Source organism: Sphingobium aromaticiconvertens (assembly GCF_037154075.1).
GTDB lineage: Bacteria > Pseudomonadota > Alphaproteobacteria > Sphingomonadales > Sphingomonadaceae > Sphingobium > Sphingobium aromaticiconvertens.
Genome location: NZ_JBANRJ010000002.1, coordinates 1 through 55,847, shown reverse-complemented (window position 1 = coordinate 55,847; position 55,847 = coordinate 1). Strand labels below are relative to the sequence as shown.

The window sequence follows — 55,847 nt, the reverse complement described above, 5'->3', positions numbered from 1 at the left end:
ACCATAGCCGCCTTTCGACCCTCGTCGGTTCGGCTCAATATTAGAGACCGCTCGAACTGGGCGATCCCGGCGAATACGGTCATGATCATCACGCCAGACGGGGACGTGGTATCGGCCCAAGGTTCATCAAGCGATTGTAATCCTGCCTGCTTTTCCCTGATACGTTCCGCGATGTGCAAGAGTTCGATGGTGGATCGCGCCAAACGATCGAGGCGGGTGACGACGAGAACATCGTCTTTGCGCAGGTGGCCCATCAGCTTTTCAAGCTCGAGCCGGCCACGAGCGGCCCCTGATATTTTCTCGTCGAACATCATTTCACAGCCAGCCTCCGAGAGCCGAGCGCACTGGATGTCCAGGTTCTGATCCTCGGTGGAGACGCGCGCGTAGCCGAGCTTCATGCGGAGGCTCCCGCCATTGTGCGAAAGTTGCTGCAAAACGACTTTATTTCGCACATATATTTTGCGAAGAAATTCGCCTTGTTTATCGGCATCGGCCGTCCCCTTCGCAAAAGTTGGAAGTTTCGCACGGTATGCCCACCCGTCACCTCACTGATGCCCAGCGTCAGGGCTTTTCTCGCTTCGACGGCGAACCGTCGGCCGACCAACTCGCGCGATATTTCCATCTGGACCAAACTGATCGCGACCTCATTGGAACTCTGCGCGGAGACCATAATCGGCTCGGCTTCACCGTGATGCTGACGAGCGCCCGGTTTCTGGGCGCATTTCCAGTCTCTCCTTCCGAGATCCCCGCGTCGGTCCTGGCGACCGTGATCGAACAACTCGCTCTTGAGCCCGCCACGGACGTGGACGCCTATTTTGCGGGAAGCCGGCGCATCCGGCACCTCGCGCTCATCCGGACGCACTGCGGCTTCACGGACTTTGGCGACAACGCGGTGGCGCGTTTCCGATTGACCAGATGGCTCTACGCCCTTTGTTGGAGCGGCGACGAGCGGCCCGGCCCCTTGATTGATCGAGCGGCGGCCTGGCTGATCGCCAACAAGGTGCTGCTGCCAGGCGTCACGGTCGTCGAGCGATTGGTCGGCAGAATCCGCGATCGTGCGCGGACCAGGCTTTGGCGCCATCTGGTCGCCAGCTTGAGCGATGACCAACGCGCGCGCATCGCCGCCCTGTTTGACGATGGCGACACATCCACGTTCGCCGCCTTGGACGCGCTGCGGACAGTGCCCTCCAAGCGCATGCCGACCGAGCTCTTCCGTCACCTTGATCGGCTCGATGCGGTCCGGGCGTTCAATCTGCGGCCGGCGCCACCAAGGGGTGTTCCCGCGACAACCCTTGAGCGGCTCGCGCGGGTAGCGCGTGTCAGCAAGCCTTCGGCCATTGCGGCCCTTCAGGAGCCTCGTCGAACCGCGACTGTAGCCGCGCTCTTCCATACGCTCGAAGCGGCGGCCCAGGACGATGCCGCCGAGCTGGCCGAGGTTCTGCTTGCCGATTTGGTGAAGGGGGCCGAAGCCGCCGACAAACAGGACCGTCTGCGCAGTCTGCGCGATCTCGATGGCGCCGCGATGCTGCTCCACGCGATGGGTCTGTTGGTTTTGACCGACGATGTCCTGCCCCTCAATGAATGGAGAGATGTGCTCTTCGAGCGGTTGCCCCGTCCCGACATCGAGGCCGCCATGTCCAAGGTGGAGGCGATCGCCAAGCCCGCAGAGAGCAAGCCCTACGACCAACTGCGGAGAAAGTGGCGGGGTGCCCGGAAATTGTTCTTCGAAATCACCAACCGCATCGAGACCGACGCCGCCCCGGGCGGCAAAAACGTCAAGGCCGCGATCAGCTACCTCAAGGGCGTAGACGACTGGTCGTCTCTCGCCAAGATGCGCGGCGCACCGACCGCTGCGATCCCAAAGGCGTGGAGGCAACATGTCCTGGATCATGAAGGCAGTGTGCGGGACCCGAAAGCCTATGTCTTCGCGATCATCGATGCATGGCGTCTCGCGATCAAGCATCGCGATGTGTTCGCCAAGCCCGGCATCCGATACGGAGATCCTCGGCGCGGGATGCTCGAGGGCGAGTCCTGGCACAATTCCAGGTTGATGGTGGCACGCGCCCTGGGCCGATCTCTGGAAGCCGACACTGAGATTGACGGTCTCTCCCGCCTTCTCGACGAGGCATATCGACATGTCGTCGCGCGCGCCGGCCACAATCCTGACCTGCGTTTCGAGACGGTCGCCGACAAGACCGGGATTGTGGTCACGCCCCTCGACAAGCTTGATGAATCCGAGAGCCTTCGTGCGCTGCGCGGCGCCGTCCAAACGCGCATGCCGAAGGCGGGGATGCCCGACATCTTTCTTGAAGTCATGGCGCGAACCGGATTCGCCAAGTCCTTTACCCATCTGAGCGAGCGTCAGGCCACCGTCGAGCACTTCGAGATAAGCCTGTGCGCAACCCTGGTCGGCGGCGCCTGCAACATCGGTCTTGAGCCAGTTGTGCGCCCGGAAATTGCGGCTCTGCGTCGCGACCGGCTGTCTTGGGTCAATCAGAATTTCATTCGGCCTGAGACCATAGCTGCGGCGAACGCCGCGATCGTTGCCGCCCACAATCGCCTGGATATCGTTCGCCACTGGGGCGCCGGAGAGGTGGCCAGCGCGGACGGAATGCGGTTTGTCGCTCCGTCGAGCGCCATACATGCCGGCCCCAATCCCAAATACTATGGCCAGGAGCGCGGCGTCACTTGGTACAACATGATTTCCAATCAGTTCAGCGGGCTGGCCGGAGCGGTCATCCCCGGCACCTTGCGCGACAGTTTGGTCGTCCTGGCTCTCCTGCTGGAGCAGGAAACCGAGCTCGATCCTCTGGAGATTATGACCGACACCGCTGCCTATTCCGACGCAATTTTCGGCCTGTTCTGGCTCCTGGGCTACCGATTCAGCCCCCGTCTGGCGGACATCGGCGGCGCGAAGCTGTGGCGCATCGACCGCCAGGCGAGCTACGGACAATTCGATGAGATTGCCTGGGGCAGGATCAAAATCAATCTGATTAGGGAAAACTGGTCCGACCTGATCCGTTTGGCCGGGTCGATCAAGCTCGGCCACCTCAAGGCCGCAGGCGTCATGCGCATGCTGCAGGTCAAAGACCGCCCAACGACCCTGGCCAAGGCCCTGTCTGAACTGGGGCGCATCATCAAGACGCTGCACATCCTGCGATACATCGACGACCGACCGTTCCGCCGACGGATCTTGTTTCAGCTCAACCGGCAGGAATTGCGCCACAAGCTCGGTCGGCGCGTCCATCACGGCGATCGGGGCGAAATCAGAAGCCCTTTGCGTCAAGGCCAAGAGGAGCAGCTCGGGGTCCTCGGTCTCGCCCTCAACTCCATCGTCCACTGGAACGCTGTCTACATGCAGGAAACCGTGCGCCAACTCAGCGAGGCCGGGGCGCCACCGCTGCCCGCCGATATCGCTCGACTCTCGCCGATATTCTGGCGTCACATCAATTTCCTCGGGAGCTACGACTTCTCCGTGCCCGACGCCGTCGCAAACGGCGGCCTCAGACCGCTACGCCAACCTAATTCCGAATGGGACTTTTGAAAAGAAATAATGCCCCTTACGACACTTTCTTGTTCCGCTCAGCCGCACGACCCAACGTTGAGGAAGGTCTCCTGCTGGCCGGCGAAGCTTGCATCGGGCAGATCCTCCGCGGTGGCGCTGCTGCGGACGGCGACGGCTGGGCGATTGACACCCAAGCGCCGGCTCAATTGCGCGTAAGCTGCGATAATCTCGTCTGCGATCTGCGTCGGGAAGCTGCTTTCGAGAAAGAGGGTGCGGATGGCGTTGCCGGTTTCCTGGAGCGTCGCTTTGCCAGAGTGGAAATCATTGAGATGCTCCGCGACAGTCCGTTCGAGCTTGTTCTCGGACACATGAGTCCAATAGGCATTGGCGGTCGTCGCGAAGCCGGACGGAACCTTCACACCCTTCTGGCTGAGAGCGGCCGTCATCTCGCCCAGCGAGGCGTTTTTGCCGCCCACCGCGGGCAGGTCGGTTATCCCGATATTCTCGAACCAAAGAATGTGTGGCTTGGACATGACTTTCCCCAGCTTCCGGTAGGCGGTGTCTCAACATGAAGACCACTCTTCGCTCGGGAGCATTGCTGTTCTTTGGTCCGCCGGTCATTACGTAAGGACCCTATGAGGCGCACGCCGGTCGGATCGACAAGGCACGTGGCCGACGAGCGCGGCCGAGCCCGGCTGCTGCCGCGATGTCTGAGCCAGCCGAGACCCGCGGCGAACCAAGCCGATAATCGACCGTGTCGATCATGCTGCACTGGACGATCTTTGTGCTGATCTTCGCCAATGCCACCTTCGGCGGCTGGATGGAGGATGCGGATGGACCCGCCAAGCTCAACTATTTCCAGCTCCATAAGTCGGTCGGTATCACCGTGCTCGTGTTGAGCCTGTTCCGGCTCGGCTGGAGAATCACGCACCCTTGGCCGCCATTTCCCGACGCGATGGCAACATGGGAGCGCGTCTTTGCCCGCAGCACGCACATTCTCTTCTACATGCTGATGATCGGGGTGCCATTGCTCGGCTGGGCTGCCGCATCGGCCGGCGGCGCGCCCGAGGTGCCGCTATACGGCGGTGCCGGCCCCGAACCTTCCATTGAGCGAGAACGAAGATCTTTCCGAGGCGCTCGGCGGCCTGCACAAAGCAATGGTCATGGCGATCTACGTCGTGCTCGGACTACATGTCCTGGGCGCGCTCAAGCATCATTTTTCCTCGACAGGGACGAGGTGCTGAGCCTCGGCGAGTTCCACCTGCGTCGGGGGGCTCCGCCGAGGCGCGCGTGCCGGTGGCGTCGGTGGGCAGCAGCATACAGTCGCTGCGCGAGCCCGTCCGACTGGGTGACGGGGAAGTCGACCTCGAACATCTGAATGTTGCGCGCGCCGAAGCTATTGCGGGAGTTTGAGCCGCGCACCGACATGCCGACATCGCGGACCATGGCCCTGGATCACTACGACGCCGGGGGAGAGCTTGACGATATCGGCGATGGTGGTCGCCGGTGTTTAACGGAAGGCGTGTCGTCAATCGTCGTCACGGTCTGGGCCGTGACCTTCGTGGTGAGCGACAGCGCCTTGCCGGGTGACGATGATGTCGGTCGGTGCTGTCAAGTTGAGCGAGCCGATGGAGCTAGGCGTACCGGAGGTGCGGACTGCCTGTTGTTCGAGTCACTCGCTAGTTCGGCCTCCGGTCGAATGGGACCGGTCAGGGGCTGTCAGAGCGCCGCTCTGGGATGCCCATAGCACTTGGTGTCATCTGAGAGCGTCAGGTGGCGGCCTAATGCGTCAAACGGCGACCCTAGCAAGTAGGCACTGCGTCACATATTATCGGTCAGCCGTGCGGTTTCAGATCTCGTGCGGGCAGGTTTGCTTTCGCGGCACTATCAGGGCTTTCGCGTCGACCACCACAATCGGGGCGCCCAGCGTGAGGCGGTCTATACGCTCATGCCGCCGGTTTTCATGGTCATTCGCAGGCCCTGAAGGCATCGCGTCTTCAACGCGGGGGCAACGTTTTCGACCAATTCACGTCATGTCATCGGCCGCTTTCAGCCTCTCTGGCATGGCAAGTAGCTTGGCGGCTGCCATCAGGATTGCCTCATCTGCGCTGGGGAAAGCCTCTGTCGAGCTTATCGACACGCCATCAGGATATGTGATCGTAGCCTGGAACCCGTTGCTTTTGGGCGTCGCACTCAGCCGAACTTCCATGACCTCGCGTCCAAACCTACCATCCAAGGCGGGAACGGTGCGAATTCCATTCCGAATGCGCGCATATACGGCATGGAAACTCCCATCTCATCCTCCGCCAATAGCACCGGCACGGCTGTCAACGAAGCGGCCGCCGAGGCGTTGGATGCGCCCGGCGTGATCGACGTCGCCGATCGCTTCCGGATCGTCGAGCAGGAGTAGGCGGCCGCAAGGTCTTATTGACCCATACGGCGGAGGTCAGCCGTGACATTCCATTCTAAAAAATTCCTGACAGTCCGTGATACTACACACCATTGAAACTTCTTGAAACTTCCATTTTTCGGAAGTATTAGGAATTTCATGTCAAGCCTCGCGCAACAGGTGTCAGCGGCCGGTCTTGGGGACCGGATTTTTAGCGAACGCCAGCTTGGCGAGGCGCTGGGCGGTGGAGATGCGCGGCGCTACGGCCTGGTCAATCGCGCCCTCAAGGATGGATCGCTTATTCGGGTAAAGCGAGGCACGTATACACTTGCACGGCCCTATCGCAGCGACCAGGCGCATCCCTTCGCGGTGGCCCAAGCCCTCGTTCCGGGAAGCTATATCTCATTTGAAACCGCGCTTGCACATCACGGGTGGATTCCTGAGGCAGTGTTCGTCACCGCGAGCGTTTCGCCGGGGCGCAAAACCCTGCAGTTCGACACCGCTGATTTCGGTCCGTTCAAATTCCACCCTGTGGCCATCGAGGACTATCATTTCCTTACCAGCGTCGAGCGTGGGTCCTTCAATAGGCTTGTAGCCTTCGTCGCCCAGCCGCTGCGCGCGCTCATGGATCTTGTAGCCTTGCGCAAGGCGCAATGGGCTGGCCTCGACTGGCTGACTAGCGGCATGCGCATCGACGAAGACATGCTTTGGGCATTGAAGCGAAAAGATTTTACGGAATTGAAGTCTGTCTACAAGCACAAGGGCGTCAATGCCTTCCTCGCCGAGTTCGAAGATGCAGTCTCGGCGGCAAAAACCTCTCTGGGCGGGCAATCACGGCATGATTGATATCATCAAGGAGAAGCTACGCCAGTATGGGGCCGCGAACGCGCTTGAGGAGGAAAATGCCGTCAAAGAGATCCTTCAGGAAGTCGCGCTTTACGCACTCTGGCGCGCCGACTTTTTCAATGTTGCTCTCTTCCAAGGCGGTACGAGCTTGCGCATTCTGCATGGATTGCCGCGCTTCTCCGAGGATCTCGACTTCCTATTGCGCTCTCCCGATCCAGACTTTGACTGGTCCCCGTATCTCAAATTGTTGACCGAGGTGTTTGCCCAGTTCGGACTGAAGCTTGAAGCGCAGCCTAAGAACCGAATGGATACCTCTATTCGCCAAGCGCTCCTCAAGGATGACTCGATCGCCAGCCAGCTCGATCTGTCTTTCGTTGGCACGGGCCGCCCCAAGGCAATCAAGATCAAGCTGGAAATCGACGTTAATCCGCCGACGGGGTCGGGCGAGGGGACCACCTATCTCGATTTTCCGGCCGACTATGAAGTGCGCCACCAGGACCTGGCGTCCAATTTCGCCTTGAAGACCCATGCGTTGCTATGCCGGGGTTTCCTCAAGGGTCGCGACTGGTTCGACTTTTCCTGGTACGTTTCGCGTGACGTTTCGCCCAATCTCGATCTTCTGCGCAACGCGCTGGTGCAGGCCGGCCCATGGAAGGACGACACGCCGCTCAACGTCGATATGGCGTGGCTGAAGGACGCTCTGTCCGGTGCGATTGCCCGGATCGACTGGAAGGAGGCGTCCGACGACGTTGGGCGTTTCCTGCGGCCCGCCGAGCTCAAATCGGTCGGCCTATGGAGCGAGCGCTTTTTCCTCGCAAAGCTCGATAAGCTTATTGCGACGTCAGGCCGTTAATGTGTCGGCGCGGCATATCCGGCCCTGCGCCGAGTACAGGTTCCGTTCTGCCTCGGCAGACAAATGGGGGGCGGATAGTTGAAGTTCATTCACACAGCTGATTGGCAGCTTGGGAAGCCATATGGGCGCTTCGAGCCGGAGGTTCGCGCAGCCCTGTCCGAAGCGCGTTTCGACGCGATCGATGCGATTGGCGCCGCCGCTACACAGTATGGAGCAGACCATGTGATGGTCGCCGGCGATGTCTTCGACACGGAGGGACCTGAGGACCGCACGATCGTCCAGGCGATCTCCCGCATGGAGCGCCACCCGTGCCGCTGGTGGCTGCTGCCCGGCAATCACGATTTCGCTCGCAACGGCGGCCTCTGGGATCGGGTGCGTCAACGTGCGGGTACCGGCATCACAGTCCTCTCGGACCCGGTGCCCCAAGAGATTGACCCGGGCATCTGGCTGCTGCCCGCACCGCTGACGCATCGTCACAACCTCGACGATCCGACCGATCTCTTCGATGGCATGGAGACACCCGGCGCTCGGCTGCGCATCGGGGTGGCTCACGGTTCGATCCGCGATTTCGGCACGCAGGGCGAAACGAAAAATCAGATCGCGCCCGACCGGGCTCGTCGATCGACCCTCGACTATCTCGCGCTCGGAGACTGGCACGGCGCGCTGAAGGTCGATGCGCGCACCTGGTATTCGGGCACGCCCGAGACTGATCGCTTCCAGCGCGACGAACCGGGGCACGTGCTCCTGGTCCACGTCGCGGAGGGTCGCGAACCGACGGTCACACCGATCCGGACGGGTCGTTTTCAATGGATCAGACGAAACTGGACCGTGAACGATCAAACTGGCTTCGACGCGGAGTGCGACCAGTTGCTGGGATCGATCGATCCGCCGGTAACCCTCCTGGAGCTATCACTTGCCGGCATCACTAGCCTCACGGATCGCGTGGGCATGATGGACCGGCTCGAAAACGACGTCAGCCACCGCGTGCGCTATCTCGACATCCGGGCCGCCGATCTTGTCGGTCGCCCCAGCGAGGATGATCTCGCGGCACTCGCGGTCGAAGGCATGCTCGGCGTCGCCGCCGCGAAGCTCTCCACCCGCACTGAGGCGAGTGGACCCGAGGCGTCGGTCGCGAAACGGGCGCTGGAACGCTTGTTTGTGGAATATAGCCGGGAGGAGAGGGCATGAGCCTGCGCCTCCGCCGGATCGCTGTCGACGGTTTCCGCAAGTTTCGGGAGCCGATGGTGATCGAAGGCCTGACCGACGGCCTGAACATTGTCATCGAGCCGAATGAGACAGGCAAGTCGACGCTGCTGGAAGCGCTTCGCGCTGCCTTCTTCGTTCGTCATGGCACCAAGAACCAACTCGCCCAGTCCTTCGCGCCGCATGGGGAAGCGGTTGGCCCCGAGATCCAGGTTGCGTTCGAAGCCAATGGAGCGCCGTGGACGGTGACCAAACGGTTCCTCAAGGGCGCAACGATCGAAGTCACAGGGCCACAGGGAAAAGCGCAAGGGGAAGAAGCGGAAGCTCGGCTGCACGCCCTCCTTGGGTCCGTGCGCGACACCAGTCAGAAGGGAGATGCCGGTTCCTATGGCGCCTTGGGCCTGCTCTGGGTAGCGCAGACCGAGGCGCTCGCCGTCACAGCGCCGGGACAGATCGTCCGCGACACGGTAAGGTCGACCCTTGAGGCCGAGGTCGGCTCGATCATGGGAGGCCCGGCTTATACCCGCGTCCGGACCCGGATCGACGAGCAATTCGGTCGATACTGGTCTCCGACGGGACAGAAGCGTGGGCGGCAGAGCGAGGCCCGCGAGCGTGTCGAGATAGCCGAGGTCGCGGCGCGAGAGGCCGCTGACCGACTTGCCGGATTGGAAAGGACCTTTTCAGATCTGGAGGCGGCTCGCGCGCGGCTGAAGGTCGTCCAGCGGGAAATCGCCGACGATACCGATGTTCAGACGCGGAAGGACCTGGTCGCCTCGCTGGAGGTTGCGCGCGCGGCCGCGCAGATTCTCGCGACGCGCCGCGCTGAGCATGAGGCGGTCAGCGCTAAGGTGCGGGGGCTGGAAGATCTCTCTGAGCGCCACCGCAAGGCGACAGAAGATCGAGACAAGGCCGACCTCGCTTTGGGTCAGGCGCGTGCGCAGAGGGCGGGGTTCAGCGACGGCTTGGCTGCGGCAAAGCAACGGCTCGCCGACGCGCGTAGCGCACTCGACAGCGCGAGAGCGTCGCGTCAGGACGCCCGTTTGGCCCTCAGTGCGGGGCAGGATCGTGAGCGTGCTTCGCGTCGCAGAGCCGCTGTGGCCGCAGCGCGCAAACGGCACGCCGAACTGGCCGAACTCGAGCGACTGCACGGCGAAGCCAAGACCCTTGCGGGGACATTGATTCCCTCGAAGACGATGGACGTGCTCGAAGCGAATGAAAGGGTGGTTGCCGAAGCCCGCGCACTGCGAAGCGCCGGCGCCACAAGCATCACGCTGTCGGGCGAAACCAGCGGCATATCGATTGACGGCGAACCTGCGAGTCCCTGCGAGCGAACTCTGACTGGCATGACCATTGTTCGTTTCGGCGACGCCGAGTTGGTCATCATGCCGCCGGCAGGGGCCGCAAGCGCCGAGGAGGCGCTGTCGTCGGCGCTGAAGAAGCAGCAATCGACGCTCGAGGAGCTCGATGTCGTGGATCTCGCAGCTGCCCGCGCACGGAACGACACCGCGCGCGATGCCGCAAGCGAACTTCGAACGATTGCGGCCCGGATCGAAGCGACGACGCCGGCCGACGAAAATGTAGGGCTGGCCGCAGGCGCTGACGCGCTCAAGCTCTTCATCTTCGAACTGGTCGATGAGGCGGGCGCGGCGGAAGCCGATCTCCCGGACATCGCCGCGCTCACCAAGGCGCTCGAAACGGCGGATTCCGCGCTTGCGAAAGCAGAAGGTGCTCAGGACAGCGTGGTCGACGCCCTCCGGCGGATCGAAGAGGAGGATGCGCCGCTCGCCGCCGCCGAAGCGGGCGCGGCAAGCGATCTCGCCAATGCAAAAGCTCAAATCGACACGATTGAGGACCGGTCGGAATTTCCAACCCTCGTCGCGAATCTGACACGCGCACGCGAGCAGACCGCTGAGGCCGCGGTGAAGCTGGAGGAAGCGACCCGCGATGCCACCGCGCATGATTCTGCGGCGATCGCCCGGAAGATCGAGACTATCGATGCGAGGAATCGGGCGTCCAGCGATGCTAGAACCAAACTCGAGATGGACATTGCCCGGTTCGATGGCACCGTCGAAAGTGAGGGCGGCAAAGGTCTAGCTGATCGGGCGGCGCGCGCGCGCGAAGAGGCAGAGGCTGCGCGCGCGGCCCTGCAGCGCATCACCGAGGAAGCCGAAACGCTGAAGCTGCTGCGCGACACTCTTGACGAGGCGCGCGACGAGACGTCCGCCAAGTTCGTCGGACCCGTGGCGAAGCGCGCAAAACGACACATCGAGCGCCTGTTGCCTGGCTGCGACCTGTTCTTCTCCGAGGATCTGACCCTTGAAGCCGTCATCCGCGGCGGGATCAGTGAAGGGTGCGGGGATTTGTCGCGCGGCACCCAGGAGCAGCTGGCGGTTTTGACGCGGATCGCGTTCGCGGACATGCTGCTCGAACAGGGCCGGCCTGTTTCGCTGATCCTCGACGATCCACTCGTCTATTCTGATGACGCCCGGCTGGATTTGATGGTCGAAATCTTGAGCGAGACAGCAGAACGGATGCAGGTGATCTTGCTGACCTGTCGCGACAGAGCATTCAGACATGTGGCGGCGAACCGCGTGTCCATAGCTCGATGACGTATTTAGCTGAAACCGGCGTGCGACGCGGTTGGCGTGGCCGCAGAGTAGCCCGGACAGTCGGGATAAGAACAAGACGATGGGGGCTTTGAGGGCATGGGCGTGATCAAGCATTTTCCACGCGGATCCGAGTGGCGGCAGTGGGATATGCATATTCACACCCCGGCTTCCTTTCATTGGAAGGGAGAGCGCTTCTCAGCAAGTGGGTGCACGAGCCGAGACAACGAGTTGATCGATGAGATGATCGGGGCGATCAATGATGCCGCTCCGGCTGTTTACGCTATCCAGGACTATTGGGGCTTCGAGGGTTGGTTTGCGCTGAAGCGGCGTTTGAGTGAGGGGGATGGCCCCCGATTAGAGAAGACCGTTTTCCCCGGTATCGAGCTACGACTTGCTGCGCCAATCCAAGGGCGCTTGAACGCGCACGTCCTTTTTTCAGACGAGATACCTGACCAGCATCTCAGAGACTTTCTCTCGGCGCTGAAGCTGGAGATCACCGGGCAACCGCTCTCCCCCCACGCGCTCATCGTCTATGCCCGAGCGGCGAACGCGGATAAGCTTAAAACCCATAGCTTTGAAAAAGCGGAGGTCATGGCTGACGAGGAAACAGCACTCCGCGCCGGTTGCATTATAGCAGAACTCAACGTCGACAGCTACAAAGCCGCCGTTCGGGCAGTGCCCGACGGCATGGCGCTCGGGTTTATGCCGTTCGAGACAAACGATGGTCTCGCTTCCGTCAAGCATCAGGAGCACTACGCCTACGCGATCGGGCTTTTTGATAACTCGCCAATCTTTGAGACTAGAAAGGAAGGTCTTTGGAATGCCTTCGTTGGCCGCAGATGCTCGGAGAACGATAGCTTCTTCGATGCCTTCCAAGAGTCGATCGGCGGCGTTCCTCGGCTTCCGGTGTCGGGCAGCGACGCGCACCAGTTCCGCGGGATTGCCGGCGACAATAACGCTCGTGGGTACGGCGATTTTCCATCTCAGAGGATTACCTGGATTAAAGCCGACCCGACGTGGCGTGGTCTGCAGCAAGCTATCAAAGAACCCCTAAAACGGTGCCACATAGGCCTGACGCCACCCAAGCTGCAGCGGATTTCCGCAAACAAGACCTTCTATATCGACTCCGTATCGCTCTCGAAGGTCGATGGTAGTTCGCTAGCCGAGACCTGGTTTGACGGCTGCGCAATACCGTTCAACGCCGATCTCGTGGCGATCATTGGCAACAAGGCCCCGTGACCGCGAAGCTGTGCAAAATGGCCATTTGGCTTCGCGCGTCCGGTGATCCGGGTTAGCATGCCGCTGCGGCGTGGATCAGGGGGCATGCATGAAACGACTGTGGTCGGTGGACGAACTGGGTGAACGCTGGACGCTGTCGCCCGACGATGTCGCGTTCATCGCCGGCAATGCTGATGCCGGTAAGCTGGGGCTCGCCTGTCAGCTGGCGTTCTGGCGGTCGCAGGGTCGCTTTCCGGATGAGGAAGCGGACCTCGCCCCGGCCGTGATCGCGCATCTCGCCGGCCAGATCGGCGTCGAGGCAGACGTCGAGAGCTACGCGTTCACCGGTCGCTCGGGACGCCGGCACCGCCAGCTTGTTCTCGAGCATCTGGCGGTCGGCACCTTTGACCATGCGACCGAGGCGGCGTTCCGGTCGTGGCTGCTGTCGGACATCCTCCCCCGCGAGCCGACACCGTCCGCGCTTGAGGACGAGATCACCGGATGGTTCGCCGCGCGGCGGGTTGTCAGGCCCGGATCGTACCGCCTCGACCGGCTGGTCCGCTCGCTTCGCGCCGGCCACGACGACGCGATGCTCGCCGCCGTCGGTGATCGCCTTGACGATGGATCCCGCTCGCGCCTGAACGCGCTGCTCGCCGACGATGGTGAGGGCGCGGCCTATACGCGGCTGTCCGCTGATCCCGGAAAGCCCGGGCTCGACAGCCTGCTGGCCGAGATCGCCAAGCTCGAGTTGGTTCGCGGGCTTGAACTATCGGCAGAGTTGCTCGGCGGCGTGCATTCCGACCTTGTGAAGCGATTCCGCAGGCGGGCCGCGGTCGAGAGCGCCTGGGAGCTGCGCCGCCACCCGGATCGTATCAGGCTGCCGCTGCTCGCCTTTTATTGCGTCCCGCGCGAGGCGGAAATCGTCGACGGGCTGGTCGACCTGCTCATCCAGATCACGCACCGCATCACGGTCAAGGCCGAGCGGCGCGTCGTGACCGAGCTCCTGGAGGAAGCAAAGGCGGTCAGGGGCAAGACCGGCATCCTGTTCAAGGTGGCTTCCGCCGTCACCGGCGCGCCCGATGGCTCCGTGCGCGAGGTGATCTTTCCCGTGGTCGACGAGCGCACTTTTCAGGCGTTGGTCAAGGAGGCGCTCGCCACCGGCTCGGCGCCGTCGCGCCGCGTCCACAAGGCGGTCCGCGCCTCCTACGGCGCCTATTACCGGCGCATGATGCCGAAGCTCCTCGCCGCGCTCGACTTCCGCTCGAACAACAGCGCGCACAAGCCGCTCACCGACGCGCTGGCGAAGATCCGCGCGGCCGAGAATGACGGACGGCAGTATTTCAGCACGGCGGAGGTCGCGATCGAGGGCGTCGTGCGGCCCAAGTGGCGCGATATCGTGATCGAGGAAGCGCCGGACGGCTCGGAGCGGGTCAACAGGATCAACTACGAGATCTGCGTGCTCCAGACCCTGCGCGAGAAGCTTCGGTGCAAGGAGGTGTGGGTTACGGGCGCCGGCCGGTTCCGCAACCCCGACGACGATCTGCCTGCCGACTTCGCCGAACGACGCGCGGAGTGCTATGAGCGGCTCGGCCTTACCACCGACGCGCGCACCTTCACCGGTGCCGTAAAGGCGGAGATGGAGCAGGCATTGGCGGTGCTGGATCGCGGCATGCCGAGCAACACCAAGGTCAAACTCAATCCGCGCCGGCGTCACCCGATCGTCGTGACCCCGCTCGATCCCCTTCCGGCACCCCCCACCCTCGAGGCGCTCGGCGGCGAACTCGGCCGCCGCTGGCCGATGACGGGTTTGCTCGACATCCTGAAGGAGGCGGACCTCCGCATCGGTTTCACCCAAGCGTTCTCGACGGCGGCATCGCGCGAGGCGACGGACCCCGACGAGGTCCGGCGGCGTCTGCTGCTCTGCCTGTACGGCCTTGGCACCAACGCCGGGCTGAAACGCCTCGTCGTCGGTGACCACGGCTTCACCTATAAGGAGCTGCTCCACACTCGCCGCCGCTATATCGACGCCGAGTCCTTGCGGGATGCGACCAGGCGCGTGGTGAACGCGACGCTCGCCGCGCGCGATCCGGCGGTCTGGGGCGAGGGCACGACCGCGTGCGCATCGGACAGCAAGCACTTCGCCGCCTTCGACCAGAACCTGATGACCGAGTGGCACGTGCGCTACGGCGGGCGGGGCGTGATGATCTACTGGCACGTCGAGCGCCAGTCGGTGTGCATCCATTCGCGCCTGAAGCGCTGCTCGTCGTCCGAGGTCGCCTCGATGATCGAGGGCGTACTGGCGCATGACACCGAGATGGAGATCGATCGCCAGTACGTCGACAGCCACGGGCAGAGCGAGGTGGCGTTCGCGTTCTGCAAGCTGCTTGGGTTCCAGCTGCTGCCGCGCCTCAAGGCGATCGCGGGCCAGAAGCTCTATCTGCCCGGGCCCGGCACGGCGGACGATTACCCCAACCTCGGCTGCATCCTCACGCGCCCGATCGACTGGGCGCTGATCGAACGGCAGTATGACGAGATGGTCCGCTACGCGACCGCGATGGCCGAGCGCACCGCTGATCCCGAGGCGATCCTCCGGCGGTTCACGAGGAACAACGTCCAGCACCCGACCTACAAGGCGCTCGCCGAGCTCGGCAAGGCAATGAAGACTGCGTTCCTGTGCCGCTACCTGCACGACGAGGCCCTGCGTCGCGAAATCAACGAAGGGCTGAACGTCGTCGAGACCTGGAACTCGGCCAACGGCTTCATCTTCTTCGGCCGGGGCGGCGAGGTCGCATCGAACCGGCTCGACGACCAGCAGGCATCGGTCGCGGCGCTGCACCTCCTCCAGTCCTGCCTCGTGTACGTCAACACGCTGATGCTCCAGCGCGTACTCGCCGAGAAACGCTGGCGCGGGCGCATGACCGCGGCGGACGAGCGTGGGCTGACTCCGCTCATCTGGGCGCATGTCAGTCCGTATGGCGCGTTCGACCTGAACATGGAGCGGCGGCTCGACATTGAGGCAAGGATAGCCGCGTAAACTTCGACCGGCCTATTCACTCTTTACAAAAGGCGCATTTCGTCAAGAGTAGTGCCGACAGTAAGGCGATGCGCCCAGGAGAACGCAGCATGGCTGAGAAGGTGACCAGCTGGCGAAATGTAAAGAGTGGCGCCGATGCGGCCGCTGATGCCCACGAACGCCGCAAGGATTTCCTCACCGCAGCCGAGATCGACCGCCTGCTCGATGCCGCCAAAGCTGGCCGTCATGGACCGCGCGACCACCTGCTCCTGCTCATGATGTATCGTCATGGGCTCCGTGTAAGTGAGGCGACCGCGCTGCGGCGCGACGAGGTCGACGTTGCCGTATCGCGCCTGTGGGTGCGTCGTCTCAAAAACGGTTTGTCAGTCGAACAGCCGATCGCAGGCGACGAACTGCGCGCGATCAGGCGTTACCTCGGCGGGCGCGATGATCACCTGCCTTGGCTGTTCGTGTCTGAGCGCAGGGCGCAGCTGACCCGCCAGGCCGTGAATTACCTGCTGGCCCAAGCCTCGGCGCGCGCCGGCCTGCCGCCGGTCAACCCGCACATGCTGCGCCACTCGTGCGGGTTCGCGCTCGCGAACCGCGCCTACGACCTCCGGCTGATCCAGGACTATCTCGGCCACCGCGACCCCAAACACACCGTCCGCTACACGCGTACGGCCGGACGCCGGTTCGAGGGTCTCTGGCGCTGAAACCCCAAATGGCCAATTTGCACAGCTTCGCGGTCACGGGGCCGGGTTGCAGGGCGTTCGCGGTGAAGGCTGGGTCCATCCCCGCAAAAGTACCGAACGCGACATAGGAATTTCGGTCAAGCACTGAGGGCATTCGGAGTGCCGGACGCGACTTTGAGGACCCGCTTTGCATGATCGCGCAACTGGCCGTTCGGTCCGACGTAGCGATAGAGCGTCGCGCGGCTAATGCCGAGTTCACGGCATAGGTCAGCGATATTCGTGTCGCGATTGGCCATCGCAGACTGGGCCAGGCGGATCTGGTTTTTGGTCAGCTCGAATTGGCGGCCGCCTTTACGTCCGCGTGCGCGGGCAGCGGCGAGACCCGCCATTGTGCGTTCGCGAATGAGATCGCCCTCGAACTCGGCCAGTGCCGCGAATATCCCGAATATCAGTTTGCCGCTTGATGTGGTGGTGTCTATATCGGCGCCCTGGCCGGTGAGGACGCAAAGCCCGACGCCTCGTTCAGACAGACTGCGTACGGTCGTGACCAAATGCTTGAGATCGCGTCCCAGCCGGTCAAGCTTCCATATATAAAGTGTGTCGCCTGGCCGTAGCGCTTTCAGGCAGGCTTCCAGCCCCGGACGATCATCCCGCTTTCCAGACGCTTCGTCCTTGTAGACGTGGTCGGGAGTGACATCGGCCGCCGTGAGCGCATCCATCTGAAGGTCGAGGGTCTGCGAGCCGTCTGCTTTGGAAATCCGCGCATATCCGAGCTTCATGAGTGTTTCACAGACGGTCGTTTGTGTGACGCTGGCGAAACAGCCCGCCAGCATGATCGATTTTGTATCATATCCCGTCTCACAGATAAAGGATAGCAAACCCTATCCAAAACGAAAAGAGACGCAGCTTATGCCACGCATGCAAATTCTCTCGCCCGGCGAACAGAACGCTTTCGACACACCGCCCCGGATGAACGCTGCCCAGCGCAAGGCTGCCTTCGATTTGCCACTCGGCTTTCAAAAAGAGATCGAGCGACTGCGGGATCCAGCCCACCAGGTCGGGTTCTGTTTAAATGCCGGCTACTTCCGTCATGGCCGGCGCTGCTTTGCCCCCGAAACATTCCACGACAACGACATTGCACATGTCTCCAGTCGGCTGGGGCATGACGCGGGAATGTTTGCACCCGCCGCCTATCCCGACCGGACACGTCAACGCCACGAGCGGATAATAGAGCGCCTGGCCGGTTTCCGGACGCTCGGTGGCGATGGTGAAGCGCATCTGTCTCTCATGATCGACCAGAAGGTCAGGGCTCACGAGAAACCGAAGGTTATCTTCCAGGCTGCCGTCGACCATCTGCTGACAAATCGGATTGCCTTGCCGGGCTACCGGCGCCTGCAGGATTTGATCCTGTTGGCGATCGGGCGGTCCAGAACGCGCGAGATGGCTCTGGTCGATGCCCACCTGCCACCGGCACTCGGCCGGGAACTCGACCTGCTTCTGGGTGATGGTGAGGAAACAGACGGGATCGCGCGGAGCCGTCTGGCGGCCCTCAAGCAGAATTCACAATCCGTTCGTCCCCGTTCGGTCAAGGACAGGCTGGCCAATCACACGGAGCTCTCCGACCTGTTTCACAAGCTCGAACCGGTCATTACGGCCCTGGGTTGGGATCGAAGCAGCGCCCGCAATTACGCGCTTGCCGTCATGAAATCGGATCCCCACGATCTGCGGCGTCGAAAGCCGGCAGACCGCTATCTTCACCTCATCGCCTTCGTCGTCCATCAATACTTCTCGCTGCAGGACAATCTGGTGGCCACGCTACTCAGCTCCGTTAAGGCTACCGAGACTGCGGCAAGCCGCGAGTTCAAGGACTGGTGCTATGTCGAGAGAAAGTCTCAGGCCGCAAAGCTCCGGGCCCAGATACAGGCTTTCGAAGATCATTTCCAATCGGCCATGGCCACCCTGCGCGGTGTGTTCGAAGCCGACGACCTCACAGACGCTGACAAGCTGCAGAGCCTGCATCTCTTGCTGTTCCCGGTCGATGCGGCGCCAGTGTTGTCCGATGCCATTCTGAAAGACATGAAGGATGACGCGAGCGTATCGCAGAACGAGGACGCCCGCTATTACGACATTCTTGAAGCCAGATCCCGACGCCTGCAAAACCAGGTGTCGGGTGTCATGAAGTCTCTGTCCTTCCAGACGGAAACACATATCAAGCCGCTGCTGGCGGCGCTGGTGCATTTCCGCAAGGCCGATGGCCAGGTGACGCGATCGGCGCCATCAGGCTTTCTCGATCCCGACGAGCGCAAGGCCGTGGGAAGTGGCGCGGAATTCAGGCCGTCGCTTTATAAGGTCATGCTGTTCCAGCACGTCGCCAGGGCGATCAAAGCCGGCGGTGTAAACCTGCCCCAATCTCACAGATATCAGCCCCTGGATAGCTATCTGATCGGGACAGAGCGCTGGCAGCGCGATCGTGAGCAATTACTGGAACGCGCCGGAATGGCGCGTTTCTCGGACCCGAACGCCGTGCTTGCGACGTTGAAGCAAGCCCTGAGCGACCAGTTTCTCCTCACCAACAGCAATATCGCAGACGGCAGAAACCTTCATGCGACGGTCGCGGCTGCCGGCCACATCAAGCTCAACACGCCCAAGCAGGAGGAGATCGAGACGACTGCCCTTTCCAGGCTCTTTCCGCAACGGCACTATGTGCCGCTCTCCGAGATCCTCAACACGGTCAACGTCGCTAGCGGTTTTGCCGACAGCCTGTCGCATCTGCGCCAGCAATACGCCCGCCCGGTTTCGACCGCCGTTCTCCTGGCCGGCGTCATTGGCCTGGGATGCGGGATCGGCCTGCGGAAAATGGCCCGAATATCCGGTGCGATCAAGGAGGACGCTCTGGATCACGCCGTCAACTGGCACTTCTCCCGCGAAAATCTTGTTGCTGCCAACGATCGCATCCTCGCCCTCATGGACAGCCTCGATCTCCCGGAAATCTACCGGCGCCATGCCGGTGAGACCCACACGGCCAGTGACGGCCAGAAGTTCGAGGTAACCGGCGATAGCCTCGATGCCAGCCATTCCTTCAAATATTTTGGGAAAGGTCAGGGAAGCAGCGCCTACACCTATGTCAGCGACAAGATCTTGCTCTGGTATTCCACCGTCTTCAGCGCCGCCGAACGCGACAGCGCCTACGTCATCGACGGTCTGATGCACAACGACGTGGTGAAATCGACGATCCATTCGACGGACACCCATGGCTATTCCGAAGCGATCTTCGGCGCCACCTATCTCATCGACATTGCCTATGCCCCCAGGATCAAGGGCCTGAAGCATCAAACCCTGTATGGCTTCAGGTCCATGACGCACGAAAATCGGAAGAACTGGGCCGTCCAACCCGACAAATATGTTGACGAAAACATCATCCGTACCCACTGGGACGAAATTCTCCGGCTCATGGTCACCATCAGGCTCAAGGAAACCACGGCGTCGGATATATTCCGGCGGCTCAATTCATATTCCAGGCAGAACAGTCTTTACACCGCCCTCAAAGCTTTCGGACGCATCGTCAAAACCCTGTTCATCCTGCGCTACATCGATGGCGTCGAACTGCGAATGGATATCGAAGCCATGCTCAACAAGGTCGAACTGGCCAACCGGTTTACCCGAGCGGTGGCCGTCGGCAGTCCGCGTGAGTTCATCTTTACCGTCCAGGAGGATCAGCAGGTAGCCGAAGCCTGCAACCGCCTGATCAAGAACGCCATCATCTGCTGGAATTATCTCTATCTCGAAACCAGGCTACGCGCCGCCGATCCCGAAACGCACGCCGAAATGATGCAGAGTATCAAGGCCCATTCGCCGCAATCCTGGGCGCACATCAACATGCTGGGCGAATACGATTTCTCCGACAAGAAGCTTGCAGACAGCTTCGGTATCCTCCCCCTGAAACAGGGCCTCTGAAACCAGGCCGTAAATGGGGGAATGAAAATGAGGGAATTTATCAGCAACTCAATACCTTGCCAGAATTCCTATGTCGCATTCCGCCCCTTTGCGGGGACGGACCCAAGGCTGATGCGGGTGATGCCGACGCCGCCAAGGCTGGCGTTGCACAAGCCGTCGATCGGATCGGGGGGCGCTCTGAGTAGCCCCTGGTTTTCTAGACGCCTTCCGCCTTCAAACCCGCTGCTGTTCGAACTCGGCGGGCGACAGCATCCCGTTTCTGACCTGCTTTCGGACTGGGTTGTCGAACATCCCGATGTAATCGAACACGTCCCGCCAGGCTTCCTCGCGGCGTTCGAACAAAAAGAGTTGCAGACGGATCGCCGCGCCATAACCGGCATTGCGCAGCGGCTATTGAATGTCGCTCGGATGACGGTGGCCCTGTTAAAGGGTTCATGTCGGCGTCACTCCCCGGTCAGACGTCCGGCATCCCCGCCGCCGCCTGCGCAAAGGCAGGCAGGGCCGCCGCTCTATCGGCCAGTGCGGTCAGGCGCGGATAGGGATCGAGCGGCACCTTGTAGCGACGCGCGTTATATAACTGCGGCACCAGGCAGATTTCGACGAGGCCGGGCGTATCGCCAGCCGCAAACAGCGTGTCCGGTCGGGCGTTGAGCATAGCTTCGATGGTCTCGAAGCCCAGGGCGACCCAATGGCGATACCAACGCTGAACGGCGTCCTCATCCTGTTGCAGATCGCCTTCAAGATATCCCAGCACCCGCAGATTGTTGAGCGGATGAATGTCGCAGGCGATCGTGAGCGCCAGCGACATTATCCGGGCGCGTTCGGCAGGATCGCCTGGGATCAGGCGCGGTTCGGGAAAGCGCGCGTCGAGATAGTCGATGATCGCCAGGCTCTGCGTCAGGATGTGCCCGTCGATTTGCAGCGTGGGCACCAGCCCAGCCGGGTTGAGGCCGAGATAGTCCGGCGCCCGCTGCTCCCCGCCCCGCAGCCGATAGCTGCGGGACTCATAATCCAACCCCTTGAGGTTGAGCGCTATGCGCACCCGGTAGCTGGCCGAGGACAGCAGGAAATCGTGGAGCAGAATCATGCAAAGGCGGCTTCGCGGGGGCCGACCGTTACCTTGAGCGGCGCCAGGCCCGCGATGGTGACCTCCATGACATCGCCCGGCTGCACCGGCCCGACGCCAGCGGGCGTACCGGTATAGATAAGGTCGCCGGGCAACAGCCGCTCGAACCGGCTGAGATAGGCGATCGTTTCCTGGCAGTCCCAGATGAGATCGGCGATGTCGGCTTCCTGCTTCACCTCGCCATTCACGGTCAATCGGATCGGCCCCGAGGTGATATGTCCGCCGTCCTGCACAGTGCGGATCGCGGCGATGGGTGCAGACCAGGCGAAATTCTTGCCCAGGTCCCAGGGACGCCCCTTTTCCCGGGCATCGAGCTGGATATCGCGGCGGGTCATATCCAGCCCGACCGCATAGCCGAACACGAGATCGAGCGCGTCTTCGGTCGCGACAGCAGCACCTTCCTGCCCGATGGCGATGACCAGTTCGGCTTCATAATGATAGTTAGCGGTTTCCGGCGGATAGGGAACCGTGCTGTCGCCAGGGACAATCGCGTTGGCGAACTTGGTGAAGAAGAAGGGCGGATCGCGATCGGGGTCCTTGCCCATTTCACGGGCATGTGCGGCGTAGTTGCGACCGACGCAGAAAATACGCCCGACGGGAAATCGTTCGTCACTACCCTCGATGAGCGCCAGCGGGTGAGGCGGCAGTGTAAATATGGCAGTCATCATTATCCTTTCAACTTAGTCTTTCGCCTGGACTACCCAGCCCAGGCGCGCGGATGCGCCGGCGGCGTAACCGCGCAGGGCATCCTGGCCCGCTTGCGAGACCGGCTCTCCAGCGCTGACCAGGGTCAGCACCGCTGCGGCCTCACCGAATGAGTCCAGCACCGGCGCCGCGACGGCTGCCAATCCCGGAATGTGATCGCCCGACACCTGTGCCCAGCCGGATGCCCGGGCGCGCTCCCGAAGCGCGGCTACCTCGTCAGGCGAAGCATCTGCCGCAAGACCGACGGTCTGCCGCGTCGGCAGGTATGCCAGGAACATCTGTCCTGTCGCCGTCGTCAGCAGTGGCAGAGTGGCACCGGGCGCGAGCGTGGTGCGCACGGCATGGCGTCCCTGTATCCATCGCACGATCGTGGGGCCGGCCTCCGCCCAGATCACGACCATGCCGGTATGTCCGGTTTCATCGACAAGCTGCTCCAGCGCTTCCGTCGCGATGCCGATCGCATCGACCCGAGCCAGTGCGGCAAGGCCGGCCTGCAACAGTGCAGGACCAAGATCGTATCGGCTTGTCCGCTCATTCTGGACGACGAAGCCCGATCGCGCGAGGCTCGCCAGATAGCGGTGGCAATTGCTGGCCGGCAGCGCAGCTGCCGTAGCAACCTCTTTCAAGGTCATCGGACCCGACCCGCGCGCAATAGCCTGAAGAACACCCAGCCCGATTTCGAGCGACTGGATTCCGCGCCTTGCGAGGGGTTCTTCTTGCCGACTGTCCGTCATCTTGTCGTTTGCCACTTGCCAATCGATTTACTAATGGTTCATATACGTCGGAGAGGTGGCCTGGCGCAATAGCCAATCTTGACGAGGCAATTATGGATGATGTCGTGACGCGCCCTCCGTTGGATGGGCAGGACATATGGTCCGGACCGGGCTCCAGCCGTGTGCCGTCGCCGGTCTATACCGATGGCGACATCTATGCCCGGGAACTGGAGCGCATCTTCTACGGACCCCACTGGAGTTATGTCGGTCTGGAAATAGAGGTTCCGGACGCCGGCTCTTTCAAGCGCACTGCGATCGGTGAACGCTCCGTCATCATGATCCGCAATCGCCGTGGCGAGATCAATGTCCTGGAAAACCGCTGCGCCCACCGCGCCATGCGATTCTGTCAGGAGCGGTCCGGCAAGGTCAAGACGCTGGTCTGCCCCTATCATCAGTGGAACTACAGCCATGACGGCAAGTTGCTCGGCGTGCCGTTTCAACGCGGCGTGAAGGGCAAGGGCGGGATGGCCGAAGACTTCTCGCTTGAAGAGCACGGCCTGAACCGGTTGAAAGTCGCGACGCATAACGGCCTCGTCTTCGCGTCCTTCGACCCCGATGTGGAATCGTTCGAGGATTATCTGGGCGCCGACGTAATGGGCTATGTCGATCGCACGTTCGACGGGCGCAAGCTGGTCCTCCACGGCTATTCCCGTCAGCGCATTCCGGGGAACTGGAAGCTGATGATGGAGAATATCAAGGATCCCTATCATCCCGGCCTTCTCCATACCTGGTTCGTAACCTTTGGCCTGTGGCGCGCCGACAATAAATCCGAACTGGTGATGGATTCGCATGGCCGCCATGCCTGCATGGTTTCCAAACGGAACGAGACGGTGGATTCCGAGGTCGCCGCACAGACCGCCAGTTATCGCGAGCGGATGCAGTTGCATGACATGCGCATGCTCGACATCGTGCCGGAACCCTGGTGGGGCGGCCCCACCGTGTGCATGACGACCCTGTTTCCCAGCGTCATCCTGCAACAGCAGGTCAATTCGCTCTCAACGCGGCAGATCATCCCGGTCGGCCCCGACAAATTCGATTTCGTCTGGACCCATTTCGGCTTCGAGGACGACACGCCGGAAATGACCGAACGCCGGATGCGGCAGGCCAATCTCTTCGGTCCGGCGGGCTTCGTCTCCGCCGACGATGGCGAAGTCATAGAATTCAGCCAGGAAGGGTTCGAACAGGACCATGCCTTTTCGACGATGTGCGAACTGGGTGGGACCGAGATCGGCAATACCGACCACATGGTCACCGAAACGCTCATCCGCGGCATGTACCGCTACTGGCGCAAGGTTATGGAGGTCTAGATGGCTGTTGTTGAAAGCCAAGACATGATCGTGGACGCCCAAATCCGTCTCGACGTCATGGATCTGCACGCCCGCTATGCCGCATGTCTGGACAGCGGCGATTTCGACGGCTGGCCATCCTTCTTTACGGAAGATTGCCGGTATCGCGTGGTCGCGCGGGAAAACTACGATCAGAACCTGCCGCTTTCGATCATGGATCTCCAGAGTCGCGGGGCACTGATGGATCGGGTCTACGGCATCCAGAGTACGCTGTTCCACGCGCCGTATTATCAGCGCCATATCGTCGGCCCTGCCCTTGTCACGATGAATGACCGGGAAGAGATTGCCTCGGAAGCCAATTATCTGGTGATCCGCACCAAGCGCGACCTGCCGAGCGAATTGTTCAATGCGGGCCGCTACGTCGATCGGATCGTGCAGACGCCACAGGGTTTGAAATTCGCCGCCAAGACCTGTGTCTTCGACAGCGAACTCATTCCCAACTCGATCATCTACCCGATTTAAGGAGACCGCCATGGCCGGTTCCCCCGCCCCCTTGTCCGACGCCCCCCTCTCCAATCTGGAAGCAGTACGCGACGGCTTTTACGAGCGTCTCCAGCCCGAGCATCTTTCGCCCCTGTGGAAGGTGCTGGCCCGGCTGGTGACGACCACGCCCCTAACGCAGGCTGTGCCTGCAGCCTGGTCGTTTGCGCGGGTCCGCGAACTGCTCATGGAAGCGGGAGGACTCATCACGGCGGCAGAGGCCGAACGCCGTGTTCTGATCCTGGAAAACCCGGCGCTCCCCGGTCAGTCGCGTATCACCCAGACGCTCTATGCGGGACTTCAACTTATCCTTCCGGGCGAAGTCGCGCCGGCCCATCGCCACACGCAGAACGCCTTGCGCTTCATCATGGACGGCGAAGGCGCCTTTACCGCGCTGGACGGCGAGCGCGCCTATATGCACAAATATGACCTCGTCCTGACCCCTGCCATGCTCTGGCACGATCATGGTAACGAGACGGACGATCCGATGATCTGGCTCGATGGGCTTGATATTCCTCTGGTCCAAATACTGGATGCGAGCTTCGCCGAACATAGGGAAGATCGTGGCGCGGTGCCGACGACACGCCCGGCGGGCGATTCCCTCCACCGCTGGGGCCGCAACCTGCGCCCCGCGCGTTCGGGGCGTGTCGCGGGCCAGGCCAACCCGCTTTTCATCTATCCCTTCGCCGAATGGCGCGAATCGCTTGAAGTGCTCCGGCGTTCCGAAGCCCCCCATCCGCATGATGCCTATCTGATGGAGTTTACCAACCCGACCGACGGCGGACCGGTGATGGCCACCATATCAGCATTTGCCCGTCTGGTGCCCGCCGCGTTCCGCACCCGCCCCATGCGCAGTACGGACGCGATGATCCATGTCGTCGTCGAGGGCGAAGGCTCACTCTTGATCGATGGTCAGCACTTTCCGCTGCATCCGGGGGAGATCGTCGTGACGCCGTCCTGGTCGGAGCGCATATTGGTGGCGGAGCAGGATCTCATACTGTTCAGTTTCTCTGACAAGGCGACGCAGGAGAAATTGTCCTTGTGGCGCGAAAAGCTGGGTTAGCTCAGGACGCGTTGATTAGAGCCAGACGATGACGGGGGCGGCGACGGCGCTGACGGAGAAGAAGCCTAAAGTGGTGTTCAACATCTCCACTACGGCACATCCATGCTGAAGGGGGGTGTCCACCCCATCAAGTCCAGGGGCTCACCACCATTGTTGGGAGATCTCAGGCAGTCGGCAGAGATTTGGGTTTGCCGCCAATCGCCCAATGATGGGGTTGGACCTCCGTAACAATGACGCGGACGCTTTCAGGTGCGACAGCGAGCGAGTCCACTGCGGCCGCAGTGAGCCGTTCGATGAGTTCCTGCCTTTTTTCCCAAGGACGGCCTGCTACTATCTCCGCGTGAATGATCGGCATGTTGTTTCCTTTCAAGTCCAATAGTTCTTCGGGCTTAGGGCAAAATCATCACCTGTTCCGTGGGGCGCTAAGTCCTCGGTTTCGAGCGTGTCGTGGATCATCGGGATCTGTCTGGCCCATCGAACCCGATCAATATCCGCAAATATCGGAGGAACTTCCTTTGGTCTTCGGGTGCGAGCGGGGCAAGGATTTCAGCCTGCGCTGTAACGACTTGCGCCATGCGCTCCTTCAGTAGCGACATGCCTTCCTCGGCCAATTTCAAAGTCCAAGCTCGGCTATCCTTCGGATCACGTCGGCGTTCTACCCACTTGCGAGCGACCATTCGTCCGAGCATTTCCTTAAGCGTGCTCTTGTCGATTCCTGTGGCATCGACGAGATCACGCTGGGAGGCGCCGGGAAGTTTGGCCAGCGCAATCAGGAGCGCGATCTGCTGGCGGGTTACGTCATCGCCCACATGGCGGTTGAAGATTTCGTAGGAGCGTTGGTGATTCCTCCGAAGCAGGTGACCAGGCGCCCCCGGGAGGTCGAAGTCTGCTATGAAATCGTCGAGTTCGTTATCCGCCACTTGTACTCCCAGCTCATATGCGTTCCTATTATGCCCAAGAAACGCCGGCCGGTTCAAGTTCTGGATCCCATATGAAATTCCGCTCTCCCAAGGCGCTGCACCCGCAGACGTACATGCTGCCCAGCGGCGAGCGCCTCAGCGGCAGTAGCGCCGCCGGCCATCACAATGTCGCCGGCCTGGAGTGGTTCGCCGGACTCGAAGGCCAGCCTCGCCGCCGCCACCAGTGAGCGTATCGGATGGCCGAGGATTGCCGCACTGGATCCGATCTGCTTGGCAACACCGTCAATCTCCAGGACGAAGCCGAGATTGGAAATATCCGAGGTCGGCGATGACCATGGCCCCACGACAAAGCTGGAAGATGAGCTGTTGTCCGCGATGACGTCGGTCAGCGAGAATTTGAAGTTCTTGTACCGGCTATCGATGATCTCCAGCGCTGGCGCTACGCCGCCGACAGCCGCGAGCGCCGCAGCGGGTGACACGCGACCGGCGAGAGGCGCCGAAAGGATGAAGGCAATTTCCGGCTCGACGCGCGGATGCACGTAGCGCGAGATATCTATGGTTCCGCCATCGTCGATGAGCATCGCATCGGTGAGACGACCCCAGATCATCTCATCGATGCCCATCTGCGCCATCTTTGCACGGCTGGTGAAGCCCATCTTGATGCCCACGCGGCGCTCGCCGCGGCCGTAGCGCAGTGCAATCGAGGCCGCCTGAACCTGATATGCGTCCTCCAGTGTGAGCGGCGTATCCAGCTGCGATATCGCCGTGGCGGACATTGCTGCCTCATCGAGGCGCTGTGCGATTGCATTAAGGTCAAGCATTTGTTGCCTCCCGGTTTTTGGCCATGTCCAAGGCGACATCGACGATCATATCTTCCTGGCCGCCGACCATTCGACGGCGCCCAAGCTCGAGCAGGATGGCGCGGGTATCTAGCCCATAATCCGCCGCTGCCTTCTCCGCGTGGCGCAGGAAAGAGGAATACACACCAGCGTAACCAAGGCTCAGAGTCTCCCGATCGACGCGTACCGGTCTGTCCTGGATAGGTCGCACGAGGTCCTCAGCAGCATCCATAAGGGCGAAGAGGTCCGTTCCGTGGCTCCAGCCATGAATGTCAGCTGCCGCGATGAACACTTCCAGAGGCGCGTTGCCAGCTCCGGCACCCATGCCAGCCAGGCTCGCATCGACGCGCACCGCGCCGTTTTGCACGGCGACGATGGAGTTTGCCACGCCAAGCGACAGGTTGTGATGGGCATGAACGCCTCTCTGCGTCTCCGGCTTGAGCACACGATCATAGGCTTGGAGCCGCGCTGCATATTGGTCCATCGTCATCGCGCCGCCACTATCGGTCACGTAGACGCAATGTGCTCCGTAACCTTCCATCAGCTTGGCCTGTGCGGCAAGCGCATCGGGTTCCGACATGTGGCTCATCATCAGGAAACCTGACACATCCATCCCTAGGCCCCGAGCATGTTCGATGTGCTGCTTGGCGACGTCGGCTTCTGTGCAGTGCGTCGCAACCCGCACCGACCGGACGCCGAGCTCGAAGGCGTGCTTGAGATCGTGGATAGTCCCGATACCGGGTATCAGCAGGGTCGTCAGCACACTGTGGTCGAGGACTTCGGCAACCGCCGCGATCCAGTCCCAGTCCGTATTGCGTCCGAAGCCATAGTTGAACGAAGATCCGGAGAGACCGTCGCCGTGCGCGACCTCTATCGCGTCAACCTTCGCGGCGTCCAACGCCTTGGCGATCGCGCGGACCTGGTCGAGACCGTATTGGTGACGGATGGCGTGCATGCCATCGCGAAGCGTGACATCCTGAATGTACAGCTTGTGGGATTTAGGGTCGAACGTCATCGTCGATTCCTTCTTCACGCCGGGAGCTGATTGGCAACACGCGCGGCAATCTTCTCGGCCGTGCGGAGCGCGGCCGACGTCATAATGTCGAGGTTGCCGGCATAGGCGGGAAGATAGTGTGCTGCGCCTTCGACCTCCAGGAAGACGGTCACCTTCAGACCCGTGAATTCGCCGTCCATCTCCGGGATACGCAACGGCCTGTTCGAGCCGATGTGCTCGAACAGGATGGCCTGCTTAAGACGGTAGCCAGGCACATAGGCTTGAACCTGCTCGACCATCTCGATCACGGACGCTTCGATATCAGCTTGGTCAGCCTCGTCGCAGAGGCAGTAGACCGTGTCACGCATGATCGGCGGCGGCTCGGCCGGATTGAGGATGATGATGGCCTTGCCGCGGTCGGCTCCGCCTACCTGCTCAATCGCTTGGCTGGTTGTTTCGGTGAACTCGTCGATGTTGGCGCGGGTCCCGGGGCCAGCGCTCTTCGACGCGATCGACGCCACGATCTCTCCATAGCGGACGTGGGCGACGCGACTGATCGCGGCTACGATCGGGATGGTCGCCTGGCCGCCGCAAGTTACCATGTTGACGTTCGGCGCGTCGAGGTTGGCGTCCCCGTTGACCGGCGGGATCGTGTAGGGACCGATCGCGGCCGGAGTGAGGTCGATGACGCGTTTGCCATGGGCAAGCAGCAGTTCGCTATGTCGGCTATGCGCGCCCGCCGAGGTCGCATCGAAAACGATGCCGATCTCGGCGAATTCGGGCATGGCCAGAAGCCCGTCGATGCCGCCCGCCGTGGTCGGCACGCCGAGCCGCGCAGCGCGCTGAAGGCCATCCGATAGCGCGTCAATTCCGACGAATGCGCCCATCTCAAGAATTTCTGAAAGCCTCATGATTTTGATCATCAGGTCGGTTCCGATATTCCCCGAGCCGATAATGGCTACCTTTGTCTTCACGCCCGCTCTCTCCCAAACGTCACGCGGACACTGCCCAGACCCTCGATCCGCGCCTCGAAATGATCGCCGGGAACCGCCGGGACCATCGGTCCGAGCGCCCCGGCGAGGATGACGTCGCCAGCGACGAGCGGGCGCCCCACCTCGGCCATTTTGGCGGCGAGCCAACCCAGGGCGTGCAATGGGTTGCCAAGGCACGCTGCGCCAGCCCCGAACGAAACGGGTTCGCCATTGCGTTCGAGAACCATTCCGCACAGGCGCAGATCGATGGCCGCCAACGCGACCGGCGAAGTGCCGAGCACAAAAAGTCCTGAGGACGCATTGTCAGCGACGGTATCAACGATCCGGATGTTCCAATCCGCGATGCGGCTGTCGACGATCTCGAGCGCGGGAAGCGCATAGGCCACGCAATCGAGCAACTCGGCCGTCGTCAGGCGTTGCGGATCGGGCGACCTCGACAAGACGAACGCGATCTCCGCTTCCACCTTGGGCTGCAGAAGGCGACCCGCCGCGATGGTTTCGCCGTCGGGGACTGCCATGTCCGCGAATAGCGTGCCGAAATCTGGCTGATCGACGCCGAGCTGAGTCTGGACCGCCTTGGCAGTGAGCCCGACCTTGGCGCCCACCGGCATGCGCCCTGCGGCTTGCCAGAACGCGGTGTTTGCCTCCTGAATCGCATAAGCGTCGTCGATCGTTGCGTCCGGCAACGCGTCGCGGATCGGCGGTATGGGCGCGCCCGCATAGGCGTCTCGCAGGGCTTCCGAGAAGCGCTTGGTCAAAGAGGGCGTGTTGGTCATTGCCATTCAGGATCTCCGGTGCACAGGAATTGCCACATCCGCTCGAACAGGGCGCCAGCGCGCACGGCCCGGCGGGCGCTCTCCTCCGGCGAGTATTGCAGGGCAGAGGAAGACAGGGACGTCGAAAGGATCGCCAGATCGAGTCGGGCGGCATCCTCAAGGAAGAATGCGAGGCTCGCAGCGTCGGGCAGGCTTTCAGCCGCGCACACGCACCCATTGCCGCGCAGCACTATTGCCGCGGCATCGCCGAGCGCCACGGCGAGGCGGACCGCGCTGTCGTCGTCGCGGACGAGATCGACGCCGGACCATAACGGAGCGGCTGGGGCGAAATAGGTGCCAAGGCCATGATGCACGCCTGGCGTCCGCCCGAGTGCCGACAGGGCCATGATGGCGGGGGGCTGCACCCGCACTATCCCGCCTATGGATGGCCTGCGCCGGTAGATCTCGCGGTGTATGCGCACCTCCGGCAATGCTTCCTGCGGCAGATCGCCGTTCAGTGTCACAACCACGCCAGGATCATCGCGAGAGACTGCGATCAAAGGGCGTGCGGGGCTGACCAGAAACCTCGCGTTGTCGAGGCGCAGGCTCACATGCCCATACGCATGCGCGAGCCCGTGCCGCGCCATGGCCCGCGAAGCCATGCGCACCGTCTGGGCCGCGTCAGGCTGCATTGGACAGGCCGTCGCCGGACGCGGCCGCTTTGGTCTTGAACTCGGGAATGTCGGGCAGCGACCCCCACATGCAGAAGCTGGTTGGCGCCATGGGGAACTGCCGCGGGACATACGTCTTCTCGTCGTCAGCAGTGATCATGCGCACGCCGGTTGAATATTCGTAAATAATATTATCGGGCCCCTGGAAGTAGAGGAAGCGGGCGCCCGAAGTCGGATGGCGGCCGGGGCCGAACACGATTTTCACATTGTTGGTTTGCAGGAAGTAATAGGAGCGCATGATGTCGTCGATGGACTCCACTTGAAAGTTCACGTGCTGGATACCGGCATAGCTCGACGGGAACAGCGCGACCTTGTGGTGGACCTCGTCGATCCGGAGCAGCGGAGCTTCGCCGATCCAATCGCTGACCTTTGCGTTGAGCATGGTCGTCCAGAACCGTTCGTCGATTCTGGGATCGGAGGTACGCAGCCCGATGTGACTGAATGAGGTGATCCCGGCATCGCGCGCCCCGAAATATCGGCGACCGCTTGCTGCCGGCTGCGCGACCAGATCGATCACATTGCCGGTCGGATCGGTGAGCGTGATCAATCCCAGCGCACGCCGCTGCTCGCGCTCGTCGGAAGTTCCTTGCCTGACGTTGATGCCGGCCTGCTCGAATTGTGCTGCGGCGGCGTCAATCGCCGCCATCGACGGCAATTCGAATCCGACGACATGACCCGATGAACGCCCCTTGGTGTAAACGATATTGTGGTCTCGGGAGTCTCCGCGCAAATAGGCGCTGGATGCATCACGGCCCATAAGCTCGAGGCCGAGGATGTGAGTTGCGAAGCGTACGCTTTCGTCGAGATCTTCGGATCCTATCCTGACATAGCTGATGTCGTGCAGATCGGTGCCCATGTCATTTGCCCTTGGTCGGCGTTGCTTCCGGACGAGCGCACTTTCGCCTGATGTGCCAGATCCTTGTCTGATCGCCGCGCTTGAAGCCGAGGGACTTGGCGATGGACTTACGTGTGATCGGCAGTGCCCGCGCCTGGAGGGTGGCGTTCGAGTGGAATCTGGTCTTGGGCGCGGCCTCGACGGGTGTCGCGCCGGGATTCTTGTTCAGCGTTGCCATCGTGTCTCTCCGTGACTTTCGAACTCGTTCAGAGTTTGATGCAGATGTTCGTGGGTTCCGAATAGAAGTCGATCGAGTGATGTCCGCCCTCGCGGCCGATGCCGGACATCTTGGCGCCGCCGAATGGCGTGCGCAGATCACGCAGGAACCAGCAATTGACCCATGAGATGCCGACCTCCAGCGCCTGGCCCACACGGTGCGCGCGGCTGAGGTCGCGTGTCCAGATTGACGAAGCCAGCCCGTATTCGGAGTCGTTCGCCATCCTGATCGCTTCGTCCTCGCTATCGAAGGGAATGATCGCGGCAGCTGGCCCGAATATCTCTTCGCGGCAGACGCGTGCCTCATGTGCGAGCCCGGTCCACAACGTAGGTTCCACGAAGAAGCCGCCAGCCGCGTCGCCCGACAGGTCAGGGATGCCTCCGCCCGTGATGACGGTGGCGCCTTCCTCGACCGCGAGGTCATAATAGCTCAGCACTTTCCCGCGATGTTCGGCAGAGATCAGCGGCCCGAAATCGACCCCGTCGTCATTGGGTAGGCCGGGCCGTAAAGCTTCTGCCTTCACCTTCATCGCGGCGACGAACCGATCAAAAACGTTTCGCTGGACGTAGATGCGCTCGGGCGCGAGGCACACTTGACCCGTATTGAGGAAGACGGCGCGCGCAAGTCCGGCGACAGCCAAATCAAGATCCGCATCCTCGAAGACGACCGCAGCGTTCTTTCCACCGAGTTCGAAGGACAGGGCCTTCACAGTCGGAGCTGCCGATTTCATGATGGCCGTGCCCGTTCTAGTCTCGCCGGTGAACGTGATTGCACGGATGCCGGCATGTGCGGTGAGAAGTTCGCCCGCCGAGCCCGGTCCGAAGCCATGGACCACGTTGAATGCGCCCGCCGGAATACCTGCTTCGTTCATCACCTCGCCGAGCAGGGTCGTAGTGGAAGGGGTTTCTTCGGAAGGCTTCACAATGACGGCGTTGCCGCACGCCATGGCGGGCGCCACCTTCCAGGTCATGAGCAGAAATGGCAGGTTCCATGGGGAGATAACGCCGACAACACCAAGCGGCTTGCGCACCGCGTAGTTCAATGCTTTGCCGCCGTCGGGCGTATCCATCACGAACGTTTCTGCCGACAGGTTCGCGACCGCATCGGCGAAGACGCGGAAGTTCGCTGCACCGCGCGGGATGTCGAGGTGTGATGCGAGCGAATGCGGCTTGCCGGTGTCTGCGATCTCTGCTGCCAGGAATTCGTCAAACCGCGCATCGATGAGGTCCGCGACTTTCGTAAGCAGGACACGCCGTCGTGCGAGCGTCATCCGGCCCCATTCCCCCTCCACCGCCGCTCGGGCGGCGCGGACGGCGGCATCGATGACAGATGCGTCCGCCTCGTAGGCGACGGCATGCTGCTTCCCGGTCGCAGGATCGACGACGTCGAAGGGCTTGCCGTCTTCGAGGTAGCATCCGCCAACGAAGTTTCGCAGTTGCCGAACCGCCGCCTTTGGCTCTCCAGATGGGCGACCGATTGGTTCAACGTTCATGTGATTTCTCTCCACTCGGCACTTCATGCCATGAAGAGGACGTGTACGTCTCAAATTTGGCCCGCGCAAGTGGCTCCTGTTAAATAGGGATGCGCACGTCCTTTCGTGGCTTTGCGCTTCGGGCGAATTAGAACTCTGTCGATCGGCGCAGATGAGCGACCAGACGCGGCCGCGGCACGGGCGAAAAAGCAGACAGCGGGTGGGTTTGGAACTGATCGTGCCCCGGGAGGTGGTGTAGCCGGGCGCTGAGTTGGTCACCGTGATTTTCGGATAGGTTTGGGTTGCGACGCTCGAACCTGATGGAAGGAACCACGACGATTGATCCGATGACGCACCTGCGTTCACTGGTCAGAGAATACCCCTGACGCCGATATTTTGCGTGACACGAGCGCTTGATGGAGATGGAGGTCGGCAACCTGACCGGGGCGGGCTACGGCGAGAAGTCGCCGACGCGGCTTGTCCAGCGCAATGGTCACCGCGAGCGCGAATGGCAGACGCGGGCCGGGACCGTAGAGTTGCGCATCCCCAAGCTCGGGAAGGCCAGCTACTTCCCCGGCTACCGGAGCCGCGCCGTATGGCGGAGCGGGCGCTGACAGAGGTGATCTAGGAAGCCTTCATCCAGGGTATCTCGACCCGCTCAGTCGACGATCTGGTCAAGGCGCTCGGCATGGACGGCATTTCCAAGAGCCGGAGCCTGCCCCGCGAAGGCGGGGGTCAGACGGCGCGACGATCCGTGACCGCAATTGGGGCGGCGGTCTTTTCAATCACGTCGACTACGTGCACGCCGGGCGCCAGTTCAAGAAGCGTGAGGCCGCCCCGGACGCGATCGACCGCGATGACTGCCAGGTCGGTGATTATGAGATCCACACACGCCTTGCCGGTCAGTGGCAGGGTGCACCTTGGCAGAATCTTGGGGCTGCCGTCCTTGGACACATGGTCCATCACCACGACCACGCGCTTGACGCCCGCGACCAGGTCCATAGCGCCACCCATGCCCTTGACCATCTTTCCGGGAATGGTCCAGTTAGCCAGATCGCCGTTAGCGGCCACTTCCATTGCCCCCAGCACGGCCATGTCGATATGGCCGCCACGGATCATCGCGAAACTGTCGGCCGAAGAGAAGAAGCTCGACGTCGGCAATGCGGTGATGGTCTGCTTGCCGGCATTGATCAGGTCGGGATCGGCCCCGCCCGCATAGGGGAAAGGCCCGATTCCCAGCATGCCATTCTCGCTCTGGAGCGTGACGTTGACGCCATCGGGCAGATGGTTGGCCACCAGCGTCGGGATGCCGATGCCAAGATTCACATAATAGCCGTCACGCAGTTCCTGCGCGGCGCGGGCCGCCATCTGATCACGGGTCCAGCCCATTATACCGTTTCCCTTTCGCGGACCGTCAACTGCTCGATCCGCTTTTCGTTGATGGTGCTCAGCACAATGCGGTCGACATAGATGCCGGGGGTGTGGACACAGTCAGGGTCTAAGCTCCCTTCGGCCACGATCTCTTCGACCTCGACCACCGTGACCATGCCCGCGGTCGCCATGTTCGGGTTGAAGTTGCGCGCCGTCTTGCGAAACATCAGGTTGCCCGCCGGATCTGCCCGCCACGCCTTGATGATCGAAAGGTCGGCGCGCAGCCATGTTTCGCGGATATAGTCCTCGCCCTCGAATGTCTCTACCGGCTTTCCTTCGGCAACGACCGTGCCGACGCCGGTCTTGGTGTAGAACGCCGGAATGCCCGCGCCGCCCGCCCGGATACGCTCGGCCAGTGTGCCTTGCGGATTCAGCTCCAGTTCCAGCTCGCCCGACAGATACTGGCTCTCGAACAGCTTGTTTTCCCCGACATAGGAGGAAATCATCTTCCGTACCTGTCGGCTTTCCAGCAGCGTCCAGAGGCCGAAGCCATCTGCGCCGGCGTTGTTGGAGATGACGGTCAACTCCTTCACGCCGCTTGCGCGTACTTGCGGTATCAGGCTTTCGGGATTGCCCGACAGGCCGAAACCGCCTGACATGATTGTCATCCCGTCAAACAGCAGGCCGGAAAGGGCGGAGGCAGGGCTATCGTAAATCTTGCTGGTCATGACACGGTGTCCGAGCCGGGCGCGGGGACGAGATCGAAATTCCATTCGATCGCCGTAAACGGGTTTGTCACGCCAAATGCGGCGGCAGCGGACGCATCGTCGCGGGGAATGATATCGACGACCAACGTATCCTTGACCCCAAACACCGCGTCCTGTTCGAGATAGGGGCAGTCGGACGCGAAGATATGCGTCACCACCTGGTCATATCCCGGCGCGGTAACGATGAAATGGATATGCGCTGGCCGATTGGGATGACGGCCGAGAGCGCCGAGCAGCTTGCCGACCGGGCCATCGTCCGGGATCGGGTAGAAGCGGGGCCGCGCGGTGATGAAGCCGTATCGGCCTTCCGCGTCGCTGGTGAACAACCCGCGCAAGTTCCAGCGCGGCTGCTGATCCGGTTGCTGGACGTCATAGAAGCCGTCCTCGTTGGTCTGCCAGACATCGATCTTTGCGCCGACGATGGGACGTCCTTCACCATCGCGCACCTGTCCGCGCACCACCAGCGGTATGCCGCGTTCGTCCAGCCGGATGTCGGCACCGTTCGGGTAGTGCGGGGCGCCCTGGACATGGAAGGGGCCGAGCACGGTATTTTCGGTTCCGCCTCCACCTCGCCGATGGTTGATCGTTTCGACCAGCATCGACACGCCAAGAACGTCGGACAGCAGCACATATTCCTGCCGCCAGTCGGTGCACATCCGCCCGGTCTCCGAAAGGAACTCGATCGCGGTTTCCCATTCGTCATGAGTCGGTTCGACCTCTTTAACGAAAGAGTGAAGGTGGCGGACTGCTGCTTCCATCACGGTGCGCAAGCGTGGACCGGTTGATGGCCCGATGCGTGCATTTACGGCCTCCGCCGATCCCTCTTCGGTGAACAGGGGGAAAACCTGAGGGGCGGTGTTTTCCGATGGCGTTTCGTTGGTGGTCACGGATGGTCTCCACAGATCGGGAAGTCGATTGCAGGCAAAGCAATGGGGCTGCCGTCCCGTCTAAGCGCGGGGAGCATCCCCCGCCCAAGCGCGTTCGAGCAGCCCGCGTATCCCCTGTTCTTCGAGGGTTCGGGGGTTTGGATAGCGCGCCTGCAGTGCCGCCACCGTTGCGTGATCAACGCCGTCGCGCGGCATGCCCAGCGCCGCAAGCGACGACGGCGCTCCCAGTCGCACGGCCAGATCGCGCAGAATGGTGGCGGGATCTTGGCCGAGGACTGCGCGCAACTGCTCGGTCGCCTTGGGTGCCGCCGGCAGGTTATAGGCGAGCGCATGGGGAAGCAGCACCGTGTGCAATTCGGCATGGGGCAGGTCGAAAATGCCGCCCAGCACATGCGCCAGCTTGTGATGCAGGGCCATGTCGACGCTGCCCAGACATGTGCCGCAAAGCCAAGAACCGCGCAGCGCAAGATCGCGCGCGGCTGCGTCGCGCGGGTTGGCCGCAATGCTTGGAAGCGCTTCGACAAGCGTGCGGATGCCTTCCTGCGCCATCATGGCGATAATGGGGCTGACCTCAGCCGAGTAGAGCGCTTCGGCGGCATGGGCGATGGCGTTTATGCCGGATGTGACCGACATCGCGGTGGGCAGCCCGTACGTCAGGCTCACATCGTAGATCACGGTTTCCGGCAGCACGTCGGGCGATCGGAGAGTCGTCTTCTTGCCGTCCCTTGTCTCGCCGAGAATCGACGTCATCTCCGAACCCGCATAGGTTGTGGGAATGACGATCTGGTCCAGCCCGGTGCGCAGCGCCAGTGCCTTGCCCAGACCGATGGTCGAACCGCCGCCGATCGATACCAGTCCATCGGCACCATGATCCGCCAATAGGGAAAGTGCCCTTTCGGTAACTTCAACCGGCGTGTGCATCGTCGCCCCGTCGAACAGGGTGCATCCGCGTTCGCCCAGCAGGTCGAGTACGGCCTTGCCCTGATCGACTTGCTGCGGCGTCGTCAGCACCAGCGCCCGTTTGAAGCCAGATCGTTCCGCTTCCTCTGCGACGCGGGGCAGGGTGTCATGGCCAAAGATGACGCGACCGGGAAGGGCTGTGTGGACGAAGCCGATCATGCCGGAACCACTGCCGCAGTGTGGTGCCCAAGCAAGTGTCGGACGAGCTGCGCCGGATCATCGGGAAGTGCATCACCCCGCCATGCGACAATCTGGTCGGGCCGGATCAGCGCCATGCGCCGCTCATAGAGCGCGGCGAGGCCTTCGTCCGGCAGCAGCACGATATCGAGCTGCTGACCGACCAGCGCAAAGGCAGCGCGCAGCGCATCTGTCGCCCCATCGGGTGATGCAAGCACGAGCAACGTCCATTCCGGCCCGAACCGGTCGTACAGGCTAGTTCCATCAGGCAGCCACGCATGAGGGGGGCGTCCGCCGGGTAGAGCGGTCGGCTGATAGACGTTCATCTGGTCAGGCGGGCGCGCGGCATCCTCGCATGCAATCACGGGTGAACCGTCATAGCGGCCGCCAAAGGTGATGCCCGGAATATTGAACTCACGGCGCGCATGGGCCTCAAGATAGACTCCTGCTTCCTGCCGGGCCAGATCGCCTTCCGGCCCGTCCTGCTCGATCAGCGGTGATGGCACGAACTCGCCAATGGATCGCGCCAGTTCGCGGGCATAGCCGGTGTTGCGGGTAGCGATGCGGCGGCGCTCGATATCGTAGCTTTCGAGCAGCGTCTGTCCAGCTTGACCGCGCGCTGCAGCGGCAAGTTTCCACGCCAGATTCACCGCGTCCTCAACTGCCGTGTTGTAGCCGTTGCCACCAGCAGGCGTGAACAGATGGGCGGCGTCTCCGGCGATCCACACCCGGTCCCGGCCGAGTGATTCGGCCACGAGGCAGTGGCCAGCGATCCAGACGCCGGTTTCCAGAATCTCGAAATCGATTGGCCGGCCGGTGGCCTGCGTGAAAAGTTCGGTTACGAAAGCCTTGTCGAGAGGGCGTTCCTCTTCCTCGGTCCGTAGCTGGGTATTGAAGAAGAACTCGCCGTTGCCATCCACCGCAGCCAGCCATCCCCTGCGCTGCGTGTTGAACGCCCAATACATCCAAGCACGATCATGCCCCGTTTCCGCGTAGAAATCCTTGGCGCGCAAATAGACTGCAGCCATTCGGCCACCGAAGAAATCGCGCTGGACGCCGCTTTCGCCCACCATCTGGATTCCGAGTGCGCGGCGTATCTGGCTGCGCGCGCCATCGGCCCCCACCAGATAGCGCGCATGGATCGTCAGCGCTTCGCCACCCTTGGTCGGTTCGACTTTGGCGGTCACGCTATCCACCGCTTCTGCAAAAGAGGTTAGCCTGTGGCTGTGCATCATGCGCACGCTCGATTGATTGCGGGCGTGCCGCAGCAAGGCCTCTTCGACAAACTTCTGCGACACCCGATGGGGAAGCTCGGCAGCGCTCCATGAGCCTGCCATGCTGCGCACGGAGGCCTGCGCCTCGTGCGCCGAGGGGAGGCGGAACCGCGCCAGCTCGCGATCAGCGTAGCGGGTGAAATAGGCGATGTCGGTGGGATAATCGGAGGGTAGGCCCAGCGCGCGTACCTCATCGGCAAAGCCCAGGCGCCGATAATGCTCCATCGTGCGTGCCTGGGTGGCGTTCGCCTGGGGGTTGCGTGCCGTTCCCGGTTTGGCGTCGATCAGGATGGTGTCGACCCCGCGGCGGCCCAGTTCGATCGCGAGCATCAGGCCGCATGGTCCTCCGCCGACAATCAGGACTTCACACGATGCTTGCACGACATTTGCCATATCGCCTCTCCTTATCCTCAAAAATACGTTAGACTTGAAAATAGTCAAGCCACCTTACTAAATTGGTGATCCGGAGGAATATTGAATCGTGATGGACGGCGATCAGGCATGGCGGCGGCAGAATATGGGGCGTCTGCTCAATCGGGCCATTGCCCGGTTTGAAGGCCGGGTGTTCGACCTGTTGCATCAGCAGGGCTATACGGCGGTTCGCACGAGCCATATCGGCCTGACACGCAATCTGGACCTGGACGGGACTGCGATCACCGAGCTGGCCCGCCGCGCAGCCATGACGAAACAGGCGATGGGCGAACTGGTCGTGCAGTGTGAAGCGATAGGCCTGGTGTTCCGCGAAACGTCTGCGGAAGATGCGCGGGTCAGGATCGTCCGGTTCACGGCGGAGGGCCGTCAGTGGCTGGAGGCGTTTCGAGCTGCGATCGAACAGGCCGAATCGGAAGCCAGGCAGGGGATCGGAAGCGCGGCGTTCACGGAGATGATCGGCGCACTGCGGACATATCTGGCAGACGGGTGCGAAATCTAGATGGGGTCGGACCGAAGCGATTGCGCAAGTTCTTCGCGCGCAAGCGACAGCATGGCGGTCAGGTGATCGCGCGTGGCGGTATAGCGTTGAAGCGGAACGGGTATGGAGAGCCCGTACCAGTGGCTGGATGCATCGCGCAGGACGAAGCCGATCGCGCAGATGCCTTCGGAATGTTCTTCCTCGTCAAAGCCGAAGCCGGTTTGCGCGGTCTGTTCCAGGCTGGCGAGAAGCGGACCGATTTCGGTCAGCGTGTGCGGCGTCCGCCGCTCGTAGCTGGTTCCGATCAACGCTTCAATTTCGGCGCGCTTCATGCGCGCCAGGAACGCCTTGCCGACCGACGAGCAGTGAAGCGGAAACTGGTCTCCGACATGCGAAACTGCCGCGAGTCGGTGCTGACCGGGAATCTGGTCGATGAATAGGACGCCACGACGGCGAATGGTCGCAAGATCGATGGTCTCCTGCGTCTGCTCCGAAAGCTTGGTCATGATCGGTCGCACGCGCGTCGCCAGAGCCGGCATCATCGAGGAGGCGAGTCGCAAGATTTCCGGCCCGAGCGTTATCTGCCCTGCAGCGGCACCGGACATTACCAAACCCTCGGATTCGAGCGCATAAACCAGGCGCTGTACAGTGGACCGTGCCATTCCGACCTGCTTGGCTATCTGGCCCAGACTGAAGCCGTCCTGAGAACTGGCCAGCGCCCGCATGATCGCCGCCGAGCGCGCTACGACGCCCGGTCCTCCCTTTTCATCGCTGTTTGCCATCGAAGCCTCTCTGCAATTCACTTTGTGCTTTGTCCACTGTTGACATGTCCACATAGCCTGGAATACCATATTCTCATACATAAAGTACCATATATCGGTACATCACGCTAGGAGAGTAGAATGCCCGGATGGGAAGAAGGCGATTGGCGCGATGAGACGCTATGCCAGTTCAAAGAGTCCGATTTGCTCAACAGCATGGGCCTTGAATTTTACGACCTGTCGCACCCTTGGGGCCTTGGACAGCCGTGCTGGCCCTATTTCGAGGACGTCAAGATCGAGCGCTTGCATGGCATGTCCCGATCGGGCGTGCTGACGCAGAAGATCACTACCGTCATGCATTCCGGGACGCATATCGATGCCCCGGCGCACGTGGTCCCGGGCACGCCGTTCATGGACGAAGTGCCGTTGCCCTATTTCTTTGGCACCGGTGTCGTGGTGTCGATCCCCAAGAAGAAATGGGAAGTGATCACGGCGGAAGACCTGGAGAATGCGCGTCCGCAGATCCGAGAAGGCGACATCGTGATCGTCAACACCGGCTGGCATAAATATTACGGCGATAACCGCCATTATTACGCCTACTCGCCGGGCTTCTACAAGGAAGCGGGCGAGTGGTTCGTGCAGAAGAAGGTCAAGATGTGCGGGTCGGACACCCAGGCGCTCGACCATCCGCTGGGCACCGCGATCGGCCCGCACGGCACGGGCGCGCCGCATGGCCTCATCCCCCAGGTCAATATCGAATATGAACAGTTGACCGGCCGCAAGGTGATCGAGGATTTCCCTGAGTGGGAACCCTGCCACAACGCGATCCTGTCGGCGGGCATCTGCGGGTTCGAGAATGTCGGTGGCGATATCGACAAGGTAACCGGCAAGCGCGTGACCTTCGCCGCCTTCCCGTGGCGCTGGAAGAAGGGCGATGGCTGCATCGTCCGCCTTGTGGCGATTGTCGATCCTACCGGCAATTTCCGGATCGAAACCGGCAAGGACAACGACTGAGCACTCTTCGCGCGTGGCGGCCCTGGGGCTGCCACGCCGATGGAGCATAAACCGGCAGGCAGCCGAAGATCGAGAGGATCGGACATGGAAGTCGTGCGCCTTGCAGACGCCAAAACCTATATTGCGCCGAAGCATTACGACATGCGGTCGCTTCGCCTGCAGGGTCTTGAGGCCAGCGGCGCAGACTTCGCCTGGACGGGCCTGTCCTACTTCCTGCCAGGTGGCGGCGCCGAAATGGACGCAGGACCGCTGGGGAAGATCTATGTCGTGATCGAGGGCGAAGTGACGATCGAACTGGGCTCGGGCGAGACGCAGGTTTTGGGCAAGCTCGACAGCTGCTTCATTCCCGGCGGCGAAGCGCGTGCCGTGCGCAACGACGGCAATATTATGGCGACCATGCTGGTAGTGATGCCTTCTCCGGTGAAAGCAGCATGAGCCTGCCCCGGATCGATACGGGAAGCCTGTTTGATGTCGCGGGCAAGTCGGCGATCATCGTCGGCGCGACGGGGTCCTTCGGAAAGGTGGTCTGCGCCACGCTTGGCAAGTCGGGTGCCCGGCTGGTCGTAACGGCCGGCAGCAAGGACGGACTCGCGACATTGACTGCTGAACTGGCCGAGGCCGGAATCGAAGCGGTTCCGGTCAACCGCCGCCCGAATACCGAGACAGACTGCGATGCGATCGTCGCGGCCGCAGTCGAAGCTTATGGCAGCGTCGATATCCTCGTGATCGCCTCGGGGATGAATGATGTCTCGCCGATCGTCGATATGGCGCCGGATCGTTTCCAGAAGGTAATGACGGCGAATGTCGATGGCGCCTGGTTGATGGCGCGCGCGGCGGGAAAACGGATGATCGAGCAGGGCAGGGGCGGGAAGGTGGTATTTACCTCGTCGGCGCGCGGCAAGCTTGGCCATCCGGCGGGATATTCGGCCTATTGCACCTCCAAATCGGCGATCGACGGCATGACCAAGGCGCTGGGCTGCGAATGGGGCAAGTACGGGATTACCGTCAACGCGATCGCGCCAACGGTATTCCGTTCTCCGGTCACGGCCTGGATGTTCGAGGATAACGACAACGCCACGAACGTGCGCAACGGTTTCCTTGCCCGCGTGCCGATCGGCCGCCTCGGCGAGCCGGAGGACCTTGCGGGGCCGCTGCTTTTCCTTTGCTCCAGGGCGTCCGATTTCCACACGGGCCACATCGTCTACGCCGATGGCGGCTATACGGCGGGATGATGATGCGCATCGGGATCATCGGCGGCGGGTTGATGGGAGCCGGCATCGCGCAGGTTTTCGCCGCAGCTGGCCATGCGGTGACGGTCCATGAACCGGACGCTGCCGCGCGCGGTACGCTGGTCGAACGGGTGCGCCAGGGGCTGGCGCAGCTCGGCGACGATCCGACGTTTGCAGAGCGTGTTACGCCCGTGGAGCATCTGGCCGAGGCCGTAGCGGACGCCGGCTTCGTTACGGAGGCCGCCCCTGAGAAGCTGCCGCTCAAGCGCGCCATCTTCGCGCAGCTTGTTGAGGCGGCGCCGGCGGATGCGATCCTCGCCAGTAATAGCTCCGTCATTCCATGCGGCGCGATTGCCGAAGGGTTGCCGACGGCGCACCGGATCGTCGGGACGCACTGGTGGAATCCGGCGACGCTGGTGCCGCTGGTCGAGGTGATCCAGGCCCCGGGCACGAGTGAGGAAACAGTCGCCCGGACAATGGAGCTCCTCGCCTCCGTCGGGAAAAGGCCGGCCCATATTCGCAAGGATTTGCCCGGCTTTGTCGCCAACCGTTTGCAGCATGCGCTGTGGCGCGAAGCGATCGCGATGGTCGCAGAGGGTATTTGCGATGCCGCCACGCTGGACGATTGCGTTAAGCACAGCTTCGGCCTGCGCCTTCCGGTGCTGGGGCCGCTGGAGAATGCCGATCTGGTCGGTCTGGACCTGACGCTCGATATCCATCGCACGATCATGCCCGAACTCGACCGGCACGACCGGCCGCACGAATTTCTCGAACAGCAGGTCGCGGAAGGCAGGCTGGGGTTCAAGAGTGGCGAGGGATTCCGAACATGGAGTCCCGAGGCGATCCAGGCGGTGCGCGCACGGCTTGTACGCCATCTGCTCGATGCGCGGAGCGTGGGAACATGAACGGCCTTGCCGGGGCAACATTTTCAGGGATTAGTTGAGCATCATGGCGTCAAACAAAGTCATTATCACCTGTGCCATCACGGGCGGAATCCACACCCCGACCTTGTCGGACGCGCTGCCCTACACGCCTGCCGATCTGGCGCGACAGGCCATCGAGGCTGCCGAGGCTGGCGCCGCGATCCTGCACATCCACGCGCGCGATCCCGAAACCGGCGCGCCGACCGGCAGCCCCGATGTCTATCGCCAGTTCCTGCCGGTCATCAAGCAGGGCACCGACGCGGTCATCAACCTGACCACCGGCGGCAGCCCCGACATGACGCCGGAGGACCGCCTGGCCGGCGCGCTCGCATTCTCGCCCGAAATGTGTTCGCTCAACATGGGATCCATAAACTTCGCGTTCCACGACATGGGGCGCAAGGTGGAGAATTGGAAATTTCCATGGGAAAACCAGTACATCCTCGACTCCGAGAAGTTCATCTTCCGCAACACCTTCGCCGACATCCGCCGCAACTACGAGCTTCTGGCCGATCACGGCACCCGGTTCGAACATGAATGCTATGATGTCGGGCATCTCTACAACCTCGCCTATTTTCTGGATCGGGGATTGGTGAAGCCGCCGTTTTTCGTTCAGATGATCTTCGGCATTCTGGGCGGCATCGGCGCCGATCTTGAAAACCTGGTCTTCATGAAGGGGACGGCAGACCGTCTGTTCGGGCGCGACAGCTATCAGTGGTCGGTACTGGCGGCGGGGCGTTACCAGATGCCCTTCATTACCCAGGCGGCACTGCTGGGCGGAAACGTGCGTGTCGGACTGGAAGACAGCCTGTTTATCGAGCGAGGGAAGCTTGCCGTGTCGAACGCGCAGCAGGTGCAGAAGGCCAAACGCATCCTGGCCGAAATGGGGCTGGAGCCGGCCACCCCCGACGAGGCGCGCGAGATGCTCGGCCTCAAGGGCGGTGATGGGGTCAATTTCTGAACAATAAAAGTTTCGTTAGGAGAAGATCATGAGCGAAGGCGCATTCACGACGGCGGAATTGCTGACCCGTCACGCCGACAACGGTCCCAAGATTACTGTCGGTTATGGCAACAAGGCCTGTGATCCGCCGAACCCGCGCGAAGAGCGGGTCGATGGGATGCGCATCCTCCGCGATGTGTCGGTGCCGATGCGCGATGGCGTCAAGCTCTATGCGGATGTCTATTTGCCCGCCGACGCTGCCGACGACGCGGAACTGGGCGTGATCGTTTGCTGGGCGGCATTCGGCAAGCACGCGACCAATTCCAAATTGCCCGAAGCTATGAACGTCGCGCCGGGCCTGATTTCGGACCACACCGGCTGGGAAGCGCCCGATCCCGCGTACTGGACGCAACATGGCTATGCCGTCATCTACCCGGATCCGCGCGGCACATGGAACAACGAGGGCATCTATTACAATTTCGGCGATGTCGAGCGCAGCGACATGTACGACCTTTGCGAATGGGCGGGTGTCCAGTCGTGGAGCAACGGCAAGGTCGGCTACATCGGCGTTTCCTACCCGGGCGTGGTCTGCTGGCAGATCGCCGGGTTGCAGCCACCGCATCTGGCCGCGATCATTCCCTGGGAGGCATGGTCCGATGGCTATCGCGAATTCGCCTATCACGGCGGCATGCGCGAGACCGGCCACACCGCACTGATCGATCAGGTCATGCGCTGGCCAAACAAGACCGCCGAGGACATGAACGCGAACTTCGACGCGCATCCCTTCGACGACGGGTTCTGGAAGTTCAAAAACCCCGACATCAAGTCGGTGCAGGTTCCCGCCCTGGTCGGCGCGAGCTGGTCGGATCAGGGGCTGCATACCAAGGGCACGATCAACGCGTGGCGCAATATCGCCTCAAAGGACAAGTGGCTGCGCGTGCATGGCCGCAAGAAGTGGGAGCAGTACTACGCGCCCGAAAATGTCGAGTTGCAGCGGGCCTTCTTCGATCGTTTCCTGCTGGGTCGGGAGGACCGCTTCACCGATCAACCGCTGATCACCATCGAGGTTCGTGAAAGCGCCTATGTCGGTGAAACGCGGGAAGAACGCGAATGGCCGCTGGCGCGTACCGCGTGGACGCCGATGTATCTGGACACCGCTGCACGCACGCTGGTTGGTGAAAAGCCCGCCACGGCGGGGGACGCGCGCTATGCCGCCGATGGTGACACGCCGCTGACCTTCGACCACAAGTTCGCGCAGGACACCGAGGTTACCGGGCCGATGAAGCTCAAGCTGTGGGTCGAGGCCGATGGGTCGGACGACATGGACTTGTTCGTGGCGGTCCAGAAGCTGGACAAGGCGGGCGATCCGGTGGGCTTCCCGTTCTTCGCCACGCATGTGGATGGCCCCGTCGCGCTTGGCTGGCTGCGCGCAAGCCACCGCGAACTTGATCCCGAACGGTCGACCGAGGCTGAACCTTTTCATCGCCATCAAAGCGAACAGCGCCTCGTGCCCGGGGAGATCGTGCCGGTGGAAATCGGAGTTTGGCCGTCCTCCACGCTGTTCCGCGCCGGTGAGACGCTGCGCGTCGTCATCAAGGGGAAGGACATCTACCGTTATCTGGACGACCCCGCGAGCAATTCGCACCTCAAGACCCGCAACGCCGGTACGCATATCGTGCATAGCGGGGGGGAATATGACTCCCACATCCTGCTGCCAATAATCCCAAAGGCTTGAATAGCTTAATTTAGGAGACGATAAATGTTGAAGGCGATGATTGCATCCTGCCGCCGGCCCACGCTGAGCCGCCCGGAGTTTTTCCACTACATGGCCAATGTCCATGCGCCCATGGCAACTTCACTGCCTGCGATCGCGGCGAACATCCTGCACGCCACGCAAAACCGGACGATGCTGCCTGAGGACAACGTTGATATCGCAACGCTGTACCGCCATGATAAGACCCGTGATTCCGTGGTGGAACTGTGCTTCGATAATTTGACCCGCATGATGAATATCATGGAGGATGAGGGATATCTTTCGACTATCCGGCCCGACGAAGAGAACTTCAACGACCTGACGCGTGCTCTTCTCGTCTTTCTTGATGAGGAAGAGCAGTTCTCTTCAACCAGCGAGGAACTGACGCACAAGACGTTCGACTACGTGCGTCGTCGTCGGGACATGACGCCGGAGGAATTCCAGGTCCAATGGGCCGATTATGGTCGTTCGCTGGCCAGCAACGATGCCTATCGCGCTCTGGCCAAGAAGCGCATCCACAATATCCCCACGGAGGGGCATCCTACAGCGATCATGCCGCCTCAGGACTTCGATGGCGTCGCCGCCACGTTCTTCGATTCATTCGCTGATGCTGATGCGCTCGTTCGTCAGGGCTTGGCAGACGGCGAGAAGAAGCTGGTGGATATCGGCGAGTGCCTCTCGATCGTAGTAGTGGGCGGACGCATCCGCATGTAAACCCGAACGGAGGCGCTTCGTGCGCCCCCGTTCCGATCAGCCGGTCGCTGACGAGGGGCCGGCCGATCACTAACTGCATTGATCGAAACCGGCTCCCCGGTCAGCCTAGGCATCAAGACTGCTGTATTTGATCTCGGCCGACCATGGGAAGATGCCGCACAAGTTCGCGCGCAGGGGCCGGCAGCAATCCCTTGGCGCGACGATAGATGAAAAACCGCCGTGCAAGTTCGAACTCCGCTATCCGGATTCGATGTACGCTGTCCGCCGTCAGCACCAATGGCACAGATTTGAGGTTGTAAATTAAGGAGGGTTTGGGCTTCGTCGTAGTGACGAAGGAACGAAGATGAAGCCCAAACCCTCCTTGAAAAATTCGCCGACAAAGGCCCCTGCTGAGCGTGTTGTGAAGGATATCCGGCGGCAGACCCGGCGCCATTTCTCAGCCGAAGACAAGATCCGTATTGTGCTGGACGGTCTGCGCGGCGAGGACAGCATCGCCGAGTTGTGCCGCAAGGAAGGCATTGCCCAAAGCCTGTATTACACCTGGTCGAAGGAGTTCATGGAAGCGGGCAAGCGGCGCCTGGCCGGTGACACCGCCCGTGCTGCGACCACTGGCGAGGTGCAGGATCTGCGCCGCGAGGCCCGTGCCCTGAAGGAATGCGTGGCCGACCTGACGCTGGAAAACCGCCTGCTTAAAAAAAGCATGATCGCGGATGGGGGCGACGACGAATGAGGTATCCCGCATCCGAAAAGCTCGAGATCATCCGGATCGTCGAGCAGTCGCACCTGCCCGCCAAGCACACGCTGGACAAACTCGGCATCCCCCGCCGGACGTTCTACCGCTGGTACGATCGCTTCGTCGAAGGCGGGCCGGAGGCGCTGGAAGATCGGCCATCGGCGCCGAGTCGGGTGTGGAACCGCATCGGCGACGATATCCAGGGCCAGATCGTCGAGATGGCGCTGGATTACAGCGAGCTGTCACCGCGCGAACTGGCGGTGCGCTTCACCGACGAGAAGCGCTACTTCGTGTCGGAGGCCACCGTTTACCGCCTGTTGAAGGCCCACGATCTGATTACCAGTCCGGCCTATGTGGTGATCAAGGCCGCCGATCGCTTCCATACCCAGACCACGCGTCCGAACGAGATGTGGCAGACCGATTTTACCTACTTCAAGATCATCGGGTGGGGCTGGATGTACCTGTCGACCGTGCTCGACGACTTCTCGCGCTACATTATCGCCTGGAAACTGTGCACCAACATGCGCGCCGAGGATGTCACCGACACGCTGGACCTGGCCCTTAAGGCTTCCGGCTGCGACAGCGCCACCGTGCTGCACAAGCCCAGGCTGCTCAGCGATAACGGCCCCAGCTACATCGCGGGCGAACTGGCGGAATACATCGATGCCCAGAAGATGAGCCATGTACGCGGCGCTCCGATGCACCCCCAGACCCAAGGCAAGATCGAGCGCTGGCACCAAACCCTGAAAAACCGCATCCTGCTGGAAAACTACTTCCTGCCCGGCGACCTTGAGGCCCAGATCGAGGCCTTCGTCGAGCATTACAACAACCAGCGTTACCACGAGAGCCTGAACAACGTGACGCCCGCCGACGCCTACCTCGGCAGGGCTCCCGCCATCATCAAACAGCGCGAAAGGATCAAGCGAAAGACCATCGAATATCGGCGCTTGCAACACCGCAGGCTCGCCGCTTAACATCAACCCCAAGACGAGGCCCGCACTCCGCTAATTTACGACGCGACGTGTGCCAAATGTTCTGACGACGGACAGACGGGGACATGATCCTGGCATCGCGCCTGCTGGATCAGATGGTGCGGACCGATGACGGCTGGCGGATCGAGCGGCGGTTGAAGGTGGCCGACTGGGCACGGACGCTGACCGGTGGCGACGGGCTGTACGACAGGCTGCCATTGGCCAAGGGTCGCCGCGACGCGACGGACGCCTCTTATGTTTTCGGACAGTCGGGGCGGATCGCAGGACAAGATGCATGATCAAGGACATGGACGATGTCACGCCTGTGGTGCTGGCGGTGATGGAGCGTACGTCCGACCCCCGGCTGCGCAAGATCATGGTCTCGCTGATCCGCCATCTGCATGGCTTCATACGTGACGTAAGTCTGACGGAGGCGGAATTTCGCGCCGCCACCGCGATCATCAACGACATCGGCCAATGCTCCAACGATTCCCATAATGAGGCCGTGCTCATGTCGGGGTCGCTCGGCGTGTCCAGTCTCATATGCCTCATGAACAACGGCGATTCCGGCCAGACGGAGACGTCGCAGAACCTGCTCGGGCCGTTCTGGCGGATACATTCTCCCAGGATGGAAAATGGCGGCTCCATCGTGCGCTCCGATACGCCGGGCGATCCCCTGATCGTGCGGGGGCGCGTGCTCGACCGGCGGGGAAATCCGGTGGTCGGGGCCGAAGTCGATATCTGGCACGCTTCGCCCGTCGGCCTGTATGAAAATCAGGACGACGGTCAGGCGGAATGGAACCTGCGCGGCAAGTTCACCACCGACGAGGATGGCCGCTTCTGGCTGCGCACCGTGAAGATGGTGGGATATCCGGTCCCGACCGACGGCGTTGTGGGCAGGCTGCTGGCGGCCCAGGGGCGTCACCCATATCGTCCCGCCCATCTGCACGCGCTGATCGTGAAGCAGGGCTTCAAGGTGCTGATCAGCCAGGTCTATGACCCGACCGACCCCCACATCGACAGCGACGTTCAGTTCGGCGTCACGCAGGTTTTGATCGGCAATTATGTGCGGCACGACGAGCCGTATGACGGCGACCCCACGCTGGCCACGCCATGGTACGCGCTCGACTACACTTATGTCATGGAAGAGGGCGAGACGATGCTGCCGCGCCCGCCGATCAAGTAGAAGACTTGCCGATGTTGACCAACGACGATCTACGGCGCGCTGCGGATGCCATTCTGGACGCGGACCGGAGCAAAGTCCCGACCCCGCAACTGTCCAGGCTGTTTCCGTCCATGACGCTGGAAGACAGCTACAGGGTGCAGGATCTGTGGGCGCAATCGCGGATCGACAGTGGCGCGACGGTGGTGGGGCACAAGATCGGCCTGACCAGTCGCGCGATGCAGATGGCGTCCAAGATGACCGAACCGGATTACGGTCGTATCCTCGACGACGCGCTGTACAATGACGGCGCGGCGATCGCGCGGGACAGGTTCATCAAGCCGCGGCTCGAAGTCGAGCTGGCGTTCATCATGGGCGAGGATCTTTCCGGTCCCGGCAAACGCATTTATGACGTGATGCGCGCGACCGAAGCCATCGTCCCGGCGCTGGAGATCATCGATTATCGTACCGAGGTGCCACGCATGATCGTCGACACCATTGCGGACAATGCGGCTTTCGGTGCGATCGTTGTCGGCGGTCGGCCCGTTCGTCCTTACGATATCGATGTGCGCTGGGTCGGAGCGACGCTGTCGAAGAACGGCATAATCGAGGAATCGGGCGTCTCTGCCGCGATCATGGGGCATCCGGCTGCAGGCGTCGCCTGGCTGGTCAACAAGCTCCATGCCGTGGGATCGGGCCTGAAGAAGGGGCAGATCATCCTGGGCGGATCGTTCACGCGACCTGTGGACATCGATGCCGGGGACGTGATCCACGCCGACTATGGGCCGCTCGGCGCCATCGGGATATCTTTCACCTGACAGGCTTCAAGCGGCGTGGTGGCTGTCCAGCGCGATGCGGCGTGATGTCGTATTGCGCAGGAACAGCGCCAGAACGCTCGCGCTGGCGATCATGATCACCTGACCCATCAAGGGTGCCGTCGGGCCCCAACGGTCCATGGTCCAGCCGACGATGGTCGGGGCCAGGGTGCCGCCGAACAGTTCGCCAGATCCCATGACGAGCGCCATCGCGGTGGTGACCTGTCCGGCGTCGCTGCTTTCTGCCGGGATCGTCGCCATCACGATCGAGATGGTGCCGCCTGCCATCCACCCGGTCGCGACCAGCACGGCTATCGCTACAGCGCCGGAATGCACGCCCCACATGGCGGCCAGAGGGGTCAGGATGCCGAGCAGGCATCCGGCTGCCACCACCAGCCGCCGTCCGAAACGGTCGGAAAGTGCCGGTACGAGATAACCAGCGATCGCTCCCGTAAGGCCCAGAACGCTGAGCAGCGCGCTCATCTGCGTCGGCGTGAATCCGGCGACGGAGGTGAAATAGATGGGCAGGAACACCCATCCACTGATCATCCAGCCCACGATCAGCGGACTGATGAAGAGGCAGAGCCTGATGTTGCGATGGCGCAGCACATCGCGCACCGAGGCCTGTTGGTCTGAACGATCCGCAGCCTGTCGCGCACGCGGTTCCGGTTCCTCGATGTAGCGCCAGATCAGCGCAGCCGCGACGAAGCCGGGGAGGGCGGTCAGAAAGAAGGCGTACCGCCAGCCATAGCTGGTCGCCAGCGCGACGACGACGAGCGGCGCGACGAGGCTGCCCATCAGGTTGCTGAGTACATTCTGCATCAGGCCCATGTTGCGACCGCGCCGTTCCGGCGACGAGGCAGCGGCCATCAGCGTCTGCGAGATCGGCAGCACCGGCCCTTCGGCAAGGCCCATGAGCAGGCGCGCGCCCAGCAGCGTGGCGAACGACCAGGTGATGCCCGTCACGAAGGAGGAGGCTGAAAAGGCCAGGACGGCGCCGATGAGGAGCGGCTTGCGTCGACCGATCCGGTCCGAAAGCCTGCCGATCATCATGCCCGACAATGCCCATGTCAAAGCCAGCCCGGAGGCGGCGAGGCCGATCTGCGTGTTGGTCAACGCAATGTCGCGCAGGATGAACGGCATCAGGAAATTCAGCGCGTTGCGGTCGAAGAAGACGATGCCGAACGTCAGTCCCAGCACGGCGGTCGCGATTCGTTCGTAGCGGCGGTTCTCGGCTTCCATATCCCTCTCCCCTTGATTTTGATCCTGTCTAGGGTCAGGACCCATTGATTTGGGGTGATTGGTGTGATTCAGGCTTGGTAAGGAGCCTGAACGATGAGTGATCTTTTCTGGCTGACAGACGAGCAGATGGCTCGGCTTCAGCCATTCTTTCCCAAGAGCCATGGCAGGCCGCGCGTTGATGATCGGCGGGTGCTGAGCGGGATCATCTTCGTCAATCGCAATGGGTTGAGGTGGCGTGACGCGCCCAGGGAGTATGGTCCGGCAAAGACGCTTTATAACCGCTGGAAGCGATGGGGAGACATGGGTGTCTTCATCGCGATGATGGACGGCCTGTCTGCCAAGGGCAGCGAGCGCAAGACGATCATGATCGACGCGACCTATCTCAAAGCACACCGCACGGCTTCGAGCCTGCGGGTTAAAAAGGGGGTCTTGGGCGCCTGATCGGGCGCACGAAAGGTGGCATGAACACCAAGCTTCACGCTGTCACGGATGGCAGGGGCCGTCCGATCAGCTTCTTCATGACCGCGGGTCAGGTCAGCGATTACACCGGCGCGGCCGCCTTGTTGGACGGCCTACCCAAAGCAGACTGGCTGCTGGGCGACCGGGGCTATGATGCCGACTGGTTCCGCGATGCCCTTGAGGAAAAAGGGATTACCCCTTGCATCCCAGGCAGAAAGTCCCGCAAAAAGCTCGTCAAATACGACAAGCGCCGATACAAAGGTCGCAACAGGATCGAGATCATGTTCGGCCGTCTCAAAGACTGGAGGCGCGTCGCAACACGCTACGACAGGTGCCCCAACGTCTTCCTCTCCGCCGTCGCTCTCGCCGCAACCGTCATGTTCTGGCTATGAGTCCTGACCCTAGCATCGCCATGAGCCTAAATAACAGTACAGATTGTACCGTATAACGGTATTTATTGCCAAATCGCTCACTCTCGCTGTTGACTGAACCAAATAGCAATGCAATTTATACTGATAATTGGTGCGACAGTTCACCAGCACGGGAGAATCGGATGACCTTGAGCAGCGGCGCGCTGGCGTCTGGCGGAATCGCCGATCCGTCGGTTCTTTTCGACGTGAGGGGCAAAATAGCGATCATCACTGGGGCATCGGGCGCCTTTGGGGCGCTGGCTGCCCGCGTACTCGCTGCCGCAGGAGCCCATCTTGTCCTGTCTGGTGGCAATGCCGATGCATTGCGTTTGGTCGCGGATGACTGCGCGAACGCCGGTGCGTCTGTTGAGACCATCGTCCGTCGACCGGAGGAGGAGGCGGACGCAGCAGCGATACTCGAAGCCGCGGTCGCGCGTTTCGGACGCGCCGACATTCTGGTCGTCGCTTCCGGGATGAATGACGTGGCGAAGATCGAAGACATGACGTTCGCCCGTTTCGACGCCGTGATGCAGGCGAATGTCGCCGGACCCTGGCTGATGGCGCAGGCGATGACCCGCCAACTGGTCGCTCAGGGGGACGGGGGCAAGATCGTGCTCATGTCGTCGGCGCGCGGCAAATTGGGGCATCCGGCGGGATACACCGCTTATTGCGCCTCGAAATCGGCCATCGACGGGATCGTGCGCGCGCTGGGATGCGAGCTTGGCGGGCATGGAATTACGGTGAATGCGATAGCTCCGACGGTGTTTCGTTCGGACCTGACGGCATGGATGTTTGAAGACAGCGAACGGGCGGTGACAACACGCGCCAATCTGCTGCCGCGCATCCCCCTCGGTCGTCTGGGCGAGCCGGACGATCTCGCCGGTCCTTTGCTGTTTCTCTGTTCGCGCGCTTCCAACTTCTACACCGGGCACGTCCTTTATGCCGATGGCGGCTACACTGCGGGCTAAACGGATCGATCATCCAGCGCTCCGGCAAGGCGGCAGGCAAGAGAGGCCGAATTCCGATGGTAAAAAAACCAACCCTGATCCTGCTGCCCGGATCGCTGTGCGACGCGACAATGTGGCGCGCGCAGGTCGATGCGCTGGAGGATATCTGCGTTCCGCTGGTTGTCGATCTGGGGGGTTTTGACACCATAGCCGCCATGGCGGATCATGTCCTTGAATACGCTCCGGACCACAGCTTCGCTCTGGCGGGCTTTTCGCTTGGAGGCTTCGCGGCACTCGAGGTGGTGCGGCGAGCGCCCGACAGGGTCGCCCGGCTGACTCTGCTCGGCACCTCGGCCCGGCCTGACAAACCTGAAAACGCGCCGCGCCGGCTGGCGAATATCGCGGCTTTCGAGGAAGATGCCGATCCACCCCTGCGCGCCTTCGCCGATCTGACGCGCGGCTCCACCACGCCGGAGGGCGTGTCCGCCGCTGTGATCGCTTCGATGCGGCACCATGGTCCGGCCAGCTATGGCCCCCACCAGCGGGCGATGATGACGCGTCCCGATGCGCGACCGCATCTGTCCGACATTGCGTGCCCGACACTGGTGCTGTGCGGCGGCGAGGATCGGGCCACGCCGCCGGAGGGCAATCGCGAGATTGCCGAAACCATTCCCGGCGCAACCTATGTCGAACTGGCCGAAGTGGGCCACATGGTGACGCTGGAGGCCCCTGACGCCGTCAGCGCCGCCATGCGGAACTGGCTGCTTTTCCCCGAAGCGTCGACCATCCACGGAGGCCCAGGAAGCCATGAATAAGGTACGAACATGCTGGAACGAGGGGCGGCCCGCGCTCGCGGGGTGGCTGCAACTGCCCGGAACCCTCCACGCCGAGGCGCTCGCGCGGCTCGATTATGACGCAGTCGTCATCGATATGCAGCATAGCCCGATCGATTTCGGTCAGGTTGCGCCGATGCTGATAGCGATCGAGCTAGGCGGCGCCGAACCGTTCGTGCGCACGCAAGTCAACGATCCGTCGGATATCATGAAACTGCTCGATGCGGGCGCCTATGGCATAATCGCGCCGATGGTGAACACCCGCGCGGAAGCGCAAACATTGGCGTCTGCCCTGCATTATTCGCCGCGCGGTCTCCGCTCCTTCGGTCCGCGACGGCCATCCCTGCGGTACGGCTCGGGCTATCTCGCGCAGGCGAGCGAGACCGTGGTCGGGCTGGCGATGATCGAGACCCGCGAAGCGCTGGCGAATATCGACGAGATCCTGTCGGTAGACGGGATCGACGGCGTATTCATCGGTCCGACCGATCTCGCGCTCGATCTGGGCCATGCCCCGCTGGTCGATACCGAGGAGGCGGAGGTGGTATCCGCCATCGCGCATGTGCGGGAACGTGCTCATGCGGCCGGCAAGCGGGTCGGCATCTTCTGCGGCAGCGGCGGCTTTGCGCGGGTCAAGCTGGCTGAAGGCTTCGATTTCGTCACCGCCGCCCCCGACCTTGCCATGCTGAGTGCTGCCGCCCGCCAGGTCATCGCGGACGCCAGGGCGCTTTGAAGGAGAGACACATGATTGACCTGAACGACCGCCTCGTGCGCTACGCGGATCTGGTCCCCTGCATGAATGCGTTCATCGATACGCGCTCGCCGGGTTCGGACAGGAAGGAGAATTTCACGATCATTGGCGCGGGGGTCGGGGAAAATCCCAACCAGTTCGTCCACATTCGCGAAAAGCACGGCTTCAACGTCAGTGCCGCGCGTCAGCCCGGGGGATGCGTCAATTCCCAGCACAGCCATGAACATGCCGAAATATTCGTGGTGCATAGCGGCAAATGGC

Annotated in this window: 55 protein-coding genes and 1 pseudogene (1 of these 56 running past the window's edge); 32 read left to right on the top strand and 24 right to left on the bottom strand. The window is 61.9% G+C overall.

The window, feature by feature from the left end; translation table 11 throughout:
* Positions 1-398 carry the 5' portion of a recombinase family protein gene (locus tag WFR25_RS24860; protein ID WP_059153619.1) on the bottom strand. It extends 163 nt beyond the left edge of the window, so 398 of the gene's 561 nt are visible here — the first part of the coding sequence; its start codon is at positions 396-398; its stop codon lies off the left edge, out of view.
* Positions 399-529: 131 nt separating this feature from the next.
* Here WFR25_RS24860 and WFR25_RS24855 point away from each other — a divergent pair, with 131 nt between their 5' ends.
* A complete protein-coding gene (locus WFR25_RS24855; RefSeq protein ID WP_059153620.1) occupies positions 530-3,544 on the top strand; it encodes a Tn3 family transposase in 3,015 nt (1,004 codons plus the stop codon).
* A 38-nt stretch (positions 3,545-3,582) separates the two neighbouring features.
* Here WFR25_RS24855 and WFR25_RS24850 read toward each other — a convergent pair whose 3' ends face one another.
* Positions 3,583-4,038 (bottom strand): PEP/pyruvate-binding domain-containing protein, encoded by a 456-nt coding sequence (locus WFR25_RS24850; RefSeq protein ID WP_336975079.1) that lies wholly within the window; start codon positions 4,036-4,038, stop codon positions 3,583-3,585.
* Between the two features lie 230 nt (positions 4,039-4,268).
* On the opposite strand from WFR25_RS24850, the gene WFR25_RS24845 reads away from it, so the two are divergent.
* The 9 genes from WFR25_RS24845 to WFR25_RS24805 all read left to right on the top strand — a co-directional run bounded on the left by WFR25_RS24845 (position 4,269) and on the right by WFR25_RS24805 (position 16,349).
* Complete coding sequence (locus tag WFR25_RS24845) at positions 4,269-4,883, top strand: cytochrome b (RefSeq protein WP_336975163.1); 615 nt, start codon at positions 4,269-4,271, stop codon at positions 4,881-4,883.
* Positions 4,884-5,786: 903 nt separating this feature from the next.
* Entirely contained in the window at positions 5,787-5,915 is a 129-nt protein-coding gene (locus tag WFR25_RS24840; protein ID WP_336975078.1) for a hypothetical protein, read from the top strand.
* 138 nt (positions 5,916-6,053) lie between these two features.
* Complete coding sequence (locus WFR25_RS24835; protein ID WP_336975077.1) at positions 6,054-6,740, top strand: type IV toxin-antitoxin system AbiEi family antitoxin domain-containing protein; 687 nt, start codon at positions 6,054-6,056, stop codon at positions 6,738-6,740.
* Complete coding sequence (locus tag WFR25_RS24830) at positions 6,733-7,593, top strand: nucleotidyl transferase AbiEii/AbiGii toxin family protein (RefSeq protein WP_336975076.1); 861 nt, start codon at positions 6,733-6,735, stop codon at positions 7,591-7,593. Before WFR25_RS24835 ends, WFR25_RS24830 begins: the two co-directional genes overlap by 8 nt.
* 78 nt (positions 7,594-7,671) lie before the next feature.
* Positions 7,672-8,781, top strand: coding sequence for a metallophosphoesterase family protein (locus WFR25_RS24825; protein WP_336975075.1), 1,110 nt, complete (start codon positions 7,672-7,674; stop codon positions 8,779-8,781).
* On the top strand, positions 8,778-11,405 hold the full coding sequence (locus WFR25_RS24820) for an AAA family ATPase (RefSeq protein ID WP_336975074.1): 2,628 nt from the start codon (positions 8,778-8,780) through the stop codon (positions 11,403-11,405). The genes WFR25_RS24825 and WFR25_RS24820 overlap by 4 nt, the downstream gene beginning before the upstream one ends.
* A gap of 96 nt (positions 11,406-11,501) precedes the next feature.
* Positions 11,502-12,644 carry a hypothetical protein gene (locus tag WFR25_RS24815; RefSeq protein WP_336975072.1) on the top strand — a complete coding sequence of 381 codons (1,143 nt, stop codon included), beginning with the start codon at positions 11,502-11,504 and terminating at the stop codon, positions 12,642-12,644.
* Positions 12,645-12,732: 88 nt separating this feature from the next.
* Positions 12,733-15,657, top strand: coding sequence for a Tn3 family transposase (locus WFR25_RS24810; RefSeq protein WP_336975070.1), 2,925 nt, complete (start codon positions 12,733-12,735; stop codon positions 15,655-15,657).
* An 89-nt stretch (positions 15,658-15,746) separates the two neighbouring features.
* On the top strand, positions 15,747-16,349 hold the full coding sequence (locus WFR25_RS24805; RefSeq protein WP_336975069.1) for a tyrosine-type recombinase/integrase: 603 nt from the start codon (positions 15,747-15,749) through the stop codon (positions 16,347-16,349).
* A gap of 116 nt (positions 16,350-16,465) precedes the next feature.
* Here the strand turns inward: WFR25_RS24805 and WFR25_RS24800 are convergent, their stop codons facing one another.
* Positions 16,466-17,107, bottom strand: a complete 642-nt coding sequence (locus WFR25_RS24800) for a recombinase family protein (protein WP_087727265.1) — start codon at positions 17,105-17,107, stop codon at positions 16,466-16,468.
* A gap of 52 nt (positions 17,108-17,159) precedes the next feature.
* On the opposite strand from WFR25_RS24800, the gene WFR25_RS24795 reads away from it, so the two are divergent.
* The gene (locus tag WFR25_RS24795; RefSeq protein WP_336975068.1) at positions 17,160-20,282 is read left to right on the top strand and encodes a Tn3 family transposase; all 3,123 of its coding nucleotides are present in this window, start codon (positions 17,160-17,162) and stop codon (positions 20,280-20,282) included.
* Positions 20,283-20,495: 213 nt separating this feature from the next.
* Here the strand turns inward: WFR25_RS24795 and WFR25_RS24790 are convergent, their stop codons facing one another.
* From WFR25_RS24790 to WFR25_RS24775, 4 genes are all read right to left on the bottom strand, one after another.
* Positions 20,496-20,624 carry an IS3 family transposase gene (locus tag WFR25_RS24790; protein WP_419723225.1) on the bottom strand — a complete coding sequence of 43 codons (129 nt, stop codon included), beginning with the start codon at positions 20,622-20,624 and terminating at the stop codon, positions 20,496-20,498.
* 112 nt (positions 20,625-20,736) lie between these two features.
* The gene (gene maiA / locus WFR25_RS24785) at positions 20,737-21,369 is read right to left on the bottom strand and encodes a maleylacetoacetate isomerase (protein ID WP_100239703.1); all 633 of its coding nucleotides are present in this window, start codon (positions 21,367-21,369) and stop codon (positions 20,737-20,739) included.
* Entirely contained in the window at positions 21,366-22,076 is a 711-nt protein-coding gene (locus WFR25_RS24780) for a fumarylacetoacetate hydrolase family protein (protein WP_419723224.1), read from the bottom strand. Before WFR25_RS24780 ends, maiA begins: the two co-directional genes overlap by 4 nt.
* A 12-nt stretch (positions 22,077-22,088) precedes the next feature.
* On the bottom strand, positions 22,089-22,847 hold the full coding sequence (locus WFR25_RS24775) for an IclR family transcriptional regulator (protein ID WP_197707543.1): 759 nt from the start codon (positions 22,845-22,847) through the stop codon (positions 22,089-22,091).
* Between the two features lie 104 nt (positions 22,848-22,951).
* Here WFR25_RS24775 and WFR25_RS24770 point away from each other — a divergent pair, with 104 nt between their 5' ends.
* The 3 genes from WFR25_RS24770 to gtdA are packed head-to-tail and all read left to right on the top strand — an operon-like array spanning position 22,952 to position 25,775.
* A complete protein-coding gene (locus tag WFR25_RS24770; RefSeq protein ID WP_333972189.1) occupies positions 22,952-24,193 on the top strand; it encodes an aromatic ring-hydroxylating dioxygenase subunit alpha in 1,242 nt (413 codons plus the stop codon).
* The gene (locus tag WFR25_RS24765; protein ID WP_242443574.1) at positions 24,194-24,694 is read left to right on the top strand and encodes an aromatic-ring-hydroxylating dioxygenase subunit beta; all 501 of its coding nucleotides are present in this window, start codon (positions 24,194-24,196) and stop codon (positions 24,692-24,694) included.
* A 10-nt stretch (positions 24,695-24,704) separates the two neighbouring features.
* On the top strand, positions 24,705-25,775 hold the full coding sequence (gene gtdA, locus WFR25_RS24760) for a gentisate 1,2-dioxygenase (RefSeq protein WP_100239699.1): 1,071 nt from the start codon (positions 24,705-24,707) through the stop codon (positions 25,773-25,775).
* A 163-nt stretch (positions 25,776-25,938) separates the two neighbouring features.
* Here the strand turns inward: gtdA and WFR25_RS24755 are convergent, their stop codons facing one another.
* From WFR25_RS24755 to WFR25_RS24710, 10 genes are all read right to left on the bottom strand, one after another.
* Positions 25,939-26,130 carry a 2-hydroxymuconate tautomerase family protein gene (locus WFR25_RS24755; RefSeq protein WP_100239698.1) on the bottom strand — a complete coding sequence of 64 codons (192 nt, stop codon included), beginning with the start codon at positions 26,128-26,130 and terminating at the stop codon, positions 25,939-25,941.
* Positions 26,131-26,227: 97 nt separating this feature from the next.
* On the bottom strand, positions 26,228-26,695 hold the full coding sequence (locus WFR25_RS24750; protein ID WP_157801346.1) for a MarR family winged helix-turn-helix transcriptional regulator: 468 nt from the start codon (positions 26,693-26,695) through the stop codon (positions 26,228-26,230).
* Positions 26,696-26,748: 53 nt separating this feature from the next.
* Complete coding sequence (locus tag WFR25_RS24745; RefSeq protein ID WP_100239696.1) at positions 26,749-27,516, bottom strand: 2-keto-4-pentenoate hydratase; 768 nt, start codon at positions 27,514-27,516, stop codon at positions 26,749-26,751.
* Positions 27,509-28,549 (bottom strand): 4-hydroxy-2-oxovalerate aldolase, encoded by a 1,041-nt coding sequence (gene dmpG, locus WFR25_RS24740; protein WP_100239860.1) that lies wholly within the window; start codon positions 28,547-28,549, stop codon positions 27,509-27,511. Before dmpG ends, WFR25_RS24745 begins: the two co-directional genes overlap by 8 nt.
* A gap of 14 nt (positions 28,550-28,563) precedes the next feature.
* Positions 28,564-29,502 (bottom strand): acetaldehyde dehydrogenase (acetylating), encoded by a 939-nt coding sequence (locus tag WFR25_RS24735; protein WP_100239695.1) that lies wholly within the window; start codon positions 29,500-29,502, stop codon positions 28,564-28,566.
* Positions 29,499-30,296 (bottom strand): 2-keto-4-pentenoate hydratase, encoded by a 798-nt coding sequence (locus tag WFR25_RS24730; protein WP_100239694.1) that lies wholly within the window; start codon positions 30,294-30,296, stop codon positions 29,499-29,501. Before WFR25_RS24730 ends, WFR25_RS24735 begins: the two co-directional genes overlap by 4 nt.
* Complete coding sequence (locus WFR25_RS24725) at positions 30,293-30,937, bottom strand: class II aldolase/adducin family protein (RefSeq protein ID WP_277949220.1); 645 nt, start codon at positions 30,935-30,937, stop codon at positions 30,293-30,295. Before WFR25_RS24725 ends, WFR25_RS24730 begins: the two co-directional genes overlap by 4 nt.
* Before the next feature lie 19 nt (positions 30,938-30,956).
* A complete protein-coding gene (locus tag WFR25_RS24720) occupies positions 30,957-31,862 on the bottom strand; it encodes a VOC family protein (RefSeq protein WP_100239692.1) in 906 nt (301 codons plus the stop codon).
* A gap of 1 nt (position 31,863) precedes the next feature.
* Positions 31,864-32,079: a hypothetical protein gene (locus WFR25_RS24715; RefSeq protein ID WP_100239691.1), complete on the bottom strand. Its 216-nt coding sequence runs from the start codon at positions 32,077-32,079 to the stop codon at positions 31,864-31,866.
* Between the two features lie 28 nt (positions 32,080-32,107).
* Positions 32,108-33,610: a 2-hydroxymuconic semialdehyde dehydrogenase gene (locus WFR25_RS24710; protein WP_100239690.1), complete on the bottom strand. Its 1,503-nt coding sequence runs from the start codon at positions 33,608-33,610 to the stop codon at positions 32,108-32,110.
* 326 nt (positions 33,611-33,936) lie between these two features.
* Between WFR25_RS24710 and WFR25_RS24705 the strand changes: the two are divergent.
* A pseudogene (locus WFR25_RS24705) lies at positions 33,937-34,301 on the top strand (transposase); the annotation flags it as partial.
* Between the two features lie 23 nt (positions 34,302-34,324).
* Here WFR25_RS24705 and WFR25_RS24700 read toward each other — a convergent pair.
* Genes WFR25_RS24700 through WFR25_RS24680 form a run of 5 tightly spaced genes read right to left on the bottom strand, consistent with a single transcriptional unit; the run spans position 34,325 to position 39,418 of the window.
* Positions 34,325-34,978 (bottom strand): 3-oxoacid CoA-transferase subunit B, encoded by a 654-nt coding sequence (locus WFR25_RS24700; protein WP_100239689.1) that lies wholly within the window; start codon positions 34,976-34,978, stop codon positions 34,325-34,327.
* Positions 34,978-35,688 carry a 3-oxoacid CoA-transferase subunit A gene (locus WFR25_RS24695; RefSeq protein ID WP_041380313.1) on the bottom strand — a complete coding sequence of 237 codons (711 nt, stop codon included), beginning with the start codon at positions 35,686-35,688 and terminating at the stop codon, positions 34,978-34,980. The genes WFR25_RS24700 and WFR25_RS24695 overlap by 1 nt, the downstream gene beginning before the upstream one ends.
* Entirely contained in the window at positions 35,685-36,614 is a 930-nt protein-coding gene (locus WFR25_RS24690; protein ID WP_011950695.1) for an intradiol ring-cleavage dioxygenase, read from the bottom strand. The genes WFR25_RS24695 and WFR25_RS24690 overlap by 4 nt, the downstream gene beginning before the upstream one ends.
* Positions 36,615-36,674: 60 nt before the next feature.
* Entirely contained in the window at positions 36,675-37,733 is a 1,059-nt protein-coding gene (locus tag WFR25_RS24685; RefSeq protein WP_011950696.1) for a maleylacetate reductase, read from the bottom strand.
* Positions 37,730-39,418, bottom strand: coding sequence for an FAD-dependent oxidoreductase (locus WFR25_RS24680; RefSeq protein WP_011950697.1), 1,689 nt, complete (start codon positions 39,416-39,418; stop codon positions 37,730-37,732). The genes WFR25_RS24685 and WFR25_RS24680 overlap by 4 nt, the downstream gene beginning before the upstream one ends.
* A gap of 91 nt (positions 39,419-39,509) precedes the next feature.
* Between WFR25_RS24680 and WFR25_RS24675 the strand changes: the two genes are divergently transcribed.
* Entirely contained in the window at positions 39,510-39,956 is a 447-nt protein-coding gene (locus WFR25_RS24675; protein WP_100239687.1) for a MarR family winged helix-turn-helix transcriptional regulator, read from the top strand.
* On the opposite strand, the gene WFR25_RS24670 is transcribed toward WFR25_RS24675, so the two are convergent.
* Entirely contained in the window at positions 39,953-40,717 is a 765-nt protein-coding gene (locus WFR25_RS24670) for an IclR family transcriptional regulator (RefSeq protein WP_011950699.1), read from the bottom strand. The two genes, WFR25_RS24675 and WFR25_RS24670, sit on opposite strands and share 4 nt — an antisense overlap.
* Before the next feature lie 120 nt (positions 40,718-40,837).
* On the opposite strand from WFR25_RS24670, the gene WFR25_RS24665 reads away from it, so the two are divergent.
* The 11 genes from WFR25_RS24665 to WFR25_RS24615 all read left to right on the top strand — a co-directional run bounded on the left by WFR25_RS24665 (position 40,838) and on the right by WFR25_RS24615 (position 50,950).
* Positions 40,838-41,710: a cyclase family protein gene (locus tag WFR25_RS24665; protein WP_336975067.1), complete on the top strand. Its 873-nt coding sequence runs from the start codon at positions 40,838-40,840 to the stop codon at positions 41,708-41,710.
* 84 nt (positions 41,711-41,794) lie between these two features.
* Positions 41,795-42,145, top strand: a complete 351-nt coding sequence (locus WFR25_RS24660) for a cupin domain-containing protein (protein ID WP_041380312.1) — start codon at positions 41,795-41,797, stop codon at positions 42,143-42,145.
* The gene (locus WFR25_RS24655) at positions 42,142-42,942 is read left to right on the top strand and encodes an SDR family NAD(P)-dependent oxidoreductase (RefSeq protein ID WP_011950702.1); all 801 of its coding nucleotides are present in this window, start codon (positions 42,142-42,144) and stop codon (positions 42,940-42,942) included. The genes WFR25_RS24660 and WFR25_RS24655 overlap by 4 nt, the downstream gene beginning before the upstream one ends.
* Positions 42,939-43,844, top strand: a complete 906-nt coding sequence (locus WFR25_RS24650) for a 3-hydroxyacyl-CoA dehydrogenase family protein (RefSeq protein ID WP_041380311.1) — start codon at positions 42,939-42,941, stop codon at positions 43,842-43,844. Before WFR25_RS24655 ends, WFR25_RS24650 begins: the two co-directional genes overlap by 4 nt.
* 43 nt (positions 43,845-43,887) lie before the next feature.
* Positions 43,888-44,820 carry a 3,5-dioxohexanoate:acetyl-CoA acetone transferase gene (gene kce / locus WFR25_RS24645; RefSeq protein WP_041380309.1) on the top strand — a complete coding sequence of 311 codons (933 nt, stop codon included), beginning with the start codon at positions 43,888-43,890 and terminating at the stop codon, positions 44,818-44,820.
* Between the two features lie 28 nt (positions 44,821-44,848).
* Positions 44,849-46,534 (top strand): CocE/NonD family hydrolase, encoded by a 1,686-nt coding sequence (locus WFR25_RS24640; RefSeq protein ID WP_011950705.1) that lies wholly within the window; start codon positions 44,849-44,851, stop codon positions 46,532-46,534.
* A 24-nt stretch (positions 46,535-46,558) separates the two neighbouring features.
* Positions 46,559-47,266 carry an EthD domain-containing protein gene (locus WFR25_RS24635; RefSeq protein WP_011950706.1) on the top strand — a complete coding sequence of 236 codons (708 nt, stop codon included), beginning with the start codon at positions 46,559-46,561 and terminating at the stop codon, positions 47,264-47,266.
* 343 nt (positions 47,267-47,609) lie between these two features.
* Positions 47,610-48,973 (top strand): IS3 family transposase gene (locus WFR25_RS24630; protein ID WP_336967452.1). Its coding sequence is split into 2 segments (ribosomal slippage): positions 47,610-47,957 and positions 47,960-48,973, totalling 1,362 coding nucleotides; the frame shifts between segments, so codons are not numbered across the junction.
* Positions 48,974-49,056: 83 nt separating this feature from the next.
* Entirely contained in the window at positions 49,057-49,269 is a 213-nt protein-coding gene (locus WFR25_RS24625) for a hypothetical protein (protein ID WP_336975066.1), read from the top strand.
* A complete protein-coding gene (locus WFR25_RS24620) occupies positions 49,266-50,156 on the top strand; it encodes a dioxygenase family protein (protein ID WP_011950717.1) in 891 nt (296 codons plus the stop codon). Before WFR25_RS24625 ends, WFR25_RS24620 begins: the two co-directional genes overlap by 4 nt.
* An 11-nt stretch (positions 50,157-50,167) precedes the next feature.
* Positions 50,168-50,950: a fumarylacetoacetate hydrolase family protein gene (locus WFR25_RS24615; protein ID WP_011950718.1), complete on the top strand. Its 783-nt coding sequence runs from the start codon at positions 50,168-50,170 to the stop codon at positions 50,948-50,950.
* Positions 50,951-50,956: 6 nt separating this feature from the next.
* Here the strand turns inward: WFR25_RS24615 and WFR25_RS24610 are convergent, their stop codons facing one another.
* Positions 50,957-52,189, bottom strand: a complete 1,233-nt coding sequence (locus tag WFR25_RS24610; RefSeq protein WP_011950719.1) for an MFS transporter — start codon at positions 52,187-52,189, stop codon at positions 50,957-50,959.
* A 93-nt stretch (positions 52,190-52,282) separates the two neighbouring features.
* Between WFR25_RS24610 and WFR25_RS24605 the strand changes: the two genes are divergently transcribed.
* The 5 genes from WFR25_RS24605 to WFR25_RS24585 all read left to right on the top strand — a co-directional run.
* Positions 52,283-53,040, top strand: a protein-coding gene (locus WFR25_RS24605) for an IS5 family transposase (protein WP_086014486.1) whose coding sequence is annotated in 2 segments (ribosomal slippage) — positions 52,283-52,607 and positions 52,607-53,040 — 759 coding nt in all. Because the reading frame shifts where the segments join, the coding sequence is not laid out codon by codon here.
* Positions 53,041-53,201: 161 nt separating this feature from the next.
* A complete protein-coding gene (locus WFR25_RS24600) occupies positions 53,202-54,026 on the top strand; it encodes an SDR family NAD(P)-dependent oxidoreductase (RefSeq protein ID WP_011950725.1) in 825 nt (274 codons plus the stop codon).
* Between the two features lie 56 nt (positions 54,027-54,082).
* A complete protein-coding gene (locus WFR25_RS24595; RefSeq protein WP_011950724.1) occupies positions 54,083-54,820 on the top strand; it encodes an alpha/beta fold hydrolase in 738 nt (245 codons plus the stop codon).
* Positions 54,813-55,568 carry an HpcH/HpaI aldolase family protein gene (locus WFR25_RS24590; RefSeq protein ID WP_011950723.1) on the top strand — a complete coding sequence of 252 codons (756 nt, stop codon included), beginning with the start codon at positions 54,813-54,815 and terminating at the stop codon, positions 55,566-55,568. Before WFR25_RS24595 ends, WFR25_RS24590 begins: the two co-directional genes overlap by 8 nt.
* A gap of 11 nt (positions 55,569-55,579) precedes the next feature.
* A partial coding sequence (locus WFR25_RS24585) for a cupin domain-containing protein (protein ID WP_473829121.1) occupies positions 55,580-55,847 on the top strand: 268 nt, incomplete at its 3' end.

Excerpts from the sequence above, each read along its gene's own strand:
- WFR25_RS24650 (WP_041380311.1), top strand. The coding sequence starts at position 42,939 with ATGATGATGCGCATCGGGATCATCGGCGGCGGGTTGATGGGAGCCGGC.
- WFR25_RS24795 (WP_336975068.1), top strand. The coding sequence starts at position 17,160 with ATGATCGATTTTGTATCATATCCCGTCTCACAGATAAAGGATAGCAAA.
- gtdA (WP_100239699.1), top strand. The coding sequence starts at position 24,705 with ATGGCCGGTTCCCCCGCCCCCTTGTCCGACGCCCCCCTCTCCAATCTG.
- WFR25_RS24815 (WP_336975072.1), top strand. The coding sequence starts at position 11,502 with ATGGGCGTGATCAAGCATTTTCCACGCGGATCCGAGTGGCGGCAGTGG.
- WFR25_RS24835 (WP_336975077.1), top strand. The coding sequence starts at position 6,054 with ATGTCAAGCCTCGCGCAACAGGTGTCAGCGGCCGGTCTTGGGGACCGG.
- WFR25_RS24840 (WP_336975078.1), top strand. The coding sequence starts at position 5,787 with ATGGAAACTCCCATCTCATCCTCCGCCAATAGCACCGGCACGGCTGTC.
- WFR25_RS24715 (WP_100239691.1), bottom strand. The coding sequence starts at position 32,079 with ATGGCAACGCTGAACAAGAATCCCGGCGCGACACCCGTCGAGGCCGCG.
- WFR25_RS24660 (WP_041380312.1), top strand. The coding sequence starts at position 41,795 with ATGGAAGTCGTGCGCCTTGCAGACGCCAAAACCTATATTGCGCCGAAG.
- WFR25_RS24810 (WP_336975070.1), top strand. The coding sequence starts at position 12,733 with ATGAAACGACTGTGGTCGGTGGACGAACTGGGTGAACGCTGGACGCTG.
- WFR25_RS24590 (WP_011950723.1), top strand. The coding sequence starts at position 54,813 with ATGAATAAGGTACGAACATGCTGGAACGAGGGGCGGCCCGCGCTCGCG.
- WFR25_RS24820 (WP_336975074.1), top strand. The coding sequence starts at position 8,778 with ATGAGCCTGCGCCTCCGCCGGATCGCTGTCGACGGTTTCCGCAAGTTT.
- WFR25_RS24755 (WP_100239698.1), bottom strand. The coding sequence starts at position 26,130 with ATGCCGATCATTCACGCGGAGATAGTAGCAGGCCGTCCTTGGGAAAAA.
- kce (WP_041380309.1), top strand. The coding sequence starts at position 43,888 with ATGGCGTCAAACAAAGTCATTATCACCTGTGCCATCACGGGCGGAATC.
- WFR25_RS24720 (WP_100239692.1), bottom strand. The coding sequence starts at position 31,862 with ATGGGCACCGATCTGCACGACATCAGCTATGTCAGGATAGGATCCGAA.
- WFR25_RS24595 (WP_011950724.1), top strand. The coding sequence starts at position 54,083 with ATGGTAAAAAAACCAACCCTGATCCTGCTGCCCGGATCGCTGTGCGAC.
- WFR25_RS24675 (WP_100239687.1), top strand. The coding sequence starts at position 39,510 with ATGGACGGCGATCAGGCATGGCGGCGGCAGAATATGGGGCGTCTGCTC.
- WFR25_RS24635 (WP_011950706.1), top strand. The coding sequence starts at position 46,559 with ATGTTGAAGGCGATGATTGCATCCTGCCGCCGGCCCACGCTGAGCCGC.
- WFR25_RS24640 (WP_011950705.1), top strand. The coding sequence starts at position 44,849 with ATGAGCGAAGGCGCATTCACGACGGCGGAATTGCTGACCCGTCACGCC.
- WFR25_RS24845 (WP_336975163.1), top strand. The coding sequence starts at position 4,269 with ATGCTGCACTGGACGATCTTTGTGCTGATCTTCGCCAATGCCACCTTC.
- WFR25_RS24620 (WP_011950717.1), top strand. The coding sequence starts at position 49,266 with ATGATCAAGGACATGGACGATGTCACGCCTGTGGTGCTGGCGGTGATG.
- WFR25_RS24805 (WP_336975069.1), top strand. The coding sequence starts at position 15,747 with ATGGCTGAGAAGGTGACCAGCTGGCGAAATGTAAAGAGTGGCGCCGAT.
- WFR25_RS24615 (WP_011950718.1), top strand. The coding sequence starts at position 50,168 with ATGTTGACCAACGACGATCTACGGCGCGCTGCGGATGCCATTCTGGAC.
- WFR25_RS24850 (WP_336975079.1), bottom strand. The coding sequence starts at position 4,038 with ATGTCCAAGCCACACATTCTTTGGTTCGAGAATATCGGGATAACCGAC.
- WFR25_RS24855 (WP_059153620.1), top strand. The coding sequence starts at position 530 with ATGCCCACCCGTCACCTCACTGATGCCCAGCGTCAGGGCTTTTCTCGC.
- WFR25_RS24765 (WP_242443574.1), top strand. The coding sequence starts at position 24,194 with ATGGCTGTTGTTGAAAGCCAAGACATGATCGTGGACGCCCAAATCCGT.
- WFR25_RS24700 (WP_100239689.1), bottom strand. The coding sequence starts at position 34,978 with ATGGGCTGGACCCGTGATCAGATGGCGGCCCGCGCCGCGCAGGAACTG.
- WFR25_RS24625 (WP_336975066.1), top strand. The coding sequence starts at position 49,057 with ATGATCCTGGCATCGCGCCTGCTGGATCAGATGGTGCGGACCGATGAC.
- WFR25_RS24710 (WP_100239690.1), bottom strand. The coding sequence starts at position 33,610 with ATGAACGTTGAACCAATCGGTCGCCCATCTGGAGAGCCAAAGGCGGCG.
- WFR25_RS24830 (WP_336975076.1), top strand. The coding sequence starts at position 6,733 with ATGATTGATATCATCAAGGAGAAGCTACGCCAGTATGGGGCCGCGAAC.
- WFR25_RS24680 (WP_011950697.1), bottom strand. The coding sequence starts at position 39,418 with ATGGCAAATGTCGTGCAAGCATCGTGTGAAGTCCTGATTGTCGGCGGA.
- dmpG (WP_100239860.1), bottom strand. The coding sequence starts at position 28,549 with ATGACGTTCGACCCTAAATCCCACAAGCTGTACATTCAGGATGTCACG.
- WFR25_RS24665 (WP_336975067.1), top strand. The coding sequence starts at position 40,838 with ATGCCCGGATGGGAAGAAGGCGATTGGCGCGATGAGACGCTATGCCAG.
- maiA (WP_100239703.1), bottom strand. The coding sequence starts at position 21,369 with ATGATTCTGCTCCACGATTTCCTGCTGTCCTCGGCCAGCTACCGGGTG.
- WFR25_RS24775 (WP_197707543.1), bottom strand. The coding sequence starts at position 22,847 with ATGACGGACAGTCGGCAAGAAGAACCCCTCGCAAGGCGCGGAATCCAG.
- WFR25_RS24685 (WP_011950696.1), bottom strand. The coding sequence starts at position 37,733 with ATGATCGGCTTCGTCCACACAGCCCTTCCCGGTCGCGTCATCTTTGGC.
- WFR25_RS24610 (WP_011950719.1), bottom strand. The coding sequence starts at position 52,189 with ATGGAAGCCGAGAACCGCCGCTACGAACGAATCGCGACCGCCGTGCTG.
- WFR25_RS24730 (WP_100239694.1), bottom strand. The coding sequence starts at position 30,296 with ATGACCAACACGCCCTCTTTGACCAAGCGCTTCTCGGAAGCCCTGCGA.
- WFR25_RS24695 (WP_041380313.1), bottom strand. The coding sequence starts at position 35,688 with ATGACCAGCAAGATTTACGATAGCCCTGCCTCCGCCCTTTCCGGCCTG.
- WFR25_RS24800 (WP_087727265.1), bottom strand. The coding sequence starts at position 17,107 with ATGAAGCTCGGATATGCGCGGATTTCCAAAGCAGACGGCTCGCAGACC.
- WFR25_RS24780 (WP_419723224.1), bottom strand. The coding sequence starts at position 22,076 with ATGATGACTGCCATATTTACACTGCCGCCTCACCCGCTGGCGCTCATC.
- WFR25_RS24725 (WP_277949220.1), bottom strand. The coding sequence starts at position 30,937 with ATGGCTTCGCGGGCCATGGCGCGGCACGGGCTCGCGCATGCGTATGGG.
- WFR25_RS24745 (WP_100239696.1), bottom strand. The coding sequence starts at position 27,516 with ATGCTTGACCTTAATGCAATCGCACAGCGCCTCGATGAGGCAGCAATG.
- WFR25_RS24600 (WP_011950725.1), top strand. The coding sequence starts at position 53,202 with ATGACCTTGAGCAGCGGCGCGCTGGCGTCTGGCGGAATCGCCGATCCG.
- WFR25_RS24670 (WP_011950699.1), bottom strand. The coding sequence starts at position 40,717 with ATGGCAAACAGCGATGAAAAGGGAGGACCGGGCGTCGTAGCGCGCTCG.
- WFR25_RS24655 (WP_011950702.1), top strand. The coding sequence starts at position 42,142 with ATGAGCCTGCCCCGGATCGATACGGGAAGCCTGTTTGATGTCGCGGGC.